This window comes from Streptosporangium sp. H13245 (assembly GCF_055690525.1).
Window position 1 is genome coordinate 1 of the sequence record NZ_JBSZKT010000034.1, and the last position, 57,671, is coordinate 57,671.

The 57,671-nt window shown below is 71.5% G+C and carries 44 protein-coding genes; 23 read left to right on the forward strand and 21 right to left on the reverse strand.

Features of this window, described 5'->3' with window-relative positions; all coding sequences use genetic code 11:
* Positions 1–491: 491 nt before the first annotated feature.
* Entirely contained in the window at positions 492–1,739 is a 1,248-nt protein-coding gene (locus ACW9TB_RS31515; RefSeq protein WP_472751734.1) for a phosphodiester glycosidase family protein, read from the reverse strand.
* A gap of 541 nt (positions 1,740–2,280) precedes the next feature.
* On the opposite strand from ACW9TB_RS31515, the gene ACW9TB_RS31520 reads away from it, so the two are divergent.
* A complete protein-coding gene (locus ACW9TB_RS31520) occupies positions 2,281–2,418 on the forward strand; it encodes a hypothetical protein (RefSeq protein ID WP_472751735.1) in 138 nt (45 codons plus the stop codon).
* 257 nt (positions 2,419–2,675) lie between these two features.
* Here ACW9TB_RS31520 and ACW9TB_RS31525 read toward each other — a convergent pair whose 3' ends face one another.
* The 3 genes from ACW9TB_RS31525 to ACW9TB_RS31535 form a co-directional block, all read right to left on the reverse strand.
* A complete protein-coding gene (locus ACW9TB_RS31525) occupies positions 2,676–3,071 on the reverse strand; it encodes a cupin domain-containing protein (RefSeq protein WP_472751736.1) in 396 nt (131 codons plus the stop codon).
* A gap of 9 nt (positions 3,072–3,080) precedes the next feature.
* Complete coding sequence (locus ACW9TB_RS31530; RefSeq protein ID WP_472751737.1) at positions 3,081–4,706, reverse strand: PucR family transcriptional regulator; 1,626 nt, start codon at positions 4,704–4,706, stop codon at positions 3,081–3,083.
* A 146-nt stretch (positions 4,707–4,852) separates the two neighbouring features.
* The gene (locus ACW9TB_RS31535; protein WP_472751738.1) at positions 4,853–5,500 is read right to left on the reverse strand and encodes a TetR/AcrR family transcriptional regulator; all 648 of its coding nucleotides are present in this window, start codon (positions 5,498–5,500) and stop codon (positions 4,853–4,855) included.
* A gap of 122 nt (positions 5,501–5,622) precedes the next feature.
* On the opposite strand from ACW9TB_RS31535, the gene ACW9TB_RS31540 reads away from it, so the two are divergent.
* Positions 5,623–6,387, forward strand: coding sequence for an SDR family oxidoreductase (locus ACW9TB_RS31540; RefSeq protein WP_472751739.1), 765 nt, complete (start codon positions 5,623–5,625; stop codon positions 6,385–6,387).
* Between the two features lie 302 nt (positions 6,388–6,689).
* Entirely contained in the window at positions 6,690–11,210 is a 4,521-nt protein-coding gene (locus ACW9TB_RS31545) for a hybrid sensor histidine kinase/response regulator (RefSeq protein WP_472751740.1), read from the forward strand.
* Here ACW9TB_RS31545 and ACW9TB_RS31550 read toward each other — a convergent pair.
* Entirely contained in the window at positions 11,207–11,980 is a 774-nt protein-coding gene (locus ACW9TB_RS31550; protein ID WP_472751741.1) for a TetR/AcrR family transcriptional regulator C-terminal domain-containing protein, read from the reverse strand. The two genes, ACW9TB_RS31545 and ACW9TB_RS31550, sit on opposite strands and share 4 nt — an antisense overlap.
* A 54-nt stretch (positions 11,981–12,034) precedes the next feature.
* Here ACW9TB_RS31550 and ACW9TB_RS31555 point away from each other — a divergent pair, with 54 nt between their 5' ends.
* From ACW9TB_RS31555 to ACW9TB_RS31575, 5 genes are all read left to right on the forward strand, one after another.
* Positions 12,035–13,546: an MFS transporter gene (locus tag ACW9TB_RS31555; protein ID WP_472751742.1), complete on the forward strand. Its 1,512-nt coding sequence runs from the start codon at positions 12,035–12,037 to the stop codon at positions 13,544–13,546.
* A gap of 400 nt (positions 13,547–13,946) precedes the next feature.
* Positions 13,947–15,245 (forward strand): aspartate aminotransferase family protein, encoded by a 1,299-nt coding sequence (locus tag ACW9TB_RS31560; protein ID WP_472751743.1) that lies wholly within the window; start codon positions 13,947–13,949, stop codon positions 15,243–15,245.
* Positions 15,242–16,747: a CoA-acylating methylmalonate-semialdehyde dehydrogenase gene (locus ACW9TB_RS31565; protein WP_472751744.1), complete on the forward strand. Its 1,506-nt coding sequence runs from the start codon at positions 15,242–15,244 to the stop codon at positions 16,745–16,747. The genes ACW9TB_RS31560 and ACW9TB_RS31565 overlap by 4 nt, the downstream gene beginning before the upstream one ends.
* A 152-nt stretch (positions 16,748–16,899) precedes the next feature.
* Entirely contained in the window at positions 16,900–18,120 is a 1,221-nt protein-coding gene (locus tag ACW9TB_RS31570) for a type 2 periplasmic-binding domain-containing protein (protein ID WP_472751745.1), read from the forward strand.
* 161 nt (positions 18,121–18,281) lie between these two features.
* On the forward strand, positions 18,282–19,508 hold the full coding sequence (locus ACW9TB_RS31575) for a saccharopine dehydrogenase family protein (RefSeq protein ID WP_472751746.1): 1,227 nt from the start codon (positions 18,282–18,284) through the stop codon (positions 19,506–19,508).
* 62 nt (positions 19,509–19,570) lie between these two features.
* Here the strand turns inward: ACW9TB_RS31575 and ACW9TB_RS31580 are convergent, their stop codons facing one another.
* Positions 19,571–20,599, reverse strand: coding sequence for an aldo/keto reductase (locus tag ACW9TB_RS31580; protein ID WP_472751747.1), 1,029 nt, complete (start codon positions 20,597–20,599; stop codon positions 19,571–19,573).
* A 97-nt stretch (positions 20,600–20,696) separates the two neighbouring features.
* Here ACW9TB_RS31580 and ACW9TB_RS31585 point away from each other — a divergent pair, with 97 nt between their 5' ends.
* Positions 20,697–21,326 carry a TetR/AcrR family transcriptional regulator gene (locus tag ACW9TB_RS31585; RefSeq protein ID WP_472751748.1) on the forward strand — a complete coding sequence of 210 codons (630 nt, stop codon included), beginning with the start codon at positions 20,697–20,699 and terminating at the stop codon, positions 21,324–21,326.
* Positions 21,327–21,345: 19 nt separating this feature from the next.
* Here ACW9TB_RS31585 and ACW9TB_RS31590 read toward each other — a convergent pair whose 3' ends face one another.
* From ACW9TB_RS31590 to gabT, 4 genes are all read right to left on the reverse strand, one after another.
* Positions 21,346–22,599: an RNA polymerase sigma factor gene (locus ACW9TB_RS31590; RefSeq protein WP_472751749.1), complete on the reverse strand. Its 1,254-nt coding sequence runs from the start codon at positions 22,597–22,599 to the stop codon at positions 21,346–21,348.
* On the reverse strand, positions 22,596–22,949 hold the full coding sequence (locus tag ACW9TB_RS31595; protein WP_472751808.1) for a YciI family protein: 354 nt from the start codon (positions 22,947–22,949) through the stop codon (positions 22,596–22,598). Before ACW9TB_RS31595 ends, ACW9TB_RS31590 begins: the two co-directional genes overlap by 4 nt.
* Positions 22,950–23,186: 237 nt before the next feature.
* Positions 23,187–23,429 (reverse strand): hypothetical protein, encoded by a 243-nt coding sequence (locus ACW9TB_RS31600; RefSeq protein ID WP_344920498.1) that lies wholly within the window; start codon positions 23,427–23,429, stop codon positions 23,187–23,189.
* A 244-nt stretch (positions 23,430–23,673) separates the two neighbouring features.
* The gene (gene gabT, locus ACW9TB_RS31605; RefSeq protein ID WP_472751750.1) at positions 23,674–25,026 is read right to left on the reverse strand and encodes a 4-aminobutyrate--2-oxoglutarate transaminase; all 1,353 of its coding nucleotides are present in this window, start codon (positions 25,024–25,026) and stop codon (positions 23,674–23,676) included.
* Positions 25,027–25,124: 98 nt separating this feature from the next.
* On the opposite strand from gabT, the gene ACW9TB_RS31610 reads away from it, so the two are divergent.
* Entirely contained in the window at positions 25,125–26,585 is a 1,461-nt protein-coding gene (locus ACW9TB_RS31610; protein ID WP_472751751.1) for a PucR family transcriptional regulator, read from the forward strand.
* 64 nt (positions 26,586–26,649) lie between these two features.
* Here ACW9TB_RS31610 and ACW9TB_RS31615 read toward each other — a convergent pair whose 3' ends face one another.
* Positions 26,650–27,285 (reverse strand): TetR/AcrR family transcriptional regulator, encoded by a 636-nt coding sequence (locus ACW9TB_RS31615; RefSeq protein WP_472751752.1) that lies wholly within the window; start codon positions 27,283–27,285, stop codon positions 26,650–26,652.
* A 213-nt stretch (positions 27,286–27,498) separates the two neighbouring features.
* On the opposite strand from ACW9TB_RS31615, the gene ACW9TB_RS31620 reads away from it, so the two are divergent.
* Positions 27,499–28,926 (forward strand): aldehyde dehydrogenase family protein, encoded by a 1,428-nt coding sequence (locus ACW9TB_RS31620; protein WP_472751753.1) that lies wholly within the window; start codon positions 27,499–27,501, stop codon positions 28,924–28,926.
* 30 nt (positions 28,927–28,956) lie between these two features.
* Here the strand turns inward: ACW9TB_RS31620 and ACW9TB_RS31625 are convergent, their stop codons facing one another.
* Both ACW9TB_RS31625 and ACW9TB_RS31630 read right to left on the reverse strand, forming a co-directional pair.
* Positions 28,957–30,009 (reverse strand): trypsin-like serine peptidase, encoded by a 1,053-nt coding sequence (locus tag ACW9TB_RS31625; protein ID WP_472751754.1) that lies wholly within the window; start codon positions 30,007–30,009, stop codon positions 28,957–28,959.
* A gap of 53 nt (positions 30,010–30,062) precedes the next feature.
* A complete protein-coding gene (locus ACW9TB_RS31630; RefSeq protein WP_472751755.1) occupies positions 30,063–31,202 on the reverse strand; it encodes a trypsin-like serine peptidase in 1,140 nt (379 codons plus the stop codon).
* Positions 31,203–31,456: 254 nt separating this feature from the next.
* On the opposite strand from ACW9TB_RS31630, the gene dxr reads away from it, so the two are divergent.
* The 4 genes from dxr to ACW9TB_RS31650 all read left to right on the forward strand — a co-directional run bounded on the left by dxr (position 31,457) and on the right by ACW9TB_RS31650 (position 36,600).
* Positions 31,457–32,641: a 1-deoxy-D-xylulose-5-phosphate reductoisomerase gene (gene dxr / locus ACW9TB_RS31635; protein ID WP_472751756.1), complete on the forward strand. Its 1,185-nt coding sequence runs from the start codon at positions 31,457–31,459 to the stop codon at positions 32,639–32,641.
* 35 nt (positions 32,642–32,676) lie between these two features.
* Positions 32,677–33,843: a flavodoxin-dependent (E)-4-hydroxy-3-methylbut-2-enyl-diphosphate synthase gene (ispG, locus tag ACW9TB_RS31640; RefSeq protein ID WP_472751757.1), complete on the forward strand. Its 1,167-nt coding sequence runs from the start codon at positions 32,677–32,679 to the stop codon at positions 33,841–33,843.
* Positions 33,844–34,080: 237 nt separating this feature from the next.
* Positions 34,081–35,697, forward strand: a complete 1,617-nt coding sequence (locus ACW9TB_RS31645; protein ID WP_472751758.1) for an alpha/beta hydrolase — start codon at positions 34,081–34,083, stop codon at positions 35,695–35,697.
* A 60-nt stretch (positions 35,698–35,757) separates the two neighbouring features.
* Entirely contained in the window at positions 35,758–36,600 is an 843-nt protein-coding gene (locus tag ACW9TB_RS31650) for a GNAT family N-acetyltransferase (protein WP_472751809.1), read from the forward strand.
* Positions 36,601–36,617: 17 nt separating this feature from the next.
* On the opposite strand, the gene ACW9TB_RS31655 is transcribed toward ACW9TB_RS31650, so the two are convergent.
* Positions 36,618–36,995, reverse strand: coding sequence for a DUF3037 domain-containing protein (locus tag ACW9TB_RS31655; RefSeq protein WP_472751759.1), 378 nt, complete (start codon positions 36,993–36,995; stop codon positions 36,618–36,620).
* Positions 36,992–37,810: a HipA family kinase gene (locus ACW9TB_RS31660; RefSeq protein ID WP_472751760.1), complete on the reverse strand. Its 819-nt coding sequence runs from the start codon at positions 37,808–37,810 to the stop codon at positions 36,992–36,994. The genes ACW9TB_RS31655 and ACW9TB_RS31660 overlap by 4 nt, the downstream gene beginning before the upstream one ends.
* 309 nt (positions 37,811–38,119) lie before the next feature.
* On the opposite strand from ACW9TB_RS31660, the gene ACW9TB_RS31665 reads away from it, so the two are divergent.
* Entirely contained in the window at positions 38,120–40,180 is a 2,061-nt protein-coding gene (locus ACW9TB_RS31665) for a protein kinase domain-containing protein (RefSeq protein ID WP_472751761.1), read from the forward strand.
* Positions 40,181–40,505: 325 nt separating this feature from the next.
* On the opposite strand, the gene ACW9TB_RS31670 is transcribed toward ACW9TB_RS31665, so the two are convergent.
* Positions 40,506–41,039, reverse strand: a complete 534-nt coding sequence (locus tag ACW9TB_RS31670; protein ID WP_472751762.1) for a TetR/AcrR family transcriptional regulator — start codon at positions 41,037–41,039, stop codon at positions 40,506–40,508.
* 126 nt (positions 41,040–41,165) lie between these two features.
* Here ACW9TB_RS31670 and ACW9TB_RS31675 point away from each other — a divergent pair, with 126 nt between their 5' ends.
* Together ACW9TB_RS31675 and ACW9TB_RS31680 are read left to right on the forward strand one after the other, a co-directional pair.
* Positions 41,166–43,400, forward strand: a complete 2,235-nt coding sequence (locus ACW9TB_RS31675; protein ID WP_472751763.1) for an MMPL family transporter — start codon at positions 41,166–41,168, stop codon at positions 43,398–43,400.
* A 207-nt stretch (positions 43,401–43,607) separates the two neighbouring features.
* Positions 43,608–45,347 (forward strand): trypsin-like peptidase domain-containing protein, encoded by a 1,740-nt coding sequence (locus tag ACW9TB_RS31680; protein ID WP_472751764.1) that lies wholly within the window; start codon positions 43,608–43,610, stop codon positions 45,345–45,347.
* A gap of 130 nt (positions 45,348–45,477) precedes the next feature.
* On the opposite strand, the gene ACW9TB_RS31685 is transcribed toward ACW9TB_RS31680, so the two are convergent.
* Both ACW9TB_RS31685 and ACW9TB_RS31690 read right to left on the reverse strand, forming a co-directional pair.
* Positions 45,478–46,080, reverse strand: coding sequence for a response regulator transcription factor (locus ACW9TB_RS31685; RefSeq protein WP_472751765.1), 603 nt, complete (start codon positions 46,078–46,080; stop codon positions 45,478–45,480).
* The gene (locus ACW9TB_RS31690) at positions 46,077–47,375 is read right to left on the reverse strand and encodes a sensor histidine kinase (protein ID WP_472751766.1); all 1,299 of its coding nucleotides are present in this window, start codon (positions 47,373–47,375) and stop codon (positions 46,077–46,079) included. Before ACW9TB_RS31690 ends, ACW9TB_RS31685 begins: the two co-directional genes overlap by 4 nt.
* Positions 47,376–47,547: 172 nt before the next feature.
* Here ACW9TB_RS31690 and ACW9TB_RS31695 point away from each other — a divergent pair, with 172 nt between their 5' ends.
* The 4 genes from ACW9TB_RS31695 (at position 47,548) to ACW9TB_RS31710 (ending at position 49,712) form a co-directional block, all read left to right on the forward strand.
* Complete coding sequence (locus ACW9TB_RS31695; protein ID WP_472751767.1) at positions 47,548–47,961, forward strand: hypothetical protein; 414 nt, start codon at positions 47,548–47,550, stop codon at positions 47,959–47,961.
* On the forward strand, positions 47,954–48,535 hold the full coding sequence (locus tag ACW9TB_RS31700; protein ID WP_472751768.1) for a hypothetical protein: 582 nt from the start codon (positions 47,954–47,956) through the stop codon (positions 48,533–48,535). The genes ACW9TB_RS31695 and ACW9TB_RS31700 overlap by 8 nt, the downstream gene beginning before the upstream one ends.
* A 414-nt stretch (positions 48,536–48,949) precedes the next feature.
* The gene (locus ACW9TB_RS31705) at positions 48,950–49,159 is read left to right on the forward strand and encodes a DUF5999 family protein (protein WP_472751769.1); all 210 of its coding nucleotides are present in this window, start codon (positions 48,950–48,952) and stop codon (positions 49,157–49,159) included.
* Between the two features lie 142 nt (positions 49,160–49,301).
* Positions 49,302–49,712, forward strand: a complete 411-nt coding sequence (locus ACW9TB_RS31710) for an ATP-binding protein (RefSeq protein ID WP_472751770.1) — start codon at positions 49,302–49,304, stop codon at positions 49,710–49,712.
* Between the two features lie 249 nt (positions 49,713–49,961).
* On the opposite strand, the gene ACW9TB_RS31715 is transcribed toward ACW9TB_RS31710, so the two are convergent.
* The 3 genes from ACW9TB_RS31715 to ACW9TB_RS31725 all read right to left on the reverse strand — a co-directional run bounded on the left by ACW9TB_RS31715 (position 49,962) and on the right by ACW9TB_RS31725 (position 56,100).
* Positions 49,962–52,343, reverse strand: a complete 2,382-nt coding sequence (locus tag ACW9TB_RS31715; protein WP_472751771.1) for an ATP-binding protein — start codon at positions 52,341–52,343, stop codon at positions 49,962–49,964.
* A gap of 212 nt (positions 52,344–52,555) precedes the next feature.
* Positions 52,556–54,772, reverse strand: a complete 2,217-nt coding sequence (locus ACW9TB_RS31720; protein ID WP_472751772.1) for a serine/threonine-protein kinase — start codon at positions 54,770–54,772, stop codon at positions 52,556–52,558.
* Between the two features lie 113 nt (positions 54,773–54,885).
* Positions 54,886–56,100 carry a serine hydrolase domain-containing protein gene (locus ACW9TB_RS31725; RefSeq protein WP_472751773.1) on the reverse strand — a complete coding sequence of 405 codons (1,215 nt, stop codon included), beginning with the start codon at positions 56,098–56,100 and terminating at the stop codon, positions 54,886–54,888.
* Positions 56,101–56,366: 266 nt separating this feature from the next.
* On the opposite strand from ACW9TB_RS31725, the gene ACW9TB_RS31730 reads away from it, so the two are divergent.
* On the forward strand, positions 56,367–57,593 hold the full coding sequence (locus tag ACW9TB_RS31730) for an ROK family transcriptional regulator (RefSeq protein WP_472751774.1): 1,227 nt from the start codon (positions 56,367–56,369) through the stop codon (positions 57,591–57,593).
* The last annotated feature ends 78 nt before the right edge of the window (positions 57,594–57,671 follow it).

Genomic DNA, 57,671 nt, shown 5'->3' on the forward strand with positions numbered 1-57,671 from the left:
GGGACGGTGTGGGAGAGTAGGTCACCGCCGGACAATCTTTCACGAGGGGCCTCCACCACGCGGTGGGGGCCCTTCGTGCTTTCACCAGTACCACTTGCCACACGTCCTGGGCCTTCCGGGCCCCCGGAGGACCGGGGCTTGGGGGCGGGGTTTTATGAGAACGAGGGCTTCCGCTGTGGGCGGGGGCCCTTTTTGCGTTGCGGGTCCTTAGGCACGAGTCCTTAGGCACGGGTCTTAAGGGCTCTACCAGCACACCCAAAGGGCTCTACCGGCACCCATAGGAAGCGAAGACCACCTGGCCGACCGGGACCACGCCAGGCCCGGAAGCAACCCCCGGAAAAGCCAGCCCCAGAGAAATCCATCCAGGAAAGCCAACCCCCTGGACAGGCGGGGGCGGCGAACGAGAGCCAGGACACACGAGACCCCGGACAGCCAAGAAGCCCCGGCCCTCCCGGGCCGGGGCTTCTCCACCAACCGTTAAAAGCCGTTCGTCAGGGCGTGATAAAAAGACCGTCGCCCACGGTTCGCTCCGCGCCGTCCGAAGGCCGGTTCACGGGCTTGTGGCCGACGACCATCACGCTGGAGCCGCCACCGTCGAAGTTGATGGCCTGCTTGGCTCCCAGCCACCGCATCAGCTGGGCCGCCTCCACCATAGAGGCGCCGACGGCGACGCCCGGGTTGCGCCCGTCGACCGTGGCCAGGATCAGCCCGCCCGACCTGTCGATGCCGACCATCGTGCGCGGGTGGCGCCGGAGCATCATGTTGATCGAGGCGTGTCCGTCGGCCGCCGCGGTGATGCGCACCCGGCCGTTCCTGACCAGGCCGACCCCACCGCCCATGACGTGTGTCTGCGGGGTGAGCGGTATGGCCCGCTGCGTACGCAGGTCGATGACCTTGCTGTCCACCTTCATCCAGCTTCCCAGGCCGTGTTCCTGGAGCCAGACGGCCATGAGGCCGGTGCCGTGCAGCAGGTAGGTGCCCCGGGCGACGATGCCGCCTGCCTGGCGGACCTTGATGACCTTGTTCTGGGCCGCGTCGACGACGACCTCGATGCCGCCGTCGGCGGCCGTCTTGCCGCCGAACTCCTCGGTGTAGAGGACGAGCTCCTCGGCTCCGGCGGCCCGGTTGATGCCGTTGACCTCGATCTTCGCCCCGTCGGAGGAGATCGCGGTGACCGTGGTCCTCAGCTCGGTGATCCGCGCCTTGCGGCCCTCGGTGATGACGAGGCCACTGCGGCCCGGTACGGCCTCGCTGAGGAGCCTGCCGCCCACGACGGACACGCCGACCGGGTCGCCCTGCAGCGCCTTGGCCGTGTGGATGTTGAAGAAGCCGCCGTTGACCCCGGCGATGGCGCCGGTCAGCTTCGACATCGAGCTGGTGCTCTCGCGCTTGGCCACGCTCTTGCCGACGCTCGTCGTGAAGGAGCCCTTGAACGCCTTCGGGTCGACCATCAGCACGCGCATGTCCCAGGGGCCGGTGGTCTCGGTGCCGTCGTCACCGAGATAGTCGGTCTTGGCCCGGATGTCGAACTCCTTGAGCTCCTTCACGACCTTGTCGGCCTTGGCCCGCTGGCCGAACGACCACAGGCCGGTCCGGACCATGTAACGCTCCACGGCGGGGGCGTCCGAGGCGGCGGGCTGCACGATCCGCAGGATCTCGGGGACGAACCCCGCGGCCTCCACCGCCTGGGCCACCGTCTGCGCCGTGACAAGGGAACCGGCATCATGCCCGTTGGGCATAAGAACAGAAACTGTCCACCCTTGGGTAGATTTGCCGTGTTTCACACTAAAAAGGGTAATTCCCGGGGCGATGCCCTGCTGGTTCTTCACCGGCGCCATGCTCACGCCCAGCGGGAACGCGGAGGAGGGAAAGCCCGAACTCGCCTGCTCCGCCTGGGCGGGAATCGCCACGGTAGTGAGTGTCAGGGCTGTCAATCCGGCGACAAGGTGTCGCGACATGTGCATCTCTCCCCGTTGGTCTCCGACTTCGTGCACCATCGTGCCGAGATCTACGGGGCGGGGAGAGCGAAACGCGTGAAACATCCCAAGAAAGTGTCGTTACTCACGCGAGGCCGTGGGGCGGACGGGAGAGGCGGAGGGCAATTCGCGCGCCGGTGGAAATCCCGGCCCGGGGCGAAGGCCCTGGTCAATAAGGATTAGTCCCCGGCCGTTTCGTCACGTGGGAGAGAAAGCGGCGCTACGGTGCGGTAGGCCGCATTTCCTCAGATCAAGCGGCACATCTTTCCGAGAGGCAGCCGTCATGGGGCTGAGCGTTCTCATCGTGATCATCGCAAGCGTACTCCTGGGGGTCATCCTCGGGGCGATCCTGACGCGTCCGCGCCGCTGGGATCTCCACATCTGCGCCGATGACCCCGTCGATCACATCCGCATGGACGCCGCGTCCGACAGACGCGGTTAGTCCGGACACACATTCCAGGCACCCTCCAGGCACCGCCGGCCGGGGAGGTCCGGAAGAGATCCCGGGGTTCACGGGGGTTCGAGGAAGTCACCGCACGACTTCGGGGCACCGTACGACGCCGGGGGATCCTCGCGCGACAGACCGGGGGACGGGCCACGAGACACGGTCACCACCGAGAACGGTGACCGTGGGAAACGGTCGAACACCTGCGGGTCGTACGGAATCCAGGTTTCGTACGACCCGCGTCCCCGGTTCCGTCAGCCCACGCAGTGATACACCTTGCGCAGGGTCTCGTGGACGATCCAGACGGTCTTGGCGCCCTCGGCGAGCAGGCAGACCGACCCGGGGACGAGCTCCAGGGTGGCGCCGCCGTCGACCTCCAGCGTGGCGCGGCCGGACAGGACCACGAACATCTCGTCACGTTCCACATCGACGACCGTGCCCGGTGTGATCTCCCAGATGCCCCGGCTCTGCCTGCCGTCCGGCGAGGACCACAGCTCGATCGACGAGACGCGCGGGGAGCCCGCCAGGACCTGGTGGGGCTCCAGCTCGTCGGGTGACAGCCGTACGTCGTCGGTGGGGACGGAGAACGCCCCGGCGGCACTGACCATCCGGGCCAGGTCGGCGGTCTCGGGGACGAAGATCTCGGGCATGGGGACCTTTCAGGAACGGGGACTGTCTCTCCGGAAGGACTCCAGCGCCAGGAGGGCGACGTGGAGGGAGAGACAGGACTCGACATCGTCCAGATCGGTGTCGAGGACACGCTCCAGCCTACGGAGGCGGTCATAGAAGGCGGGCCTGGACAGGTGGGCCCGCTGGGCGGCGACGGCCTTGTTGCGGCCCGCGTCGAGATAGACCCGCAGGATCCTGGTGAGATCGCCGCCGCGCTGGGCGTCGTGGGCGAGCAGCGGCCCGAGCTCGCGCTCGGCGAAGGTCTGCAGCCGGGCGTCGTCGCGCAGAAGATGGAGCAGCCCCCTCAGGCGGAGGTCGGGCAGCCGGTAGAAGGGGCGTCCGTCGGGCTGCCTGACGGCCACGTCGGCGACCTGCTCGGCCTCCAGGAAACTTCTCCGTACGTCGCGGATCGACTCGACCACGGAACCGGCGGCGAGGACGAAGGGGATCGTGAAGGCCGCGCGCAGGTGGTCGGCGAGGGTGGTCAGCGCGGACTCGGGGAGGATGCGCGGCGGCAGGGGGAGCAGGACGCCGACCCGGTTCTGGTCCAGGGCGCCGACGAGGGCGGGCAGGCGGGCCTCGCGGCAGGCCGCGGCGGCGGCGTCCGCCAGCTCGCCGAGCTGGGCGAGCTGCTCCTGGCCCTCCAGCGGTTTCTCCGCGGACTCGGCCAGGCGGAGCACCACGCTGATGAGCTTGCGGCCGGTGAGCGACACACCGACCGCGCGGGCGCGTGCCGCGGCCTCCTCGGGGTCGGCGTACGCGTGGGTCAGGATCCCGGTGATGATCGTGCCGTGCGCCTGGCGTTCCAGTGACTCCTGGTGGCGCTCCAGCAGGCGGCCCAGGGCGAGGGTGGTCGCGGCGCGCTCGGCGAGGACGATGTCGCGCGGCTCGGGCTCCGTGTCGCAGAACATGACCAGACGGCCCCAGTCCTGGCCCCGCGCGCCGACCATGGTGACCAGCCAGCCGGAGGCGGCGTCGTAGGCGGTACGCAGGTCGGGTGCCACCGCGCGGGAGCGGGTCTCCCAGCCCGCCAGCAGCGAACCGGTGTCGCGTCCGGCGGTCTCGCAGGCCAGCACCTGGTGGGCGAGGTTCTCCAGCAGCGCGGGGCGCCCGGACAGCCGGGTGACCTGGCCGAGGACCTCCGCGGGGGAGGCGCCCTCGACCGACAGTTCGGTGAAGACCTCGTGCAGCTGCTCGGAGGCGCGGAGCTCCTCCAGCTGGATGTCGATGATCCGGGCGTGCACCGACTCGGTGATCTGCACGAACGGCGTCTCCCTGGCCAGGGTGACCAGGGGCAGGCCGTGATCCTCGGCGGCGCGGACCACGGCGCCGGGCAGCTCCCCGATGAACTTGCGGCCGAGTTCCACGATCAGCCCCGACGCGCCCACGGCGACCAGCTCGGCGATGTAGTCGGCGAGCTTGCCGGGGTCGTCGGGCAGGGCTATGCCGGTGGTGAGCACGAGCTCGCCGCCGCGCAGCAGGTGCGCGATGTCGGTCACCTCGCCCACGTGCACCCAGCGCACCCGGCTGTCCAGCCGGTCGGCTCCCGCCACGACCCGTGGATTGCCCCGGCGGACGGTATCCAGGGCGAGGACGTCGGCGACAGTAGGGAGCACCTGTCGAGAATATCCGATCAGCATGTAAGCGCGAGAGGGTCATACTTTACAGCCTGCTCACCCTTCCCCTTTCCCACCTGCCTTCTCCTCCATATCCCCCTGTTTTCCCGCTTTCCAATGGCGCCGGGCCGCTCGGCGCGGGTGCCTCAGCGGGTGCCTCGGACACGCCTGCCCGTGCCCGAGGCCGGTTCAGGCCCACCCCCGGCCGGGCCGTCCTGGCCCGGAGGTCGTACGACGACGTCGTCGCCGAACGCGGCGGCGAGCGCCTTCGCGATCACGTCGGGGAGCTCGGTCCGTCCGTCGTCCTCGGCCCAGCGCACCAACGCCGTGTGCAGGGCGGCGAGGCAGGCGCTGGCCGCCACCTGGGCGCGGAACGCCGTGTCGGGGTCGGCGGCGTCGTCCCCGAGGGCGTCGACGATCGCCCGCTGAAGGGCGTACTGGTTGTCCAGGTGCCTGGCCCGCAGGGCCGGGGTCGAGATCATGAGCCGGAGGCGGGCGAGCAGGAACCGCCTGCCCGTCGTGAGGTCGTCTCCGTGACCGCCGCCGGTCAACGTCGCGGCCGAGTCGATGAGCGCGTGGCCGATGCGGCGGACCAGGGGCTGCGCGGCGGACGAGGCGACGATCCGCTCGGCGACGAGCCGGTCGTTCTGGTCGACGAGGACGAGGTCCTCCTTCGTGGGGAAGTGGCGGTACAGGGTCATGGGGGACACGCCCGCGGTCTCGGCGACGTCGGTCACGGTCGTGGCGTCGTATCCGCGCTCGGTGAACAGCCGTACCGCGTGCGCCTGGATCATGCGCTGCGTCTCCGCTCGCCGCTGCGCTCGCAATGTTGAGTACTGGTCGGGCACGTGATAGACACTACCGCACTGGTAGTGACTACCAGGTTGGTAGCGACTAACACATTGGGGTGGCTGACATGGGTGATCTCACCGGCAGGACGGCTCTCGTGACCGGGGCGTCGCGTGGCATCGGGCAGGCGATCGCGCTCCGGCTGGCGGCGAAGGGGGCGATGGTCATCGTGCACTTCGGCACGGACAAGGACGGCGCGGCGGCGACGGTCGGCGAGATCGAACGCGCCGGTGGGGCCGCGCTCGCCGTCGGGGCGGAGCTGGGCGTGGACGGCGACGTCGAGACGCTCTTCGCGGGAGTCGAGACCGGCCTGGCCGGGCGGCCACTCGACATCCTCGTCAACAACGCGGCGGCCGCGCCCGCCGGTCCGCTCGGCGTCACGACCCGGGCGGAGTTCGACCACCTCTTCGCGGTGAACGTGCGAGCGCCGTACTTCATCATCCAGCGGGCGCTGCCGCTGCTTCGCGACGGTGGCCGCATCGTCACGATCTCGTCGGTGGCGACCCGGATGGCCAACCCCGCCCAGACGTCCTTCGCCATGACGAAGGGCGCGGTCGAGACGATGAGCATGACCATGGCCAACGAGCTCGGGGTCCGGGGGATCACGGTGAACGCGGTCGCTCCCGGCGCCACCCGGACGGCGACCAACGGATCGGCCTTCGAGGCGCCGGGCCTGGCCGAGTTCATCACCGGGGCGACGGCGCTCGACCGCCTGGGCGGGCCCGGCGACGTCGCCGACGTGGTCGCCTTCCTGGCCTCCGACGCCGCGCGCTGGATCACCGGTCAGGTCATCGACGCGAGCGGTGGCCTGTTCCTCGGGCCGCGCGCCTGATCGCAGGCCGGAGGGACGCGCCGCCGGAGCCGTCGCGGCGGGGTGACGGCAGCGGTACGGCTGTCGGCACCGGTCACGTCCGGTCCCTGGCGCCCGGCCGGATCGGCGGTACGGACCACGTGGCCGGGCACCGCCTCGGCCTCTGGGCGCGGATGCCCTGAGCCCCGGGCGGGAAGGGGGGTGCCCACCAGGCCAGATGGTCGTCCGGCGCGCGAGATGATATTCAGGACGGCGGGGTTCGTTCCGTTTTCGTGGCCCTAGGATTACTTCACCTTTTACGGCCGAGGGACGCGATGGTGGACATGGTTGAGACCGCCGGCACGGTGCGGGGCAGGGCCACGAAGGGCGCTTCCGGCGAGGAGGAGCTGGATCTCCGCCAGCTCCTGGCGGGCCTGACCGCGGTGCGCGACGGCGACTTCGGCACGCATCTGCCCGAGGACGGCGACGGGCTGCTGCAGGAGATCGCCACCGTCTTCAACGGGATGGTGGACCAGCTGTCGCTGTTCACCTCCGAGGTGACCCGGGTGGCCCGCGAGGTGGGCACCGAGGGGCAGCTGGGCGGGCAGGCCGAGGTGCCGGGCGTCTCCGGCACCTGGAAGGACCTGACCGACTCGGTGAACGCGATGGCGGGCAACCTCACCGACCAGGTGCGTGACATCGCCCAGGTGGCCACCGCGGTCGCCACCGGCGACCTGTCGCAGAAGATCACCGTGGATGTGCGCGGTGAGATCCTGGAGCTGAAGAACACGCTGAACACGATGGTGGACCAGCTGTCGTCGTTCGCCGACGAGGTCACCCGCGTGGCGCGCGAGGTGGGCACCGACGGCAGGCTGGGCGGCCAGGCGGAGGTGACCGGCGTCGCCGGTACCTGGCGCGACCTCACCGACTCCGTCAACTTCATGGCGGGCAACCTCACCGACCAGGTGCGCAGCATCGCGCAGGTCACCACGGCCGTCGCCAAGGGCGACCTGTCGCAGAAGATCACCGTGGACGCCCGGGGCGAGATCCTGGAGCTGAAGAACACCATCAACACGATGGTGGACCAGCTGTCGTCGTTCGCCGACGAGGTCACCCGCGTGGCGCGTGAGGTCGGCACCGACGGCAGGCTGGGCGGGCAGGCCGACGTCAAGGGCGTCTCGGGCACCTGGCGCGACCTCACCGACTCCGTCAACTACATGGCGGGCAACCTCACCGACCAGGTGCGCAACATCTCGCAGGTGGCCACCGCCGTCGCCAGGGGCGACCTGTCGCAGAAGATCACGGTCTCGGCGCGGGGTGAGATCCTGGAGCTGAAGAACACGCTGAACACGATGGTGGACCAGCTGTCGTCGTTCGCCGACGAGGTCACCCGCGTGGCGCGTGAGGTCGGCACCGACGGCAGGCTGGGTGGGCAGGCCGACGTCAAGGGCGTCTCGGGCACCTGGAAGGCGCTGACCGAGTCGGTGAACGTGATGGCCGACAACCTCACCGCCCAGGTACGCAGCATCGCGCAGGTCACCACGGCGGTGGCCAAGGGCGACCTGTCGCAGAAGATCCGGGTCGACGCCCGAGGCGAGATCATGGAGCTGAAGGAGACCATCAACACGATGGTCGACCAGCTCTCCGCGTTCGCCGACGAGGTGACGCGGGTGGCGCGTGAGGTCGGCACCGAGGGCAACCTCGGCGGCCAGGCCACCGTGCGAGGGGTCTCCGGTACGTGGAAGGACCTCACCGACAACGTCAACTCGATGGCGAACAACCTGACCAGCCAGGTGCGCAGCATCGCGCAGGTCACCACGGCCGTCGCCCGGGGCGACCTGTCACAGAAGATCACCGTTGAGGCCAAGGGCGAGGTCGCCGCGCTCGCCCAGACCATCAACACGATGGTCGACACGCTGAGCGCGTTCGCCGACGAGGTGACCCGGGTGGCCCGCGAGGTCGGCACCGAGGGCGAGCTGGGCGGCCAGGCGCGCGTGCCCAACGTGGCCGGTACGTGGAAGGACCTCACCGACAACGTCAACTCGATGGCCAACAACCTGACCAACCAGGTGCGCAACATCGCGCAGGTCACCACGGCCGTCGCGCAGGGCGACCTGACCAAGAAGATCGACGTCGACGCCCGGGGCGAGATCCTGGAGCTGAAGACCACGATCAACACGATGGTCGACCAGCTGTCGTCGTTCGCCGCGGAGGTCACCCGGGTGGCGCGCGAGGTCGGCAGCGAGGGGCGGCTGGGCGGCCAGGCCGAGGTCGAGGGCGTGTCCGGCACCTGGAAGCGGCTGACGGAGAACGTCAACGAGCTGGCCGGAAACCTCACGCGCCAGGTGCGGGCCATCGCCGAGGTGACCAGCGCGGTGACCTCGGGCGACCTCACCCGCTCGATCACCGTCGACGCCTCGGGCGAGGTGGCCGAGCTCAAGGACAACATCAACTCCATGGTGAAGTCGCTGCGCGAGACCACCCTGGCCAACCAGGAGCAGGACTGGCTCAAGTCGAACCTGGCCCGCATCTCCGGGCTGATGCAGGGCCACCGCGACCTCGCCGTCGTGGCCGAGCTGGTGATGAACGAGCTGGCCCCGCTGGTCTCGGCCCAGCACGGCACGTTCCTGCTCGCGGAGGAGCAGCCGGACGGCTCCGAGCTGCGGGTGGTCGGCTGCTACGGCCACCGGGAGACCGGCCGCCGCCACTTCTTCGGCGACTCCCTGGTGGGACAGGCCGCCGTGGCCAAGCGGTCCATCCTGGTCGAGGACATCGCCGCCGGATATATCACCATCTCCTCAAGTCTGGGAGCGGCCGGTCCGGTCAACCTCATCGTGCTGCCGATCATCGTCGAGGACCAGGTGCTCGGGGTGATCGAGCTGGCCAGCCTCAACCGCTTCACCCAGGTGCACCGGGCCTTCCTGGAGCAGCTGGTGGAGACCATCGGCGTCAACGTCAACACGATCGTCGCCAACGCCCGTACCGACTCCCTGCTCACCGAGTCGCAGCGCCTCGCGACCGAGCTGCAGGTGGGGCAGGAGGAGCTGCAGCGCTCCAACGCCGAGCTGGAGGAGAAGGCGGAGCTGCTGGTCCGGCAGAACCACGACATCGAGACGAAGAACAGGGAGATCGAGCAGGCGCGGCAGGAGCTGGAGGACCGGGCCAAGCAGCTCGCGCTGGCCTCCAAGTACAAGAGCGAGTTCCTGGCCAACATGAGCCACGAGCTGCGCACCCCGCTCAACTCGCTGCTCATCCTGGCCCAGCTGCTGGCGCAGAACCCGGCCCGCAACCTCACCGCCAAGCAGGTGGAGTACGCCAACGTCATCCACTCGGCGGGCACCGACCTGCTCCAGCTGATCAACGACATCCTCGACCTGTCGAAGATCGAGGCGGGCAAGATGAACATCAGCCTGGAGCCGCTGCCGCTGCGGCAGCTCCTGGACTACGTCGAGGCCACCTTCCGCCCGCTGACCACGGAGAAGGGGTTGCGGTTCGACGTCGTGGTCGCCTCCGACGTGCCCGAGGAGCTGCTCATGGACGAGCAGCGGCTCAGGCAGGTGCTGCGGAACCTGCTCTCCAACGCGGTGAAGTTCACCGAGAGGGGCTCGGTCGAGCTTCGCATCGAGCGGATGGGCGTGATGAACCTGCCCGGGGCGTACGGGCAGGAGGCGCTCGCCTTCCAGGTCGTCGACACCGGCATCGGCATCGCCGAGGAGAACCTCTCCCAGATCTTCGACGCCTTCCAGCAGGCCGACGGCACGACCAGCCGCAAGTACGGCGGCACCGGGCTGGGGCTGTCCATCAGCCGTGAGATCGCCGCGCTCTTCAACGGCGAGATCCGGGCGGTCAGCGCCCTGGGCTCGGGCAGCACCTTCAGCCTCTACCTGCCGATCGCCGACCTCACCCCTGGCGCCTCCCGCGCGGGCACCGGGAGGGGCGCGCTCTCCGCGTCCCCGCCGGTCCTCCCGGCGCTTCCCGCTCCGGCGCCCGTACCTCTCCAGGAGCGGTTCCCCGGGGCCGAGGGGCGGCGCCTGCTCGTCGTGGAGTCGCGGCCCAACGGGCTGCTGTCGCAGCTGGCCGAGAGCGTCGTGGCCGACCTGCCGGAGACGCACGGCCCGGTCCAGGTGTCGACCGCCAACGACCCGGTCTCCGCGCTGGAGATCTTGGGGGCGGACGACCACCACTGCATCGTGCTCGACCTGGGCATGCGCCAGGACGCGGCGGCCGACTTCCTGCGCATGCTGGACGACGACCCGGTCCTGCGCGGGCTGCCGGTGCTCGCCCACCACACCCGCACGCTCACCCGGCCGCAGGAGAACCTCCTCAAGGGGCGGTCCAACACCCAGCCGCTGGAGCGCCTGCCCAGCCTCGACGAGCTGCGCGAGCGCATCACCCTGCACCTGTCGGCGCCGGAGCCCGGTGACGTGCTGCCCCTGGTGCAGCCCAGTCCCGACGAGCGGCCCCAGCCGGTGGAGGAGGCGGACGCCGTGCTGATGGACAGGAAGGTCCTGGTCATCGACGACGACGTCCGCAACGTCTTCGCGCTGACCAACATCCTGGAGCTGCACGGCATGCAGGTCCTCTACGCGGAGAACGGCCGCAAGGGCATCGAGATCCTGTCGCGCAACGAGGACATCGACCTGGTCCTGATGGACATCATGATGCCGGAGATGGACGGCTACGCCGCGACCGCCGCGATCCGCAAGATGGCCGACTTCGCGGACCTGCCGATCATCGCGGTGACCGCCAAGGCCATGCAGGGCGACCGGGAGAAGACCCTGTCCGCGGGGGCCAGCGACTACGTCACCAAACCCGTCGACGCCCAGGAGCTGCTCCGCCGCATCCAGCGGTGGCTGGAGATCTAGGACGGATCCGGGATCTCAGCGCGGGGCGCCGTCGCCGGGAGGTTCGCCGGGTGTGACTCCGCGCGCCTCAGGCGGGCCTCCAGGCCGTCGAGGAAGCAGGTGAGGCCGAACTCGAAGTTGAGCGCCCTGGCGGTGTCGACGTCCATGCACCGGTACTCGGCGTAGCGGGCGAGCAGCTCGGGATGGTCCGCCGCGGCCTTCTCCAGCACCGGCTGGATGGCCGCGTTCAGCTCGTTGGAGTCGAGGCCCGCCTCCTCGCGGATGGACCGCCAGGAGAGCTCGGGCGCGGTGACCCCGAGCACGTAGGCCATGAGCGTGGAGGCGGCGTAGTCCTGGTCGAGGCCGCGGAACCCGGCGTGCTCGAAGGTGGCGACGAGCCCGCTCATCATCCGCATCGCGTTGGGGCCGATGGCCGGGGTCGTCCCGATGTAGCCGATGACCCAGGGGTGCCTGAAGAGCGCCTGGCGGATGCCGTACGCGAAGGAGGAGGCGGCGTTGCGCCAGGTGGTCTTCCGGACGTCCAGGACGCCGAACTCGCCGTAGACCTCGTCGAGGACCAGTTCGAGTAGCTCGTTCTTGTTGGCCACGTGCCAGTAGACGCTGGTCGTCCCCGAGCCGAGCTTGGCGCCCAGGCGGCGCATGCTCAGCGCGTCCAGCCCCTCGGCGTCGAGCAACTCCATCGCGGCGCGCACGATCTGCGCGCGGCTGAGGGCGGGACTCTTCGCGGTGCGCTGCTCGCGTGTCCAGACGGAGCTGAAGTGCTGTTTCACATCCCCAGCATAAATCCGATGACACACTGTTCGAGATTATCGTACAGTGTGCGAGTGGAATCGAACACTGTACGAGTCGAACGCGATCCGAGGCGCTGGTGGATCCTCGGAGTGCTCTGCCTGAGCCTGTTGGTCCTCGTGGTGGACAACACCGTCCTGAACCTGGCGATCCCCGCCCTCATGGTCGACCTGGGGGCCAGCCCGGCGGACATCCAGTGGATCATCGACGCCTACGTCCTGGTCTTCGCCGGTTTGCTGCTCACCTCGGGCAGCCTGTCCGACCGCTACGGCCGCAAACGCTTTCTGATCATCGGCCTGGTGCTGTTCGGCGGCGCCTCGCTGGTCGCCGTGCTGGTCACCGAGCCCTGGCACCTGATCGGCGCCCGCGCGCTGATGGGCGTCGGCGGCTCCATCCTGATGCCGAGCACCCTGTCGATCCTGATCACCGTCTTCGACGAGGAGGAGCGCCGTAAGGCGATCGCCGCGTGGAGCGCGGTGGCGATGGTCGGCGTGATCGCCGGTCCGACGCTGGGAGGTTTCCTGCTCGAACACTACTGGTGGGGATCGATCTTCCTGCTCAACGTGCCGGTCGCGGTCGTCGCCGTGATCGCGGCGGCGCTGCTGATGCCCGAGTCGCGCGGCCCGGTGAGAAGGCTCGACCCGGCCGGTGTGGTGCTGTCCACGGTCGGCATGAGCGCCCTGGTCTACGTGGTGATCTCCGCGCCGACCGCGGGCTGGACCTCGGCGGAGTCGCTGGTCGCCGCCGGGGTGGCGGTGGTCGCGCTGACGACGTTCGTGATCTGGGAGCTCAGGTCGGAGCACCCGATGCTCCCGCTCGAACTGTTCCGCAACCGGAACTTCAGCGGGGCGTCGTTCTCGATCGTGCTGATGTCGTTCGGCACGGGCGCGCTGCTGCTGATGCTCACCCAGTACCTGCAGTTCGTGCTGGCCTACGGTCCCATGCAGGCGGGTTTCGCGCTGCTGCCGTACGCGGTGGCCGCCGCGCTGTTCAACGGGGTCGGCGCCGGTCTGGGACAGCGGGTCAGCAACCGGGTGCTGGTCGCCGTCGGCCTCACCGTGATGGCCGGGGGTTTCGGGGTGCTCGCCTTCATGACCGCCGACACCGGGTACGGCCTGCTGATCAGCGGCCTCATGCTCATGGGGATCGGCGGGGGCCTGGCGGGGCCCGCGGCCTACACGACGCTGATGGGGGCGGTGCCGCCCGCGCACGCGGGTGTCGGGTCGGCGCTCAACGACACCGTCCAGCAGGTCGGTATGGCGCTGAGCATCGCCGTGCTCGGCAGCGTGCTGGCCGGGGTCTACACCTCGTCGATGCCCGCCGACGCCCCGGCCGCCGCGCGCGAGTCGATCGGGGGGGCGCTGCAGCTGGGGGACGCGGGGGTGATCGGGACCGCGCGTGAGGCGTTCGTCTCGGCCATGTCGTTCGGCTCCTGGGTGGGGGTCGGCTTCACCCTGGCCGCCGCCACGCTGGCGTTCCTGGTGCTGCGTCCCACACCCGCCCCCGGGGCCGTCGCGGACGCGGGCCTGGTGAAGGCGGAGAGCTGAGAGGTCGGCCCGTGGTGGCCGATCCGCTTTGCGCGGGTCGGCCATCGGCGTCACGCGCCTGAACAGCGGGTGACCCGGGGGGAACGGCGCGAGGACCGTACGAGCCCGAAATTATTCATGTATTTCAGGTTGCTTTGATAGGAAATATGGGCGATGCTGGGTTTCGCAAAGCTTCACGACTAGCCGAGCTCGGGCGGGGAACCTGGGGGGTGCTCCGTCCGACCATCCTGTGCGGCTCGCGCCATCCGTCGCGTGGCGCGAGCCGCACAGGCTTCGTCGCGTGGCGCGGGCCGCACGGGCCCTCCGGGGAGGGCGGGACCTGACAGTGTGATGGGTTCGGCGAGAATATCCGACATGTTGCGGGTATGAGGCGATGACCCCGAGAGGCGATACTCGATGTATGTCGGACCTCCTGGCGCGTCATCGCGCGGTAATGCCCAACTGGCTGCCCCTTTACTACGACGAGCCCATCGAGATCGTCTCGGGTAAGGGCAACCGGGTCGTCGACGCGTCGGGCAAGAGCTACCTCGACTTCTTCGCGGGCATCCTGACCAACATGATCGGGTACGACGTGCCCGAGGTGCGGGAGGCCGTCGAGCGGCAGATCGCCACCGGCGTGGTACACACCTCCACGCTCTACCTGCTGCGCGGCCAGGTCGAGCTGGCCGAGAAGATCGCCAGGCTCTCCGGCATCCCGGACGCGAAGGTCTTCTTCACCAACTCCGGCACCGAGGCGAACGAGACCGCGCTGCTGCTGGCGACCTACGCGCGCAGGTCCGACCAGGTGCTCGCCATGCGGCAGAGCTACCACGGCCGCTCCTTCGGCACGGTCGGCGTCACGAGCAACCGCGCGTGGAAGAACAACTCGCTGTCGCCGCTGAACGTCCACTTCCTGCACGGCTCCGACCGGCACCTCGCCCAGTTCCGCGGTCTGTCCGACGACGGCTACATCGCGGCCTGCGTCGACGACCTGCGCCACGTGCTCTCCACCGCCGTCTCCAGCGACGTGGCGGCGCTGATCGCCGAGCCGATCCAGGGGGTCGGCGGCTTCACCATGGCCCCCGACGGGCTGTTCGCCGCCTACAAGGAGGTCCTCGACACCGAGGGCATCCTGTTCATCTCCGACGAGGTGCAGACCGGCTGGGGGCGCACCGGCTCCGCCTTCTTCGGCATCCAGAACCACGGCGTCACCCCCGACATGATGACCTTCGCCAAGGGACTGGGCAACGGCTTCGCGGTGGGCGGCGTCGTCGCCCGCGGCGACCTGATGGACAACCTCCACGCCGTCGGGCTCGCCACCTTCGGCGGCAACCCGATCTCCATGGCCGCCGCCAACGCCACCCTGGACTACGTCCTCGACCACGACCTGCAGGCGAACGCCGCCAGGACCGGCACCCTGATCATCGACGGGCTCCGCGAGGCGTCGCCGCGCCTGCCGATCGTCGGCGACGTCCGGGGCAAGGGCCTGATGTTCGCCGTCGAGCTCGTCGACCCGGCCACCGGCGAGCCCTCACCGGCCCTCGCCGCCCGGTTCATGGAGGAGACCAGGAAGTCCGGCCTGCTCGCGGGCAAGGGCGGCCTGAAGGGCAACGTGCTCCGGATGGCCCCGCCGCTCACCCTCACCCCCGACGAGGCCGCCGAGGGACTCGGGATCATCGTCGGCGCGCTCGAAACCGTCAACGCCGAGGTCGCCTCGTGAAGAACGTCACCCACTGGATCGGCGGCGGACCCGTCGAGGGCTCCGGCCGTACCTCGGAGATCTTCGACCCCGCGACCGGGGAGGTCGCCGGGCGGGTCCACCTCGCCTCAGCGGACGAGGTCGACGCGGCCGTGGCCGCCGCCGTCGCGGCCTGGCCCGCGTGGCGGGACGCCTCGCTGGTCAGGCGCTCGCAGGTGCTGTTCCGCTTCCGCGAGCTGATGTACGCCAACCGCGACGAGCTCGCCCGGCTCATCTCCGAGGAGCACGGCAAGGTCCACTCCGACGCGCTGGGCGAGGTCGCCAGGGGCCTGGAGGTCGTGGAGTTCGCCTGCGGTATCCCGCACCTGCTCAAGGGCGGTTTCTCCGAGGGCGTCTCCACCCGGGTCGACTCCTACTCGATCCGGCAGCCGCTGGGCGTCGTCGCCGGGATCACCCCGTTCAACTTCCCGGCCATGGTGCCGATGTGGATGTTCCCGATCGCGATCGCCGCGGGCAACGCCTTCGTCCTCAAGCCGTCGGAGAAGGACCCCTCGGCGTCGCTGCTGATGGCCTCGCTCTGGAAGGAGGCCGGGCTGCCCGACGGCGTCTTCGGCGTCGTCCAGGGGGACAAGGTGGCGGTGGACCGGCTGCTGGAGCACCCGGACGTGCGCGCGGTCTCGTTCGTCGGGTCCACGCCCATCGCCAGGTACGTCTACGAGACCGGCACCTCCCACGGCAAGCGGGTCCAGGCGCTCGGTGGCGCCAAGAACCACATGCTGGTCCTGCCCGACGCCGACCTCGACCTCGTCGCCGACGCCGCGGTGTCGGCCGGTTTCGGCTCGGCGGGGGAGCGCTGCATGGCGATCTCCGTCGTGCTGGCCGTGGACCCGGTCGGGGACGAGCTGGTCGACAAGATCGTCTCCAGGGTCTCCGCGCTGACCGTCGGCCCCGGCGACGACCCGGCCGCCCAGATGGGGCCCCTGGTCACCGGGGTCCACCGCGACAAGGTCGTCTCCTACCTCGACCTGGGCGTCTCCGAGGGCGCGAAGCTCGTCGTGGACGGCCGCCTCACCTCCGTCCTGGGCGGCGGCACCGCCCGGGAGACCCCCGGCTTCTGGCTGGGCCCCACGGTCCTCGACCACGTGCCCGCCGGTTCCCGGGTCCACCGGGAGGAGATCTTCGGCCCGGTCCTGTCGGTCGTCCGCGTCTCCTCGTACGAGGAGGGCCTGGAACTGATCAACGGCGGCGAGTTCGGCAACGGCACCGCGATCTTCACCAACGACGGCGGCGCGGCCCGCCGTTTCCAGAACGAGGTGGAGGTCGGCATGATCGGCATCAACGTGCCGATCCCGGTGCCGATGGCCTTCTACAGCTTCGGCGGCTGGAAGGCCTCACTCTTCGGTGACACCCACGTTCACGGCACCGAGGGCGTGCACTTCTACACCCGGGGCAAGGTCGTCACCTCCCGGTGGCTCGACCCCAGTCACGGGGGCGTCAACCTCGGCTTCCCGACCAACGGGTAGCCTCCAACCCGCGAGGCCCGCGTCCCTCCTGCCGGGGCGCGGGCCTCGCGTACTCTCCGGCTCCGGGTGCCGCGTGTTCACCGGGCCCCGGAGGGCGGGCGCGGGCCGGTAGGCTCCCGGGCAGGTCGGTGGCGACGTCGGGAGGAAACCTCGTGGGCCTCGTGGGCAGGGACAGGCTCCGCCGGGCGCGCCTCGGAGCGCTGCTGGGAGCGAGCGCGCTGGCACTCGCCGCCTGCGCCCAGGCGGGCGCCGCGAGCACGGCGCGGCAGGTGCGCGGCCCCTCGCCCTCCTCCGTGGTGACACCCACCGCGAGCCCGAGCCCGAGGCCGACGCCGACGCCGTCGGCGTCCATCGGCAAGGGCGAGGGCGCGCTCCAGGTGCTCACCTTCGAGGGGTACGTCGAGTACGGCGGGACCAGCTCCCGGGTCAACTGGCTCGCGCCCTTCGAACGGGAGACCGGCTGCGTCGTCAAGCTCGACCGGGTCCGCACGAGCGAGGAGATGGCCGCCAGGTTCGCCACCGGCGCCTACGACGCCGTCTCGCCCGCCCCCGACCTGGCCGGGCTGCTGGTGGCGCAGGGGAAGGTGGCGCCGCTCGACACGGCGCTGGTCGAGGACTACCGGAAGATCCCCAAGCGCCTGCGCGAGCTGCCCGGCCTGCGCGAGGACGGCAGGGTCTACGGCATCCCCTACCTGTGGGGGGTCAACCGGGTGGTCTACGAGGAGGGCAGGCCCGAGGGGCCGTCGGCGCTCTACGGCACGTCTCCCGCGGCGATCAGGAACAGCCCACTGAGCATCGCCGACGCCGCGCTCGCCCTCGGCGGGAACCGTTCCGGGCCGGAGGCCGAGGACCCGTTCCAGCTCACCTCCGCCCAGCTCGACGCCGCCATGAGGCTCCTCGCCGAGGGCGACGGCCCCGACCGGGTCTACTGGGACGACTCGCTCGACCTGGTCAGGGCCCTGTCGGCGGGGCCGGTGCGGATCGCCCAGGCCCTCCCGTACCACCTGGACCTCTTCCGGCGCGCGGGCCGGCCGATGAGGGCGCTGGAGGGGGTGCCGACGACCGGGTGGGTCGACGCGTGGATGCTCGCGGCCAAGCCCGCCAGCCCGAACTGCGCCTACCGGTGGCTGAACTGGATGAGCTCGGCGCCGGCGCAGCGCCCCGCCTCGGCCTGGACCGGGCTCGCCCCGGCCAACCCGGAGGCGTGTGGCGGTCACGCCCGCCGGATGTGTGAGGTGTACCACGTGCGCGACGACCGGTGGCTGCGCGACGTCGTCTTCGCCACCCGCCCGACGCGCGACTGCGGGGGCCGGGGCGGACAGTGCGCCGACTACGCCGAGTGGACGGAGCGCTGGAAGCGGCTCCTGAGGTGACCGGTTCCCCGCGGGTCCGGGCCTGACGGGCCGCTCCCTCCTCCGTTGTGCCCGTGTGGCCGCGCTTTTCGTTGTCTTGATCGCTTTTGGCGATGGATTCGGTGGGAAAATCATGGCCTCTCTATCGACTGGTTGACCAGTCAGTGGGTAGGCTACCCGCCATGAGAATCCTTCTTGTTGGAGCGGGCGGCGTCGGTTCCGCCGTCGTGCCGATCGCCGCACGCCGAGATTTCTTCGAACACATCGTGGTCGCCGACTCCCAACAGGACCGGGCCGCCGCCGTGGTGGCCAGGATCGCGGACCCCCGCTTCAGCGCCATCGGGCTGGACGCCTCAGACCGGGCGGCGGTCGAGGCCGCCCTCGCCGAGCATCGCTGCGACGTGCTCTTCAACGCGGTGGACCCCCGCTTCACCATGTCCCTGTTCGAGGCGGCGCTCAACGCCGGGGCCGGCTACCTCGACATGGCGATGTCGCTGTCGCGGCCCCACCCGCGCAGGCCGTACGAGCTGACCGGGGTGAAGCTCGGCGACGAGCAGTTCGCCCTCGGTGAGGCCTGGCGGCGGAAGGGCGGGCTGGCGCTGGTCGGGATGGGGGTGGAGCCGGGGCTGGCCGACGTGTTCGCGCGCTACGCCGCCGAGCACCTGTTCGAGAGCATCGAGGAGATCGGCATTCGTGACGGCTCCAACCTGGTGGTCGACGGCTACGACTTCGCGCCGACGTTCTCCATCTGGACGACCATCGAGGAGTGCCTCAACCCTCCGGTGATCTGGGAGAACGGCGACTGGCACACCACCGAGCCGTTCAGCGAGCCCGAGATGTTCGACTTCCCCGAGGGGATCGGGCCGGTCGAGTGCGTCAACGTCGAGCACGAGGAGGTGCTCCTCGTGCCCCGCTACATCGACGCCAAGCGGGTGACGTTCAAGTACGGCCTGGGTGAGGAGTTCATCGGGGTCCTGAAGACCCTGCACAAGCTCGGCCTGGACAACGCGGACAAGATCAAGGTGGGCGGCGTCGAGGCCTCACCGCGCGACATGGTCGCGGCCAGCCTCCCCGACCCGGCCACGCTCGGCGACCGGATGCGGGGCAAGACCTGCGCCGGGACCTGGGTGAAGGGCGTGGGCAAGGACGGCGCCCCGCGCGAGGTCTACCTCTACCACGTGGTCGACAACGAGTGGTCGATGCGGGAGTACGGCTGCCAGGCCGTGGTCTGGCAGACGGCCGTGCACCCGGTGGTCGCCCTGGAGCTGCTGGCCACCGGCGCCTGGTCGGGCAGCGGGGTGCTCGGCCCCGAGGCGTTCGACGCGGTGCCCTTCCTGGAGCTGCTCAACGCCTACGGCTCGCCGTGGGGCATGCGCGACGAGAGCACCACGACGCTCCTGTCCGCCTGACGGCTTTCTCGGCTTACTTCGTAAAGGCGGCCCGAGGTTGAGACCGGCGGGATTCGCCCCCGTCAGGCGGCGGTGCGCTCGCCGACCGGCCGCCGGCGCAGCGTGGCGCGCTCAAGCGCGGGCGGGGTGTAGGCCATGTCGAGCCGGCCGACGTCGGTGCCGGGCGCGACGATCGTGTCGATCTCGTCGAGGATCTTGTCGTCGAGGGTGATGCCGGCGCCTTCGAGCAGGTCGTCGAGCTGTTCCATGGTGCGCGGCCCGATGATGGCCGAGGTGACGCCGGGGTGGGCGATCGCGAACGCCATCGCGAGGTGGGTCAGCTTCATTCCGGCCTGTTCGGCGAGCGGGATGAGCCGCTCGACGACCTCGAGGCGGCGTTCGTCGCGGTAGTGCTTGAAGCCGTACCCGGCGCGGTGGGTGTCGGCCTGCCGCCCCTTGCGGAAGCGTCCGGTGAGCATGCCCTGGGCCAGCGGGCTCCAGACGAGCGTTCCCATTCCGTGGCGTTCGGTGACGGGCAGGATCTCGCGCTCGATGCCGCGGTTGAGGATCGAGTAGGTGGGCTGCTCGGTACGGAACCGTTCGAGGCCGCGGCGCTCGGCGGCCCACTGCGCTTCGACGATGTCGGAGGCGGGGAAGCACGACGATCCGATCGCGCGGACCTTGCCGCCGCGCACGAGGTCGGTCAGCGCGGACAGCGTCTCCTCGATGTCGACTGTCGGGTCGGGGCGGTGGACCTGGTAGAGGTCGACGTGGTCGGTCCCCAGGCGGCGCAGCGAGTTCTCGACCTCGGTGATGATCCAGCGCCGCGAGGTGCCGCGCCGGTTCGGGTCGTCACCCATCGGCCCCCACACCTTCGTGGCGAGCACGACGTCGTCGCGGCGGCCCTTGAGCGCCTTGCCGACGATCTCCTCGGACTCGCCCCGCGAGTACATGTCGGCCGTGTCGATGAAGTTGATGCCGGAGTCCAGGGCCTTGTGGATGATGCGGACGGAGTCTTCGTGGTCGGGGTTGCCGATGGCTCCGAACATCATCGCGCCCAGGCAGTAGGGGCTGACCTGGATGCCCGTGCGGCCCAGCGTGCGGTAGTGCATGGCTCTCCTCTGGCGGCGTACCATGGGATAAGCGGAACGGCTTATCACTTAGCCACTATATGGAACACCTTCTCACTTATGCAACCGGAGGTTCTCAGTGAGCGCGGCACCACCTGAGCGGGCCCGTCGCGTACGCGCCGACGCCCGGCGCAACATCGACGCGCTGCTCGACGCGGCCCGGGAGGTCTTCGCCACCTCGGGCGCGGACGCCCCGGTACGCGAGATCGCCGCCAGGGCCGGGGTCGGACTCGCCACCTTCTACCGCCATTTCCCGGAACGCTCCGACCTGATCAGTGCCGTCTTCCGGAACGAGGTCGACGCCTGCGCCGACACCGCGGCCACCCTGGCCACCGAGCACGAGCCGCTTGAGGCCCTCACCCGCTGGCTGCGGCGGTACACCGGGTTCATCGGGACCAAACGCGGGCTCGCCGCGGCCCTGCACTCCGGCAACCCCGCCTACGAACCGCTGCCCGTCTACTTCCAGCAGCGCTTCGAGCCCGCCCTCGGATCGCTGCTCGCCGCCTCGGCCGCCGCCGGTGAGATCCGCGGCGACGTCGAGCCCATGGAGCTCCTGCGCGCGGTGGCCAACCTGTGCCTGCCGGCCGAGGCGGACCTCGCCCATGCCGAGCGCATGGTCGCCCTGCTCATCGACGGACTGCGCTACGGAGCCGGGCCGGGGCCTCGGCCCGCCGTGCCGACGGCGGGCGAGGCCGTGACACGACCCTGACACGGCGAGGACGAGGGCCCTAGGGCTCCGTACGGGTCAGCCGGGCGGCCCGGCTCTCCAGGTAGCGCTGCTCGGGGAGGCTGGTGGTGCGGCGCGCGGCCTCCCGGTACCCGGCGCGGGCGGCCTCGCGGTCACCGGCCGTCTCCAGCAGGTGCGCGCGCACCGCGTGCAGGCGGTGGTGCCCGGCCATCCGCTCGTCGGCCTCCAGGGTCTTGAGCAGGGCGAGCCCGGCCTCCGGGCCCTCCACCATCGCGAGCGCGACGGCGTGGTTGAGCGTGACCATCGGGTTGGGGGCCAGGCGTTCGAGCAGCCGGTAGAGCGCGACGATCTGCGGCCAGTCCGTCTCCTCCGCGCGTACCGCCTCGGCGTGCACCGCGGCGATCGCCGCCTGGAGCTGGTACGGGCCGAGCGGGGCCCGCGCCAGCGCGCCGGTGACGAGCGCCACCCCCTCGGCGATCGACGTCCCGCTCCACAGGCTCCGGTCCTGCTCGGCGAGCGGGATGAGCGTGCCGCCGGGGCCGGTGCGCGCCGGACGCCGGGCGTCGGTGAGCACCATGAGGGCGAGCAGCCCGGTCACCTCGCCGTCGCCGGGCAGCAGCCCGTGCACCGCGCGGGTGAGCCTGATCGCCTCGCCGGTCAGCTCGCGGCGCTGCAGGTCCGGGCCCGAGGTGGCCGTGTAGCCCTCGTTGAAGATGAGGTAGAGCACGTGCAGGACCACTCGCAGCCGCTCGGCCCGTTCGGGCTCGGGGGGCGGCGCGAAGGGGATGCCCGTGCTCCTGATCCGCTGCTTGGTCCGGCTGATGCGCTGGGCCATGGTCGCCTCGGGGACGAGGAAGGCGCGGGCGATCTGCGCGGTGGTGAGGCCGCCGACGGCCCGCAGGGTGAGCGCGATCTGCGAGGCGGGGGTGAGGGCGGGGTGGCAGCACAGGAACAGCAGGGTCAGGGTGTCGTCCTGCCCGCCGGTGGGCTCGGCGTCGGCGGCGGGCGACAGGAACTCGTCGGCGGGCGCCCGCGCCGCGAGCATGCTCTCCCTGCGGTTGCGCGCGTACTCGCTGCGCAGCTCGTCGGTGAGCCTGCGGGTGGCGACCGTGATCAGCCAGCCTCGGGGGTTGTCCGGTGTGCCCTGCTCTGGCCACTGCAGGGTGGCGGCCAGCAGCGCCTCCTGTACGGCGTCCTCGCACGCGTCGAAGTGGCCGTGGCGCCGGACGAGCGCGCCGAGGACCTGCGGCGCCAGCTCGCGCAGCAGGTCCTCGGCCTTGGTGGGAGCGGTCACGCCTCGATGCCGGTCCCGTCCATGATCGGCCGTAGCTCCATCGCGCACAGCCGGGCGTCCGGCCAGCGCGCGGCGATCTCGACCGCCCGCTCGGGGGTCTCGCAGTCGATCACGCAGTATCCGGCGAGGTGCTCCTTGGCCTCCAGGAACGGGCCGTCGGTGGTCGCGGGGGCGCCGTCACGCACCTTCACGGTCTTGGTCTGCGAGGGATCGGCCAGCGCCTGCCCGCCGACCCACTCCCCGGAGTCGGTGAGCTCCTTCATGATGGCCCCGGCCTCGCCCATCAGGCCTTCGATCTCCTCTTTGGAGAGGGCCTCCCAGATCGCGGGGTTGCTGTAGATGAGCAGCATGTACTTCACGGTCTCGCTCCTCGTGCTCGCGGCGCCCGGTTCCGGCGCCTCTCACAGGCATGTCGGAGCGGGGGACCCGGTCTCGACATCCGTCCGTGCGGAATGGAGAGAAACTACCGGACCGGTTCCGGTGGCCGGTGCGGGGCTCTCGGGCCCGCACCGGCCGTACGAGGGGCTTGGCTCGGAGGGGGCGGACGATGCCGGTCCGCACCGGCTGTGCAGGTTCGGAAGGCGGGTTCAGAAGAAGGCCACGCGCCGGGGCAGGGAGCGGGTGTCGTCCTGCTGCGGCAGCAGCGCGTCGGCGCACTCCGGGCAGGCGAAGAGGGCGGTGCCGTCGGGAAGGCGGCCGATCCTGATCCGCGGGCGGGGCCACTTCTTGTGGCAGGCCACGCAGGCGTCGCCCTCACGCTGGGTGCGGGTCAGCCCCTCGGGATCGAAGGTCATCGTGACGTGTGCCGTTCTGGGCGGCCCCCAGTTCATCTACATACCTCCGGCGTGGAGACTCCTTGTTTTCTCCCGTGGCTCGGCCGCGGGGAGGACGTCGACACGTTTCCTGTCTTGATCGCGCACTTTCATATCGGAACCGTTATAACGCGGTCACGACCCGTGATCGCTGTGGCGGATGTCAAGCGGTGGTTAAATCACGGCCTACATGCGGGCCGCATAACGGCAAAAGGGACACTCAGCATCAAGCCGGGTGCCCCTTTTGGTGCCTTCTAAACGATCAGACCTCGTTCACGGCCTTCTCCAGGATCGCGAGGCCCTCCTCCAGGAGGTGGTCGGGGATGACGAGCGGCGGCAGGAAGCGCAGCACGTTGCCGTAGGTGCCCGCGGTCAGCACGACCAGGCCCTCGGCGTGGCACCTCCTGGCGATCTCGCCCGCCGCCGTGGGGTGCGGCTCCCGGGTGCCGGGGACGACCAGCTCGATGGCGATCATGGCGCCCCTGCCGCGTACGTCGCCGATCACCGGGTTCCTCTCGGCCAGCGCGCGCAGCCGGGGGAGCATGGTCTCGCCGATGCGGCGGGCCTTCCCGGTCAGGTCGTCGGCCTCGATGGTCTCCAGCACGCCCAGCGCCGCCTCGCAGGCGAGCGGGTTGCCGCCGTAGGTGCCGCCCAGCCCGCCCACGTGAACTCTGTCGAGGATCTCGGCGCGGCCGGTGACGGCGGCGAGCGGCAGGCCGCCCGCGATGCCCTTGGCGGTGACGATGATGTCGGGCACGATGCCCTCGTCCTCGCAGGCGAACAGGTGGCCGGTACGGGAGAAGCCGGTCTGGACCTCGTCGGCGACGAAGACGATGCCGTTGGCGCGGCAGAACTCCAGGATCCTCGGCAGGAAGCCCCTGGCGGGCTCGATGAAGCCGCCCTCGCCCGCGATCGGCTCGATCACCACGGCGGCGACGTTCTCGGCGCCGATCTCCTTGGTGATCTGGTCGATCGCCTGGGCGGCGGCCTCCTCGGCGCAGTTCTCCGGGCCGGTGGGCCAGCGGAACGGGTAGGCCAGCGGCACCCGGTAGACCTCTGGGGCGAACGGTCCGAAGCCGTGCTTGTACGGCATGTTCTTGGCCGTCAGCGTCATCGTCAGCAGGGTCCGGCCGTGGTAGCCGTGCTCGAAGACGACGACCGCCTGGCGGCCGGTGGCGTGCCGGGCGACCTTGACCGCGTTCTCCACGGCCTCTGCGCCGCTGTTGAGCAGGAAGGTGCGCTTCTCGTGGTCGCCGGGGGTGATCTCGTTGAGTCTCTCGGCGACCCGCACGTACGACTCGTACGGGGTGACCATGAAGCAGGTGTGGGTGAAGTCGGCGACCTGCCTGCTCACCCGTTCGACGACGCGCGGGGCGGAGTTGCCGACACCGGTCACCGCGATGCCGGACCCGAAGTCGATCAGCGAGTTGCCGTCGGCGTCGACCACGACACCGCCTCCGGCGCGCGTCACGAAGACGGGCAGCGTGGTGCCGATGCCCGGCGGTACGGCGGCCTGTTTGCGCGCGAGCAGCTCGCGGGATCGGGGGCCGGGGATCTCGGTGACGAGGCGGCGTTCCTGCGGAAGCGAGGGGCCGCCCTCGGTGACGGTGCTCATGATGTGAAGCTATGTCGCGAATGCCGGTGTGCCGATGATGCACTATGGCAAAATTGTCAGGGGCTGAATAGACATAACGTATAAAACGGGGGGTGGGGGTGGCGCCGAAGCTGAGTACCGTCGTGCGGCGGGCGCCGCTCGGGCTCGTCGTCCTCGCCGGGCGGGAGGCGCTCGACCGGCCGGTGCGCTGGGTGGCGGTCAGCGAGCTGGAGGATCCCACCCCGTTCCTTGAGGGCGGCGAGCTGGTCCTGACCACCGGCATGCGCCTGGACGCCCGCAACGCCGGTCCCTACGTCGAGCGCCTGGTCGCCAGGGGGGTCGCCGGGCTCGGGTTCGGGGTGGGGCTCGGGCACGAGACGATCCCCGGGGCGCTGGTCGAGGCCGCCGCGCGGGCCGGGCTGCCGCTGGTCGAGGTGCCGCGCGACACCCCGTTCGTCGCCATCGGCAAGACGGTCAGCGAGCTGATCGCCGCCGAGCAGTATGACGAGCTCAGCAGGGCCTTCGCCGCCCAGGGCCGCCTCACCCGCGCCGCGCTGCGCCCTGAGGGCCCCCGCGCGGTGATCGACCGGCTGGCCCGCGAACTGGGCGGCTGGGCGATTCTGCTCGACGAGGCGGGGACCGTACGGCACCTGGCGGGCAGGGGCGCGGCGACGGCCGCCGGGGACCTCGGCCCCGAGCTGGAGCGGCTGAGAAGGATCACGAGCCGGGGCGCCCCCGCGAGCGTGGCCCTCTCCTCGCCCGAGGAGCACGTCATCGTGCGCCCGCTCGGGGCCCGCCGGGTCAGGGGGTTCCTCGCCGTCGGCATCGGCCGGGCCTTCACCCCGGTCGCGCACACCGTGGTCAGCGCCGCCGCGTCCCTGCTGACGCTCGCCGTCGAGCACGGCGGGGAGCACCTGGCCGCCGAGCGCCGGGTCCGCTCCGCGGTGCTGCGGCTGCTGCTGGCCGGGCAGGTGGAGGCCGGGTGCGAGACGCTGGAGCGGCTGGGGGAGCGGCTCGACGGCGAACCGCTGGTGGCGGTCGCCTGCGCCGGTGAGCCGGAGGCGGTGCTGGAGGCCGCCGGGGGCGAGTTCGCGGCGGCCGACGGCGACAGGGTGGTCCTGCTGGTCCCGGTCTCGCGGGCCGGTGCCGTGGCCGAGGCGCTCGGCGAGCACGGCCCGGTCGGGGTCGGCGACCCGGCGGATCTCGGTGACCTGCGCGCGGGGCTCGACCAGGCCGACCGGGCGCTCGCCGCGGCCAGGCGCGGCACCGCGCGGGTGGTGCGCTTCGCCGACCTGGCCGGTCAGGGGCTGCTCTCCCTGCTCGCCCCCGACGTGGCGGAGGCGTTCTCCTCCGCGCTGCTCGCCCCGCTCAGGGCGTACGGCTCGCGCGCGGACCTGCTGGGGTCCCTGCGCGCCTACCTCGACTGCAACGGCCACTGGGACGCGGCGGCGCAGCGGCTCGGGGTGCACCGCCACACCCTGCGCTACCGCATGCGCCGGGTCGCGGAGCTGGTCGGCCGCGACCTTGAGGACCCCGCGGTCCGTGCCGAACTCTGGGTCGCCCTGGCCGTCGCCAAATGACGTCCGGCGGTGATCAGAGGTTCTGCCGGGAGCCGGAGACCGTCTTCGGGGCCGGTGGCCGCCGTCAGGGCCGGTGGCGGTCGACGACCAGGTAGCGGGAGATGACGGCGTAGGTGACCGTCTCGTAGGTGCCGCTGTCGCGCAGGTGCCCGGCACGTTCCAGGCTGATCGCGCCCTGCGCGGCGGCCCACACGGCGTCGGCGATCTTCCTGGGCTGGGTGGGGACGATGTACCCGGCCGAGATGCAGTCGGCGATCACCCGGTCGATGATGTTCAGCGCCGCGCGGGCGAGGGTCCTGGCCCGCTCGCTCGGCACGAAGCCGGGGATCGCGCGCTCGAACATCAGCGCGTAGTAGCCGGGCTCGTCCAGCGCGGCCTCCCGGTAGACGGGTCCCAGCGCGATGAGGTGCTCCAGGGCGTCCCTGCGCGAGGGCACGGCCTCCAGGCGACGCCGGAAGCGCTCGAAGCCTTCCAGGTACAGCGCCTCGGCCAGGCCCTCCTTGCTGCCGAACATGGTGTAGATGACGGTCGTCGAGCATCCCGCCTCGGTGGCGATGCGGCGCATCGACAGGCTCTCCGGCCCGATGGTGACCAGCAGCTGGCTGGCGACGTCGAGCAGCCTGGTGCGAAGCTCGTCCTGAGATGCCCGCTCACCGACCAGGTAGGCACCCTGAAGGCCGCGCGGCGCCGAGGAGGTCATGCGCCCACGCCCTTCCAGTCTCATCGTCCAACCGGTGACTTAGCCAGGGTGAAGATCATTCAAACCGGCCCCTTGTAAGGAATATCCCTGAATACCCCTGTTTTCGTTACAGGGCGGGGATGGAAGGGTTTTATGCGGAACGGCGTACCGATTTGGGGCTGTTGTGCGAAGTGGAGTAAGGCCGCTCCCGCGCCGGTGACATAGCGTCGGGGTATGGACGTGCGCCCCTTCTGGCTCGCCGGACGCCCCGCCACGGGCGAGGCCGAGCTCACCGTGACCAACCCGCACGACGGCCGCGTCGTCGCCGTCTGCTCCGTGCCGACCGACGGCCAGGTCGAGGAGGCCGTCGCCGCCGCCGCGGCCGTACGGAAACAGGCGGCCGCGCTCCCGATCCACGTGCGGGCCGAGGCCCTCGCGCACGTCTCGCGCCGCCTGGCCGAGCGCGCCGACGAGATCGCCGCTCTGATCACCGCGGAGAACGGCAAGCCGATCTTCTGGGCCCGCGGCGAGGTCGGCCGCGCGGTCTCCACCTTCAGGTTCGCGGCCGAGGAGACCCGCCGCCTCGGCGGCGAGACCGTGCGCCTGGACACCGAGGCCGCCTCCGCGGGCCGCCTCGCCTACGTCTCCCGGGTCCCGCACGGCCCGATCCTGGGCATCAGCCCGTTCAACTTCCCGCTCAACCTGGTGGCGCACAAGGTGGCCCCCGCCATCGCCGTCGGCGCCCCGATCGTCCTCAAGCCCGCCCCGGCGACCCCGGTCTCCTCGCTGGTCCTGGGCGAGATCCTGGCCGAGACCGACCTGCCGGAGGGCATGTTCTCCGTGCTGCCCGTGCCCAACGACCGCGCCGCCGCGCTGGTCGAGGACCCGCGCCTGCCGGTCGTCTCCTTCACGGGCTCCGCGCCCGTGGGGTACGCGATCATCGACCGCGTCCCGCGCAAGCACGTGACCCTGGAGCTCGGCGGCAACGCCGCCGCGGTCGTGCTCGCCGACGCCGACCTCGACTGGGCCGCCTCGCGGATCGCGCTGTTCTCCAACTACCAGGCCGGTCAGAGCTGCATCGCCGTCCAGCGGGTGATCGTCGAGGCGTCGGTCCACGACGACTTCGTGGCCAGGCTCGTCCCGGCCGTCGAGGCCCTGGTCACCGGCGACCCCGCCGACGAGAAGACGCAGGTCGGCCCGCTCGTGTCGGCCGAGGCCGCCGAGCGCGTGGAGGAGTGGGTCGGCGAGGCCGTCGCGGCGGGCGCCCGGCTGCTGACCGGCGGCACCCGCGACGGCGCCACGTTCGCGCCGACCGTGCTCGCCGACGTACCGGCCGACGCCAAGGTCTGCCGCGAGGAGGTCTTCGGCCCCGTGATGGTCGTCCAGAAGGTGTCCGGCGTGGACGAGGCGTTCGCCGCGGTGAACGACTCCAGGTACGGGCTGCAGGCCGGGGTGTTCACCCGCAGCCTCGACAACGCCTTCCGGGCCAACCGGGAGCTTGAGGTCGGCGGTGTGATCATCGGTGACGTGCCGTCGTACCGTGCCGACCAGATGCCCTACGGGGGGGTCAAGGACTCGGGCGTCGGGCGTGAGGGCCTCCGCTCGGCCATCGCCGACTTCACCTACGAGAAGGTCATGGTCCTCACCGGCCTGACCCTCTGAGCCCGGACCGGCCGCGCCTTCGCGCCGGGGTCACGACGCGGAGGCGGTGGCGTAGAGGGCCTTGGCGGAGTCGCCGAAGTAGGGGCCGTACATGGTCCGGCGGTCGTCGCTGTACTTGAAACTGCTGACCGAGACGATCGTGCCCCGGCCGGTGGAGGCGTCGAAGCCGCTCAGCCAGGGGCCCCCGCTGGATCCGGCGGTCATGTCGCAGCGCATGCCCTGGTCGCCGGTCTGCTCGTTCGGGTCGTCGCGGAGCGGGCCCGCGCAGTAGACCAGGTGCTCGCCGTCGTAGGGCGTGTCGGCGGGGAAGCCGAAGCCGCTGGCGAGGCGCCCCCGGGGAGCGCCGAAGGCGATGTCCTGGCCGCCGACGACGTCGCCGAGGTGCCTGCCGCCGCTGGTGTTGACCGCGACCATGCCGATGTCGTGGCTGTCGTCGCCCTCGCGCGACCAGGGTCCCGCGACGAACATGCGGCGCGCGGTGTACTGCCCGTACGGGCGCCGTCCCTGGCTGTAGCCGGGGACGAAGGTCCAGTTGTCGGCCCAGGCGCCGCTGCCGTCCTTGACGCAGTGCCCGGCGGTCACCACCAGGTCCTTGCTGGCGCTCCTGACCGAGCTCGCCGAGCACACGAAGTCGCTGCCCTTGATGGTGAGGAACACCCGCCCCGTGGTGCGTGCCACCGCCCCGCCGGAGATCCAGCGGGCGCCCGCGGTGCGGGACGGGACGCCGTGCGGGCTCCGGCGGGGGGCCGCCACCCCCTGCCCGGCGGCGGAGAGCCGCCTGAGCACCCCGGTGGCCCTGGCGAGCCGGTCGACGGGGAGCGCCGAGGCCATCCGGCGGGGGGTCCAGTAACCGAGCACGCGTTCCCGCTCCGACGCGGTGGGAGCGGTCGCGTGCTCGACGACGTCCGGCACGCCGGACGTGGCTTCGTAGGGGATTCGGGGGAATGGTGTGATCAGGGTTGTCGCGGCCCGCTGCCCGGACTCGGTGGCCGTCTGCCGGGTGGCCGTCGCGCCGGTCGTCGGGGCGCTCAGCAACCCGGCGACGAGCGGGGCGGCCGCAAGCAGGGGGAGGCTTGAGGTCATGAGACCCGAGTTTGCACTACGAGGGGTGTTCTTGTGATTACTTCTGGTGAATATCAGGGGGTGTCGGTGGTCTGGGCCGCCTCGTAGACGGCCTGCGCCTCGGTCCCGAAGTAGGGGCCGAACATCCATCCGGCGGCGAAGCCGTACTTGAAGCTGTTCACCGAGTTCAGGGTGCCCAGGCCGGTGCGCTCGTTGAAGGTGAGGAACCAGGGGCCGCCGCTCGACCCGCCGGTCATGTCGCAGTTCAGCCCGATGTCGCGGGACATCAGGAAGTCGTCGAACGCGCGCCCGGCGCAGTAGACCAGCTTGGAACCGTCATATGGGCTGGCCGCCGGGTAGCCGAACGAGTGCATCTGCTGGCGGCGCCCCTGGTTGAAGGAGACGCCCTGGCCGCCGACCACGTCGGTCAGCGACTTCCCGTTCAGCGGGGCCACCACGGCCGAGGCCACGTCGTAGTTGACGTCCTCGGTGTTGTTCCACTGCGGGGTGGTGTAGAGGGTGGTCGCCACCCACGTGCCGTACGGCCGGTTGCCGTTCTGGTAGCCCGGCACGAACACCCAGTTGCTGTGGAAGGCGCCGCCCATCCTCACGCAGTGCCCCGCTGTGATCACGGTGCTGCTGTTCTCGCTGGTCACCGCGCTCGCCGAGCATGAGGCGTTGCGGCCCTGGTAGGTGAAGAACACCCGGCCCGCGGTCTTGACGATCGCCCCGCCGCGGGTCCACGCCGCGCCGGTGGAGGAGCGGGCCGCCGCCGAGCCCTTGGTGGCCGTGACGGTGTCGCCGTCGGGCTCGGTCGCGGGGACGGAGACGGGGTCGGCCGCGGTCTGGGCCGCGATCGCCCCGGCGGTGAGCCGGGCGCCGTCCTTCTCAGGGACGAGGGCGGCGAGCGGCTTGGCCGCCTCCATCTTCGCCTCGGTCCAGTAGCGCTGGACGGTCTGCTGCTCCTTCTTGGTGTCGGCCGCCTCCTTCTCGACCGGCTCCTTCCCGGCCGGATCGGGAACGGCTCGCGCCGGGGTGACGCCGCCCCCGTTCGGGCCCGCTGTGCTCGCCGGTGCGCCCGCGGTGGTGTCCGCCGCGGTGTTCGCGGTGGTCGCGGTGGTGTTCGCCGTGGCGCCGTGCGCGATCGTCGCGGGGAGCAGGGTGCTTCCCGCGATGGCGGTGAGAATGGGGACGAGCCGTGCCGTGCGCCGCATATGTACCTCCCGAGGGCCTGTTGCTGTTCCGGGAAGCTAGTGCGCTCTACGCACGCATTTCTCAGGCTTTACAACTATTGATATGACTAAATTCGGACTTAAATGCCGCCTTTTATCGCGTGTTTCACGGCTAACAGATTTTCGCGGTGATCCGGCATGATCCAGACCGATCCGGCCGCGCCAGCCCTCGTACGGCCTTGTACGCCCTCGTACGGCCGATTCGACAGCGTGGTCCGAGCCGGGAGAATGGGGCGGTGCAGCCAGACACCGTCCGTTCCGTCGTCCTGCTCGGCTCGACCGGGTCCATCGGGACCCAGTCCCTCGACGTCATCGCCCGCAACCCCGGCAGGTTCCGGGTGGCCGCGCTGGCCGCCTACGGCGGCCGGATCGACCTGCTGGCCAGGCAGGCGGCCGAGTTCCGGCCCGACGTGGTCGCCGTCGCCGACCCCTCCGCGGTGCCGGAGCTGCGCGAGGCCCTCGCCGCGCACGGGGCGGGCGCGCGGGTGCTGGCCGGGCCCGAGGGGGTGGCGGAGGCCGCCGCCTGGCCCGCCGACGTCGTCCTCAACGGCATCACCGGGGCGCTGGGGCTGACCTCCACCCTGGCCGCGCTGGAGGCGGGCCGGACGCTCGCGCTCGCCAACAAGGAGTCGCTGATCGTCGGCGGGCCGCTTGTGAAGCGCCTGGCCAAGCCCGGCCAGCTGATCCCGGTCGACTCCGAGCACGCCGCGCTGGCCCAGTGCCTGTGGGCCGCGGGGCCCACCGGGCCCGACGCCTCCGCCGTGCGCCGCCTGGTCGTCACCGCGAGCGGCGGGCCCTTCCGCGGCAGGTCGCGAGCGGACCTCGCGGACGTCACCCCCGAGCAGGCCCTCGCCCACCCCACCTGGTCGATGGGGCCGGTCATCACGGTGAATTCCGCCACACTCGTCAACAAGGGCCTGGAGGTCATCGAGGCCCACCTGCTCTTCGACATCGGCTTCGACCGCATCGAGGTCGTCGTCCACCCGCAGTCGGTCATCCACTCGATGGTCGAGTTCGTCGACGGCTCGACCATTGCCCAGGCCAGCCCGCCGGACATGCGCCTGCCCATCGCGCTCGCCCTCGGCTGGCCCGAACGGGTCGCCGACGCCTCCCCGGCGGTCGACTGGACCACCGCCCACACCTGGACGTTCGAGCCGCTCGACGACGGGGCGTTCCCCGCCGTCGCGCTGGCCCGGCACGTCGGCGAGGCCGGAGGCACGGCCCCGGCCGTCTACAACGCCGCCAACGAGGTCTGCGTCGAGGCCTTCATGGCCGGGCGCCTCCCCTTCCTCGGCATCGTCGACACCGTGGCGGCGGTGGTCTCCGAACACACCGTGACGGGGGCCGGTTCGGTCGCCGAGGTGCTCGACGCCGACTCCTGGGCACGGATACGGGCACGGGAGTTCACCGGGACTGCCTAGACTGGTGAGCGTCGTCGACTCTTCAAGGGCTGAAAATGACTTCTGTTGCTCTCGGAATCCCGTCCGTAAGGACCAGGCCGATCGCCGAGCGACGCGTATCCCGTCAGATCATGGTCGGTTCCGTCCCCGTGGGCGGGGACGCGCCGGTCTCCGTCCAGTCGATGACCACCACGGTCACCGCCGATGTCAACGCGACGCTCCAGCAGATCGCCGAGCTGACCGCCTCGGGCTGCCAGATCGTCAGGGTCGCCGTCCCCTCCCAGGACGACGCCGACGCGTTGCCGATCATCGCCAGGAAGTCGCAGATCCCGGTGATCGCCGACATCCACTTCCAGCCGAAGTACGTCTTCGCCGCGATCGAGGCGGGCTGCGCGGCGGTCCGGGTCAATCCCGGCAACATCAAGAAATTCGATGACAAGGTCGGTGAGATCGCCCGCGCCGCCGCCGAGCGCGGCGTGCCGATCCGGATCGGCGTCAACGCCGGATCGCTCGACCCCCGCCTGCTGCAGAAGTACGGCAAGGCCACCCCCGAGGCGCTGGTGGAGTCGGCGCTCTGGGAGTGCTCGCTCTTCGAGGAGCACGGCTTCCGCGACATCAAGATCTCCGTCAAGCACAACGACCCGGTCGTGATGGTGCAGGCCTACCGCCTGCTCGCCGCCCGGTGCGACTACCCGCTCCACCTCGGCGTCACCGAGGCGGGCCCGGCCTTCCAGGGCACGATCAAGTCCGCGGTCGCGTTCGGCGCCCTGCTCGCCGAGGGCATCGGCGACACCATCCGCGTGTCGCTGTCCGCCCCTCCGGTCGAGGAGGTCAAGGTCGGCAACCAGATCCTGGAGTCGCTCAACCTGCGCGAGCGCGGCCTGGAGATCGTCTCCTGCCCCTCCTGCGGGCGCGCCCAGGTCGACGTCTACACCCTGGCCGAGCAGGTCCAGGCGGGGCTCGAAGGGCTGAAGGTCCCGCTGCGCGTCGCGGTGATGGGCTGCGTCGTGAACGGTCCCGGCGAGGCCCGCGAGGCCGACCTCGGCGTCGCGAGCGGCAACGGCAAGGGCCAGATCTTCGTCAAGGGCCAGGTCATCAAGACCGTCCCCGAGTCGCAGATCGTGGAGACCCTGATCGAGGAGGCCCTGCGCCTCGCCGAGGAGATGGGCGTGGAGGTCGACCTCGACGACGACACCCCCGGGCCCCAGGTCGTCGTCGGCTAGCCGCCGCCCGGCCGGAGAGTTTCCGCCGCCCGTCCCCCGGATCGCACCGCGCCGGGGGGCGGGCGGTTTCGTGTGCCCGTACGACGGCCCTCCCCGCGGCCATCCGTCGCCTGACCTCATGTCATTACAGTTAGCAATGATCTGACTACACTTTGCTAGCCGTTCGGCTGTGTTCCGGATGATCGCGCCGCCCCCGGGAGACCATCGCCTCTGCCGTACGAGTAGGGGGACCACACAGTGAAGAAGAGGGTCGTCGGGATCGCCGCGAGCATCGCGATGCTGACCGTGGCGGTGGGGGTGCCGCAGGGGGCGGTGGCCCAGGAGAGACGGGAGAGGGAGGTGCTGGCCTGGGGGCCCTGCGAGGGCGGGGCCGCGGTGACCGGGGCGGCGTCCGCTCCCGCCGGACGGGTGGACAACCCGATGGAGTGCGCCACCCTGAGGGTGCCGCTCGACTACGCCAACCCGTCCCAGACCATCACCATCGCCCTGAACCGGATCAGGGGAAGGGCCACCCACGACCGTCTCGGCGCGCTGCTGGTCAACCCCGGCGGTCCGGGGGCGTCCGGCCGTGACCTGGTCAAGGGCGTCGCGGCGGGGCTTCCCGACGGCCTGGCCGACCGGTTCGACGTGGTCGGCTTCGACCCGCGCGGGGTGGGGGCGAGCGAGCCCGCGCTGAGGTGCGTCGATCCGAAGAAGTACTACGAGGCGCCCCGCCCCGACCAGGTGCCGGTCACCCGGCACGACGAGAGCGTGCTGATCGGCCGGGCCCGCAAGTACGCCCAGGCGTGCGGCGAGCGGTGGAGCTGGATGCTGCCGCACATGACCACCGAGAACTCCGCCAGGGACATGGACCTGATCAGGGAGGCCCTCGGCGAGCCGAAGATCAGCTTCCTGGGTTACTCGTACGGGACCTACCTCGGCGCGGTGTACGCGACGCTCTTCCCCGACCGGCTCAAGCGGCTCGTCCTGGACAGCGTGGTCGATCCGCGCGGCATCTGGTACCGCTCGAACCTCGACCAGAGCATCGCCTTCCAGGACAGGCACGAGGACTTCCTGAAGTGGATCGCCCGCCACAACCCGGTCTACCGGCTCGGCGCCACCGAGAAGGCGGTCTCCTTCGCCTGGGACGCCATGCGGGACCGGCTGGGCGACCGTCCGGCGGGAGGGGTGGTCGGCCCGAGCGAGCTGGACGACGTCTACACCCTGGGCGGCTACTCCGACGCCGTCTGGCCGCAGCTGGCCAAGGCCTTCTCCGCCTACGTCAAGAAGGGCGAGGCGACCCCCCTGGTCAACACCTACCGCAAGCACGCGGTGAACGACGCCAAGGACGAGAACAGCTACGCGGTCTACCTCGCAGTGCAGTGCCGCGACGCCGCCTGGCCGCGCGACTGGGCGCGCTGGCGGACCGACATGACCAGGGCCAACGCCAGGGCGCCCTTCCTCACCTGGCCCAACGCCTGGTACAACGCGCCGTGCGCGTTCTGGCCCCAGCCGGCCGGGACTCCCGTGCGGATCCACGACGACGCCAAGCTGCCGCCGGTCCTGCTCATCCAGGGGCAGCGCGACGCCGCCACCCCGTACGCCGGGGCGGTGCGGATGCGCGCCCTGTTCCACCGCTCCCGGCTGCTGGCCGTGCCGGGCGGCAACCACGGGGTCGCGCTCAACGGGAACGCCTGCGTCGACCGGCGCCTGGCCGCCTACCTCAGGGACGGCACCCTCCCCGGCGACCGCCAGACCTCCGACGCCCCGGACGCCCGGTGCCCGGGAGTCCCGGCGCCCGTACCGGTGACCGCCCCCGCGACCGTCCGCGTACCCGCCGGGCACACGACGGAAAGAGGCGGTCAAAGCAGGTAGATGAGAGGCTCTGTGTTGGTTCCTGCCAAATTCGAGGGGGTCGCGTAGGCTGAGCACGTGATGCTGCGCACAACGGCGTCGCGCGTGCTCGACGACAACGATCGAGACGAGGTCCTGGCGCTTCTCGACACCGACCCCGTCGGCAATGTCTTCGTCGCCTCCAGGGTCCGTTCGGTCGGGCTCAATCCGGCCAGGCTCGGTGGCCAGATGTGGGGGTTCGGGCCGCGCGGCGGCCTGACCTCCATCTGTTACGCCGGGGCGAACCTGGTTCCGGTCAACGCCGGTACGGACGCCGTCTACGCCTTCGCCGATCGCGCGCGCAAGCAGGGCCGCCGCTGCTCCTCGATCGTCGGCCCGGCGGACGCGGTGGAGGTGCTCTGGGAGCGGCTGGAGCCGTACTGGGGGGCCGCCCGCGCGATCCGCTGGGCCCAGCCGGTCATGGTGATCGCCGAGCCGTCACCCGTCCCCGCCGACCCGCTGGTGCGGCGCGTCCGGCCCGACGAGTTCGAGATCCTGCTTCCGGCCTGCGTGGCGATGTTCACCGAGGAGGTGGGCGTCTCCCCGGAGGCCGGGGACGGCGGCGCCCTCTACCGGTCCAGGGTCGCCGAGCTGATCAGGATCGGCAGGTCCTACGCCCGCATCGAGGGCGGCAGGGTCGTCTTCAAGGCCGAGATCGGCGCGGTGACGCCGCACGCCTGCCAGATCCAGGGCGTCTGGGTCCACCCCGACCTGCGCGGCCGGGGCCACGCGGTGGCGGGGATGGCCGCGGTGGTCAAGCACGCGCTCGACTACTTCGCGCCGGTGGTCTCGCTGTACGTCAACGACTACAACGCCCCCGCCAGGGCCGCCTACCGCCGGGCCGGTTTCGTCGAGGTCGGCACGTTCATGTCCGTGCTCTTCTGAGTTTTTTGTGATCAGGCTCAGGGGCTGCGGACCAGCCGGGTCATGAGGTGCTCCAGTTCCGTCTCCGGGTCCGCGGTGAGGCCGGCGTGGACCGGGCCGGTCTGCACGATCGTGCTGCGCGGGGCGGTCAGCCAGCGGAAGCGGCTGCCCAGCGGCTCCTTGGTCAGCGGCCCCGAGTCGCTGTCGCAGGAAAGCCGGTAGGCGCCGAGCGCGTGCCGTACCCCGTCGAGGTCCACGCCGGTGTCGAGGGCGCGCAGGCGTGCCTCGTCGAGCTCCACGCGGGCGCACAGGTAGCCGCGGGGCTGGCAGTAGAGCAGCACGCCCGCGTTGATCAGCTCGCCGCGCTCCACGCGGGGGATGACCCGGATGATCGCGTACTCGTAGACGTCCTTCACCGGTTGTCCTTCCAGAACGCGCCCACCGAGCCGGTCTTCCTCTCCTGGTCCTGCGGGGGCTCCTGGCCCGGCGGCCGGAGCAGCCAGGTGCGCGGCCCCTGGGCCCGCGCCAGCAGGTGGTCGACGTACGCCTGCCGCACGGCCTGCGCCCCGTCGAACCCCGGCTCGTCCTCCAGCCACTCGTCAGGGACCTCGTCCACCACCCCGTCGAGCAGGTCTCTGGTGATCATCTCGCTGAGCTCGGCGTCGGCCTCGGGAACCCGGGTGGCGAAGGGGGCCATCACGTGGTCGCCCGCGTCGAAGTCACGCGACGGGTTGGCCGAGGGCCAGTTGTGGTGGAACCAGAGCGCGGCGCCGTGGTCGATCAGCCAGGTGTCGCCGTGCCACAGGAGCAGGTTCGGGTTGCGCCAGCTGCGGTCGACGTTGTGGATCAGCGCGTCGAACCAGAGCAGGCGGGAGGCGAACCCGGGCTCGGGGGGCCAGGCCAGCGGCTCGAAGCCCAGCGCGCCCGGCAGGAAGTCGACCGCCAGGTTGTTGCCCTCGCTGGCCTTGAGCAGGTCCTGGATCTCCTCGTCGGGCTCGCGGGCGCCGAGCTGCGGATCGACGTCGATCACCTTCAGCTCGGGCGTGCGGAATCCCAGGCGCCTGGCCAGCCCGGCGGACACGATCTCCGCGACCAGCACCCGGCGCCCCTGCCCGGCACCGCGGAACTTCACGACGTGGGTGCCGAGGTCGTCCGCCTCCATGATCCCGGGCAGCGAGCCGCCCTCACGCAGAGGCGTCACGTAACGGGTGGCTTTGATCGCTTCAAGCACCTCGCCAGGCTACCGGGTTGATACCCGTAAGAGGTGGCCGTCCCTTCTGTCCGGGCACTCTGTCCGTCCACGCGACGGAGGCGGACCGCCGGGTGGCCGGTGTGCCCGGTTCTCTTTCCCTGTCATGAGGTGGGTTCCATGGTCGGAGCGGGTGGGGAGGGCGGTTGTGGATTCGGGGGATGTGTTGTGTCTTGCCCTGACCTGAGCATCACATGAGTGTCACGGTGAGGAAGACAAGACCTTCCTTCCCGTTGACTGTCGGCGATGCTTCTTCTTGAGTGAGAAGGGTGGCGGCGAGGGGAGGCTCGCGTGCCGTATGCGCAGCCGCTCAAAACGGGGGATCCGGCGGGGCTCGGTGAGTACGAGATCATCGGGCGTCTCGGAGAGGGTGGGCAGGGGGTGGTCTACGTCGGGGTGCGCCCCGACACCGGCTCCGAGCCCTACGCGGTCAAGCTTCTGCACGGTTCGGTGGGGGAGGATCCCGACGTCTTCCTGCGCGAGGTCGAGCTGGCGAAGCAGGTGGCCCGGTTCTGCACGGCCCAGGTGATCGACGCCGGGCTGGACGGCGACCGGCCCTACATCGTCAGCGAGTACGTCGACGGCCCGTCGCTGCACCGCGAGGTCGCGGTCAGCGGGCCCCGCGAGGGAGGCAGGCTGGAGCGCCTGGCCATCGGCACGGCCACCGCGCTGGCGGCCATCCACCGGGCCGGGATCGTGCACCGCGACTTCAAGCCGCAGAACGTGCTGCTCGGTCCAGACGGGCCGAGGGTCATCGACTTCGGGCTGGCCAGGGCGCTGGACGCGGCGGCCACCCAGAGCGGGCGGGGCGCGGGCACCCCCGCCTACATGGCGCCCGAGCAGGTGGAGGGCGCCGAGATCAATCCGGCGGCCGACGTCTTCGCCTGGGGCGCCACGATGTGCTTCGCCGCCAACGCCCAGGCGCCCTTCGGACAGGACTCGATCGCGGCCGTCCTGAACCGGATCCTCACCGCGGCCCCGCAGCTGGGCCGTCTCGACGGGCTGCTCGGCGCGCTGGTGGTCGACTGCCTGGACAAGAACCCCCGCAACCGCCCCAGCAGCCGGGAACTGCTGCTCGCGCTGCTCGGCGACGACGGCGGCCGGTCGGTGGTCGAGTCCCGGCTCTCGCCGGTGCCGGGATTCCCGCCCCTGCCCGGCGGTCCCGACGTCTCCGGCCCTCCGGTCTCCTCCGGCCGGTCCGGTCTCACGGGCCTTTCCGGTACGGGCTTCTCCGGCTTCTCCGGCCGGAGGGGCGCGTCGCGGGCCGGGTCCGGCGAACCGGGTGGTATGCCCTCGGCGGGCGGGCGGTCCGGCGGGCGCGCGTACCGCACCGGGGGCGAGGACTTCGACGAGCCCAGGACCCACCCGGGGCGGGCGGCCACCAGGGCCTCGGTCGCGGTCTCCGGCGCGCTGCTCATCAGCGCCGCCGTGCTGGTGGGGGTGCTGGTCCCGGCGCTGAGCGGTGTGGCGCCGGGAGGCGCGCCCGCCCCGCCGGTCGTCCCGGCGGTGGAGGCCACCTCCCAGGGCGACACCACGCCGCACGCGGGCAGGACGAACGCTCCGGTCAAGCCTCTCCCGGTCCTGCCGACGGTCCCGGCCAGGCCGCCGCGCGCGGAGGGCGTCAAATCCTCTCCGCTGCCGCCTCCCGCCGCCACGGTGGTCGTGCCCGCGATCGTCGGGCTGGATCGTTCCGAGGCGGAACGCCTGATCAAACGGGCCGGGCTGGTCGCCGGGGCCGTCAAGGCGGTCGACTCCGGCCGGCCGCTCGGGGAGGTGCTCGGCAGCAGCCCGGCGCCGGGGACCGCGCTGCCGAAGAAGGGCAGGGTCGACCTACAGGTCTCCGGCGGCACCCAGGTGCCCACGCTGGTCGGCCTCGCCAGGAAGGCCGCCCAGGCGGCGCTGGCCCGTGCCGGGCTGGCCTCCGGCGGGGTCAGCACGCGCTGTTCGGACCAGCCGGCGGGGCGGGTGCTCGCGAGCACCCCCGGCGCGGGCAAGCGGGTCTCCCCGGGGAGCGCGGTGGCGCTCGTCGTCTCCAGGCAGGGCGTCCCGGTGCCGCCGGTCACCGGCCAGGGCGCGGCCGACGCCTCCAACACTCTCGGCGGGGCTGGCTTCGCCGTACGGACGCGGGCGCGGCTGGTCACCGACGAGGCCCAGGACGGGGTGGTGCTGGCGCAGAGCGTGGCGCCCGGCACCTGTGCCAGGCCCGGCGCGACGATCGTGATCACGGTCGGTGTCGAGGGCCAGAGCGGGCCGGGTCCCGGACCGGGGCCGGACCCGGGGGAGACCGTCGAGCCTCCCGATCCCACGGTCCCGCCGGTGCCCGTTCCCGGGGAGGCGGCTCCATCGGGGTGAGGTCCTTCCGGGGGCATCCGGGCCTGGCCACTGGCTGCGTCGCGGGCGAGGACGCCAGCTCCGTCGGGGTGAGATCCGTCCGGGGGTGGGCGGGGGCGTCCGGGGGTGGGCGGACGCGGCGGGGACTCGCCGCCCGGCCCGGTGAGGCACCCGGGCCCCAGAAAGTCTCGGAGAGCTTCGGAGAGCTTCAGAGACCTCGGGGACGGGGAAGGCGCGCTCCAGAGGGAGGACCGGGTTCCAAGGAGGCGTGTTCTGGGAAGGCGCGCTCCAGAGGGAGGACCGGGTTCTGAGAAGGCGCGTTCTATGCGTTCTGGGAAGGCGCCCTCTAGAGAGAGGACAGGACGGTGGCCAGGAGGGTCTTCCTGACCTCCTCCTGGGGGAGGTCGATCGTCTTGACCACCGCGTACTGGAGTGAGCCCAGCATGGCCCAGGCCCAGACCCGTTGGGCGGGGTCGGGGTCGGGTCCGGCCAGGCGCCGGTAGATCGCGTCGCGGAAGACGCGGACCGCCTGGCCGGGGGAGCCGGGGGGCGCGTCGTCGTCGCAGCTGATGTCCTCCATGATCAGCCTTATGATCGCCCGGTGGGTGACCGAGAAGGTCACCAGGGCCTCGACGAGGGCGCGGTCGTCGTCGAAGTCGCGTTCGAGCAGGGCCACGATGTCCTCGACCGCGGGCGCGGTCAGCTCCGTGGCCAGGCGATCCTTGGGATGGAAGTGATAGGCGACGGCCGTCTTCGTCAGACCGACGGCGGAGGCGATGTCGGCCAGCGAGGTCGCCGCGTAGCCGTGCTCGGCGAACAACCGGCGGGCGGCGTCGAGGATTCGCTCGCGCGTCTCGTGCCCGTGCTCAAGTGTGGTCATCGTCTCACTCCCACCCCGACTAGAGCATTTCCCAATTTGTCCCCCTACTCTCATACCGTAGGTTCTGTACGACCGTACAGTACGGCTTTTCAGGACGTTTGATACAAAAAAGCGGGGCGATCACCAATGTCTGGTTTGCTGGGGCGGCTGGGAAGCTGGTGCGCGCGGCACGGCAGGGCCGTGCTGGCCCTGTGGGTGGTCGCGGCGGTGCTGCTGACCGCGGGGTCGGTGTTCTTCCCCGGCCCGGTCAGCAACGACGTCAGCATTCCCGGTACCGACGCCCAGCGGGCCGTCGACCTGATGAAGGACGGCTTCGGCGCCGGGTACGGGGCGGGCGGCTCGGCCCAGATCGTCCTCTACTCGCCCGACGGCCCCCTCATCACCGATGCCAGGAAGCGCGCGGTGGAGCGCGCCGTGGACCTGATCCGCGAGGTGCCGCACGTGAAGGAGGTGAAATCCCCCTACCAGGTGGGCGGTCTCGCCCCCAGCCTGGAGATCGGCATCATCTCGGTCAAGCTGGAGGGGAACGACACCTCCAAGCTGGCCGAGACCACCGCGCTCCTGTCCGAGGCGGCCGAACCCGCACGGGCGGCGGGCATCGAGGCGGTGCCCGCGGCATCGGCGAGCCCGGCGGACAAGGAGATCAAGACCGGGACCAGCGAGATCATCGGCGTGGTCTGCGCGCTGCTGGTCCTGCTGCTCGCGTTCGGCACCCTGGTCGCCGCGATGATCCCGATCTTCACCGCGCTGATCAGCATCGCGACCGGGCTCGGCGTGGTCAGCCTGCTCGGTCACATCGTGGACGTGCCCAAGCAGGCGTCGATCATGGCGACGATGATCGGTCTCGGCGTCGGCATCGACTACGCGCTCTTCCTGCTCAGCAGGCACCGCAAGCTGCTCGCCGACGGCCTGCCGGTCCGCGAGGCGGTCCGCCGGGTGGTCGCCAGCTCGGGCGGCGCGGTGGTGTTCGCCGGTGGCACGGTGATCATCGCGCTCAGCGCGCTCATGCTCGCGGGCTTCCCCCTGCTGCAGACGCTCGGCTGGATCACCGGCATCTCGGTCGTCTGCGCCGTGTTCACCTCGGTCACGCTGGTCCCCGCGCTGCTCGGCCTGCTCGGGCACCGGATCAACGCGCTGCGCCTGCCGTTCACCGGACGGAAGGGCAGCCACGGCTCCTCCGGCTGGGCCTCGCTGGGCAACTGGGTGGCCCGGCGGCCGTGGAGCGTGCTCGCGCTCAGCGTCGCCCTCCTGGGCGCGCTGGCCGCCCCCGCGCTCGCCCTCAAGCTGGGCCCGCTCGACAACGGCTACGCCGACCGCGGCACCGACACGCGACGCTCCTACGAACTTCTGCAGGCCGGGTTCGGGCCCGGCATGAACGGCCCGCTCGTCGTGGTGGCGGACCTGGACACGAGGATCGTCGACCGGGAGCCCGCCCCGGCCGTGCTGGGCAACCTGAAGGATCGCGTCGCGGACGTCGAGGGAGTGGTCCACGTCGGCGACCCGATCCTCAACAGGGGCGGTACGGCGGCGCTGGTGCAGGCGATCCCCGCCTACGCCCCCAGCGACCCCCGGACGCTCGACGTGGTCAAGGCGGTGCGCGCGATCGACGTCGAGGGAGCCCAGGTGCACGTGGGCGGGCAGGTCGCCGGAATGGCCGACGCCGGAGACAGGATCGCCGGGCGCACGCCCCTGGTCGTCGGCGTCGTGGTCCTGCTGAGCGCGCTGCTGCTGCTCCTGGCGTTCCGCTCGCCGGTCGTCGCGATCAAGGCCGCGCTGATGAACCTGGTCTCCCTCGGTGCCGCGTTCGGCGCGCTCTCGCTGGTCTTCTCCCTGGGACTGGGCAGCCGCCTGGTCGGCATGGACGCGCCGGTCAGTGTGGACGGCTCCTATCTGAGCACGGTGTTCTTCACGGTGCCGATCGACAGCTACATCCCGCTGATGCTGTTCGCGATCCTGTTCGGGCTGTCGATGGACTACGAGGTCTTCCTGCTCACCGCCGTGCGGCAGGCGTACCTGAGGCACGGAGACAACCGCAGGGCGGTGGCCGAGGGGCTGGGGTCGACCGGCAGGGTCATCACCTCGGCGGCCCTGATCATGGTCGCGGTCTTCGTCGCGTTCGTCGCCTATCCCGACCCGATGGTCAAGATCTTCGGTGTCGGCCTGGCGGTGGCCATCGCGGTGGACGCCACGATCATCCGGGGCCTGCTGGTCCCGGCGACCATGGCCCTGCTCGGCAGGGCCAACTGGTGGTGCCCCGCCTGGCTGGACCGCATCCTGCCCGACCTCTCCGTCGAGGGTCACGAGGAGGACGAGGAGACGGAGGAGCCGCGCAGGGAGCTCGTCGGCGCGGGCCGAGGCTGAGGGGCCGTACCGGCCTCGCTCTCCGGGGCTCCGCCGGTCCCCGGTTTCGTTCGCGGTGACGGCCCGTCCTGTCCCTGATCGCGGGGAGGGCGGGCCGCTCGCGTACGCGGGGAACGCCGGTCGGTGTCCCAGTCGCTTCCAAGTCCTCCCCAAGTACCCTCCGTCAGTCTTTCGCCTGGGAAGCGAGTTTTGGGGAGAGATACGAAGATGTGGGGAAGAATCAGCGCCGTCGCCGGACTGGTGCTGGCGAGCACGCTGGCCCTGCCGGGCACCGCGGTGGCGAAACCCAAGGATGTGGACGTCCCCGTCGGGACGTGGCTGGCCGCCAGGACGCACCCGGCCGTCCAGCTGACCTCGGTGTCCTACACGGCCGACGTGGCCGTACCGACGCCCGAGGCGAACCTGGAGGCGATCAGGACCCTGACCCAGCAGGGGGTCGACGCCGTGCGGAGCGGCAAGATCTCCTCCGACGAGAACAGCATCTACCGCTGGGTCGTCCAGCAGATGGCCAAGGAACCGGGCCGCTACTTCTCGCCCGGCGGGCGGGAGCGGGTCGTCGAGGCGACGGCGGGCGGGCTGTGCACCGGCTGGTGGGTCACCCCGGACGGCTACATGGTCACCGCGGCGCACTGCGTCGGCCAGGAGGAGACCGAGCTGGCCCAGACCTTCGCGGCCCAGGCCCTCACGAAGATCAACGAGAAGGACGCCGCCGACCTGGTCGCCGACCTCGGGGACATCGCCTCCGACGAGGAGATCCTCAGGACGGCGACGAAGATCTTCCAGGTCTGGAACGCGGACAACATCAAGATCCGCAACGTCAAGAGCTCGCTCTCGCTGCTGCAGAGCCTGCCGGGCGGCGGCGTCGACAAGACCACCAAGACGGTGCCGATCGAGCTGGTCGCCAAGGGCACGGTCTACCCGGGCAAGGACGTCGCGATCCTCAAGGCCAACGGGCAGAGCAACCTGCCGACCGTGCCGCTGGGGCAGGACTCCGACGTGCGCGTCGGCGACACCCTCTACATCAGCGGGTTCCCCGGTACGGTGACCCAGACCTCGATCTTCAACCTGGAGTCCAAGCTCGACCCGGCGTTCACCGAGGGCCCCTACAACGCCGCCCGCCAGACCCCCGAGGGGGTGCCGTACATCCAGACCCAGGCGCCCTCCTACCCGGGCAACTCCGGCGGTCCGGTGTTCAGCAAGGACGGCAGGGTCATCGGCATCCTCGTCGGCGGCCTGATCCAGCAGGACGGCGGCTCCACCGAGGGGGAGAGCTTCGTGCTGCCGGTCAGCATCGTCAAGGAGAAGCTGAACGAGAAGAACATCAAACCGGCCGAGTCGTCGACGACGAAGGCGTACAACGAGGCGCTCGACCTGTTCTTCCAGAACAGGTACTCCGACGCGCTGCCCAGGTTCCGCGAGGTGCAGGCGCTGCAGCCGAACCACCCGTACGTCGCCAAGTACGTCAGCGACTCCCAGCAGGCCATCACCGCGGGCAAGGACGAGAGCGGCACGCCGATCCTGCCGTGGCTGCTGTGGGGTGGCGGCGGCCTGGTCGTCCTGTTCGTGATCGGCACGATCGCCGCGGTCGCGAGGGGCAGGCGCCGTTCCAGGGGACCGGCCCCGTTCCCGCCCGCTCCGTACGGGGCCCAGCCCGGCTATCCGGCGCAGGTGCACGGCGGCCAGTACGGTCAGCCGCAGTACGGGCAGGGGCAGCCGTACGGCGCGCAGCAGTACCAGCAGCGGGCGCCCCATCCGCTTCCCGCCGCGCCCGAGGACACCCGGGCGGTCCGCCCGTACTCGCCCTACGACCCGCCGCGGTCCCACCCGGGCGCGGGGGGCGCGGGAACCGCCGGGGGGCCGGGGGCCAACACCCGGATCGCGGGCCTGGAGGCGGAGCTGGAACAACTGCGCCGGAGCATGGGGCAGCGCCCGCCCGAGCAGCGCTGAGGGCGCCCGGCCGGACGGCGCCGGGCCGGTCCCGGGGGCACGGCCCGCCCTTCGGCCCCTTCCGCCGGGCCGAGGGCGCTGTTCGGCCGGACGACGTCCCGGGTCCCCGGGCCGGGGCCGACTCCGGGGCTCAGATCCAGCCCTCCTCCCAGGCGCGGTGCGCGGCGGCGTGGCGGGAACCGGCGCCGAGCTTGGCCATGGCCGCCGACAGGTAGTTCCGGACCGTGCCGGGGGCGAGGTGGACCTGTGCCGCGATCTCGTTGACCGAGGCGCCCGCCCGTGACGCGCGCAGCACCTCCAGCTCCCGTTCGGACAGCGGGCAGTCGTCCTCCGAGAGCGCGGAGGCGGCGATGTCCGGGTCCACGTAGCGCCGACCGGCGGCGACGTCGCGGATGATCTCGGCCAGCCGGGCGGCGGGCGTGGTCTTGGGCACGAACCCGCTCACCCCCGCGGCCAGGGCGCGCCGCAGCACGCCGGGCCGGGCGTGCCGGGTGACGAGGACGATCCGGGTGGGCAGTTCGGAACGGATCACCTGCGCGGCGCGCAGCCCGTCGGCGGGCGGCATCTCCAGGTCGAGCACGGCGATGTCCGGCCGCCACTCGCGTGCCAGGCGAACCGCGTCCGTGGTGGTGGCCGCCTCGGCGACGACGTCCAGGTCGTCCTCCAGCGCGAGCAGCGCGGCCAGGGCTCCTCTGATGAGGTCCTCGTCGTCGGCGACCAGCAACCGGATCATCGCGCGCCCGTCCCGGCCGGATACGCGCGGGCGTCGGCGGGCAGCGAGGCCGTCACCTCGAACCGGTCGCCGTCGTACCGCCAGTCCAGCGTGCCGCCGACCCGCTCAAGCCGCTCGGCCAGGGAACGCAACCCGGTGCCGGTCCCCGCGTCGGGGTCGATCCCGGGCCGGGGGCGACCGTCCGCCACGCCGTCGTTGCCGACCCGGAGCCGGGCACGGCCGTTCGCGACGTCGTAGGCGATGTGCGCCCGGCGGGCCCGGCTGTGGCGCAGCACGTTGGTGGTGGCCTCGCGCATCACCAGGCCCAGGACGTGGCGGGCGGGCTCCGGCAGCGGGTCCGCCCCGGTGGTCCGGCCATGGTCCACGGCCGTGTCGACGCCGGCGGCGGCAAGCACCTTCGCGGCGTTGGTGATCTCGTCCTCCAGGGTCGTACGCCGGTATCCCTGCACCACGGCACGGGTGTCGCGGAGCGCGTCGGCCGCCAGCAGCCGCACCTCCCGCATCTCCGCGGCGGCCCGGACGGGGTCGGACCCGGCGAGCCTCTCGGCCAGTTCGCTCTTGAGGGCGACCACCTGCAGGTGGTGTCCCTGGATGTCGTGCAGGTCGGCGGCGAACCGCAGCCGCTCGTCCTTGACCGCCACCTCGGCGGCCAGGTGCCGTGCCTGGTCCAGCCGGTCGGCGACGTCCCAGGCCCACAGCATGCCCAGCGCCATCCAGACGACGGAGGCGACCACACCGGCCGGGAAGGCTCCCGCGCGGAGCCATCCGGTGCTCCCCGAGGCGAGGGCCACGGACCCGCCGAGCACCGCCGCGACGACCACCGCGACGGCGATGAGGGTACGCCGGTGGGGCGGTCGCAGGAACATCGCGGTGATCGACACCATCACCGCCGGGGCCACCGCCCACAGCCCGTCGTCGCGCAGGGCGAGCGGGATCACGCCCAGCGCGGTCGCCGCCAGGCCCCCGGCCACCAGCCAGCCCACCGGCGGCCCGGCGGCCCGTTCCCGCGTACCCGAGGCGCTCGTCAGGCCCCGCGTACCTGGGGCGCTTGTCAGGTCCCGTGTGTCGGCGGGCAGGCGCGGTAGCCGGTGGCCGAGCAGCACGCCGACGGCCACGACCAGCACGGCCAGGGCGAGGCCGGTGACACCCCTCACCCAGGCGGCCACGCCCTCGTCCATGGCCCAGGCCCTGACGAAGAGCACCAGGGAGACCGTGATGCCCCCGGCGAGGCTCCACCACGTGTAGCGGCGGAAATCGTTCAGCCCGGTCCCGCGCTCGCTCGGCCCGTTGCGCACGCGGTCATTGTCTCCCGCGCGGTGGGGGGTGTGGCGTGCCCCGATGACAAATGTCACGAGATTTCGTGACATGGCCATGCCGGGACGTGCCGGTTCGGCACTACTGGTGGCTCCCGCCCTCCCGCAGCCTGGGTGTCGTACACCCCGACCCCGTACACCGGAGGAGCACGACATGAGAGCGAGAGCCGTTCACGCCCACGGCTGGTGGCCCTTCTTCCGTCACTACCTGGAGATGCTCGCGGCGATGGTCGTCGGCATGGTGGTGCTCGGCGCCGTCGTGCGTGCCGGTATGGCGCTCGCGGGCCTGGAGTTCCCGGTACGACCGGAAGTGGCCGCCCTGGAGATGGCCGTCGAGATGACCGCCGGGATGGTCGTCTGGATGCGCTACCGGGGCCACGGCCGGCCCGCGACGCTGGAGATGGCCGGGTCCATGCTCGTTCCCGCCCTCGCGCTGTTCCCGCTGCTGTGGGCGGGCGTGATCTCCGGCGAGGCGCTGTTCCTGCTGGAGCACGTCGTGATGCTCCCGCTCATGCTCCTGGTGATGCTCCGCCGCCGCGACGAGTACGGAGGTCCCTCCCATGTCTAGCGTCACGCCGTCCGATGTCACGCCGCGCCGTCCCGGATGGGCGGCCGTGCTGCGGCGCTGGCCGACCGCCCTGGCCGCCGGGCTGTGCGCGGTGATGTCGCTCGGAGGCCTCTCGGCGGGGAAGATCACCTCGCTCGCCGAGGTCCTCCTGCTGCTGCCGCTGCTCTACCTCGTGGTGGCCAGGATCCGGAGGCGGGAGGCGTCGTGGCCGGTGATCATCGCCTTCGTCGCCCTCTACGTGGTCCTGCGGGCAGTAGACGTGGTCGCCGCACCGGCCGTGTTCGCCGTCATGGCGCTGGCCGTGATGGTGTGGGGCGCCGTGTCCGGCGATCTACGCCGCTCGGGCGCGTTCCGGGCGCAGGCCGCGGGGATGATCGGATTCGGGGCCCTGGCACTGGCCGCGCTGGTGGCGGAGCCCGACCTGGGCCGCTATCTGGTGGCGGCGGGCTGGTTCCTGCACGGCCTGTGGGACTTCGCCCACCTCAGGAGGAACGCGGTCGTGTCGCGCTCGTACGCGGAATGGTGCGGCGTCGTCGACATCCTCGTCGCCGCGCAGCTGCTGTTCCTCGCGTGAACGGCGCGTACGGGGTGTGGGAGGGCGCGTACGGCACCAACGGCCGGTTGTCTTTTGTGACGAGGGGTTGTCCGGCCCCAAGAAAAGGTCACGGCAGGCCAAAGAGCGCGTCAAATCGTTCGTTGCCGTGCGGGCGGGCGAAAGCCGGGGCTGGGGGGCAACGGATGATCTCCGATGGTAAAACGCCCGGGAAAAGGATCTACCGGATCGCCGCAACCGGGGCCTGGACCGCCGTATTCGCACACGTTCGACCCCGCCAACCGGTCTTTGCGTCGGCGCCCGGTTTCTTTACCTTTTAGCGAAATGGGTAGACATATAGGTATTTCTCCCGATATGCGGGTAGCGCCATCGGGAGATGCTGGTCACACCAGGAAAGGCTCAACAGCAACCAGCGAAGGTTAAAAGGTACGAGCCATGTGTCAGCACCAGCCGCGATGCCCACTCGCAAGCGCACCCGATCACGAAGCCGCGTCTCTCGTGGCCTTCCACCCCGAGCAGGGGTGGGGTCTGCTCTGCAACGGTGTGGTGGTCTTCGACGACACCGGAGCGCTCATGCCTGACGGTCGCAGCACTCCCGTCCACGGCATGCCGCTCCAGCGGGTCTCTCTGGGCCAGGCGGCATGATCCCGCGCCGCGCGCCCGCCGGACCGGGACCGAACACGCCCCGCGGACAGGTAGCTCCGCGGCGGACGGCGGCCTCCGGCAGCGGACGCGCGTGCGAACCGCACACGATCAAGGTAACCGCCGAGCAGGCAGGTGGACGCTCATGAACCCACTTCTCGAAGAGTCGTACGGCCAGGAGACGTCGTGCTCCTTCGCGCCGGAGTCGGCGTCGGTGCCCCAGGCACGCCACCTGACCCGCGCCTGCCTGGCGGAGTGGGGACTGCACGAGCACACCACGGTCGCCGAGCTGCTCGTCAGCGAGCTGGTCACCAACGCGCTGTGCCACTCGCGGGGAACCATCAGGCTCGTCCTCTCCTTCCAGGACGGCCTGCTGCGCTGCGAGGTCGAGGACGCCGACCCCTTCCTGCCCCGCGCGTGCCGGGCACGCGACGACGAGGAGCGGGGACGAGGGCTGCACCTGCTCGAACTCCTGTCCTGCTGCTGGGGCAGCGCCCGCACCTCCGAGGGCAAGGCCGTCTGGTTCGAACTCACGGCGAACGCGGTCGCGGCCTGACCACAAGTGACCACAGGGCCGCCCTGACCGCGAAGCCGACCTGATCATGAATCCGGCCTGACCGCGAAGCCGGTCGCCGGACGCGAGAACCCCCCGCACGGTCCCTCCGGGGGCCGGGCACACATACCACCTCCGAGGGCTGGAGACCGGGTCCCCCGACACGGTCTCGGCCGGACGCCGGAGCCGACGGGATCATCGCACTCGTCGGCTCCGGCGTCCCATGTTCTCCGGAGACTCCCGGCCTCCCCGTCAGCTGCCGGGCGGGCGTTCCCCGTTCGTGTTCCGGACGCGCTCGCCGGTCCAGACGGCGATCTGGGCCCGCGAGTGGAAGCCGAGCTTGGTCATGATGTGCTCGACGTGGCCCTCCGCGGTGCGCTGGGCGATCGTCAGCGAGGCCGCGATCTCCTTGTTGCTCAGCCCCTGGGCGACGAGCTTGGCGATCTCCGTCTCCCTGCGGGTCAGCGGCGACGGCTCCTCGTCCTCGCCGGAGGGCTCGGCGCGGCGCGCGCTCTCCTCAAGGGCGAAGGCGATCGCCTCGTCGCACCGCATCTTCGAGCCCTGCCTGACCACGGTGTCGAAGACCTGCTTTCCGAGAGCCTCGCGCGTACGCTCCTCGCACTCGGCGTGGTAGCGCGTCAGGTGCCCGAAACCGGACAGCGGTGCCCCGATCGCCTGCCAGACCGGCTCCAGGATCCCCAGCAGCCTGGCCGCCCGCTGGTGGTCGTCGTCCGCGGCGGCGATCCAGGCCAGCACCTCCAGGTTGACGCCGACACCCAGAAGATCGTCGAGCGAGCGGTTGAACCTGAGGCTCTCCTTCTCCAGCTCGGCGGCGCGCCGGGCGTCGCCCTGGCACCAGACCCCGACGCCGAGCGCCATCATCGCGTACGACCGGTGCCAGCCCTCCTCGTGGGCGTCGCACAGCGCGATGCACTCCTCACCGGCGGCGACGGCGCTCGACCAGTCGCCCCTGAAGGAGTGGGCGAGGCAGAGCCTGACGAGCGCCAGGGCCTGGCCCGTCGGGTCGTCGTCGGCGCGGTGGCGCTCCGCCGCCTCCTCGTACAGGCTTATCGCGCGTTCGACGTCTCCCCGGAACATGGCGATCATCCCCGAGTAGAGCGCGACGTAGGCCAGGACGGGCTCCTGCCCGGAGCGCCTGCCGAGTTCCCCGGCCTCCTCCAGCATCGCCGAGGCGGAGACGACGTCGGCCTGGATGATCGCCAGCCAGCTGTTGGACCACAGCGCCCGGCCCCGGATCTCGTCGGGTCCGGTGCCGCCGAGGAGGCTCAGGTCCATCCAGCGGCGCCCCTCCCTGAGGTAGTGGCTCGTGATCCAGTGGTAGAGCAGGTCGGTGGCCATGCCCAGGGCGGCGGAGGTCCCCCCGGGTTCGGCGAAGCAGTACTCCAGCGCGGTGCGCAGGTTGGCGTGGTCGAGCTTCAGCCTGCCCAGCCAGGACACCTGGAGCGGGCCGAACCGCCGCGCGTACGCCTCCCCGGCCAGCCGCCGGTAGTGGTCGCGGTGCAGCCGCTGCAACGTGTCCTCCCGCCCCGAGGCCACGAGTCTCTCCCTGCCGTACTGCCTGATCGTCTCCAGCAGCCGGTAGCGGGTCGCGGTGGAGGTCGAGGGGGGATCCTCCCTGATCAGGACCGACTTGCCCACCAGGCCGATCACCAGGTCGACGACCTCCTCGCGGTCGATGCCGTCCCCCGAGCAGACCGCCTCGGCGGCTTCGAGGTCCAGGCCGTCGGCGAACACCGAGACGCGCTCCCACAGCAGCTGCTCCTTCTCGGTGCACAGGACGTAGCTCCAGTCGATCAGCGCGCGCAACGTCTGCTGGCGGGGCAGCGTCGCGGGTGAGCCGCCGGTGAGCAGCCGGAACCGGTTGTCCAGCCTGGCCAGCAGCTCCTCGGGGGAGAGGGCGCGCAGCCGTACGACCGCCAGTTCGATCGCGAGCGGGATGCCGTCCAGGCGGCGGCAGATCTGCTCCACGGCGGGCCGGTTCGCCTCGGTGAGCGTGAAGTCCGGCAGGACGGCGGTGGCCCGTTCGGTGAACAGGCGTACCGCCTCCGACGGCACCGGTGGCTCCGCCGTCGGCCCGAGGATGCCGGAGCCCGGTGGCGGCAGCGGCAGCGTGGGGACGGTCAGCGTCTGCTCACCGGCGATGCCCAGCGCCTGACGGCTGGTGGCGAGGATCCGCAGGGCGGGGGCCGAGCGCACGAGGGTTCCCGCCAGTACGGCGCAGGCCCGCAGGAGGTGCTCGCAGTTGTCGAGGATCAGCAGGGCCCGCTTCTCCCGCAGGTGATCGACGAGCACCTCCACGGGAGACCGGTGGGAGACGTCCCTGATCTCCAGGGCCTCGTTCACGGTCCCGGCGAGCAGCTCAGGATTCTCCAGCCCGGCGAGCTCGACCAGCCACACCCCGTCGGGAAACGCCCGCTGGACGTCGGCGGCGACACGCAGGGCGAGCCGGGTCTTGCCGACCCCGCCGGGGCCGGTGAGGGTCACCACGCGCGCCCCGGACAGCAGGCGCTTGACCTCGGCCATCTCATGCCGACGCCCCACGAAACTGGTCACCTCGGGGGGCAGGCTCGTCGCCTGCCACCGCTTCGAGGTGGCCGGTGCCACCTCTTCCATCAGCGCCTCACGCCGGTTTTGCCAGTTTTGGCTTTTTTGGCAAATGGATCGCCGTATGTCCGGATCTGGCCGACATAATCCACACTATGCGCAGGCCGTTTCCCCGCGCACACCTCGTGGCCGGGTGAGCACTCAGGGGGGCGGGACCAGAGCGGGACCGGGGCAGGACCGGGGCGGGCGCGTCACCGGCCGCCGGTCCTGCCCCGGTCACCTCACAGGATGCCGTCCAGGATGCCGCCCAGGTCGACGTCCAGCTCGATGTCCACCGGGCCCCGCCTCTCCTCGGTGGGCCGCTCCGAGTCCCGGGGGCCCGGGTCCGCGCTCGTGTCCGGGGCCGGGCCGGTCTCCGGGCTTTCGTCCGCGTCCGGCTCGGTGCCCGGGTCGGGGGCGCAGGGGGGCAGATCGATCCGGACGGACCGGGAGGGCGCGTCCCCTTCGGGAACGGTGGTGATCGTCACCAGCCGGGTGACGTACCCCCCGCACCGGGGCGGGTCGGCGAACTCCCCGGTCACCTCCCGCTCGTACTCGGTGGCGCCGGACAGCTCCAGCTCCCGCGTGCCGCCGGTCGGCGTCTCGCGCGTTCCCCCGAGGCGCTGGGCGAACCCGAGCCGTACGATCACCGGCGAGGTACCGGAGGTCCTCACCCGGAAGCCGACCGTGGTGCCGTCGAAGGAGGTGATCGAGACCTCCGGCGGCGCGCACGGCTCGCCGCGTACCACCTCCGTGCGGCTGGACGTCCCGCCCGGGGCACGGGGCACGGTGGAGACCGTGACCCGGCGGTAGAGGGTCTGCCCGCAGGCGGGGACGGTGAAGGCGTGCGGGACGGTGTGGGAGTAGATCTTCAGCCCGCCGACCACGGAGGTGGCCGAGCCCGCCCGGACGAGCCGGTCGCGGCCGGGTCCCTCGGCGAAGGTGACGGTCACCGCGACGTTCCCCCCGGTGGAGGCGCGGAAGCCGACCGTGGTCCCGTGCGCGTCGATTCCCACGACCCTCAGGCCGCTGACCGTGTGCGCGGATCCCGGCGCGCCCGTCCCCGTGGGCTCGGGGGCCGCGGTCCGCGTGCGGGTGGGCGTGGGCGCGGGCGTCGGCGTGGGCGGGCGCGTGGGGGCCGGGGTCCGGGTGCGGGTGGCCGTGGGCAGCGGGGGCGGCGGCTGCGAGCCGGTGGGCGAGGGAGGGGAGGAGATCGTCGTCCGGGTGGGGGACGGGACCGCCGAGGGGGGTGAGGTGACCTGGCCGGGGTTCGTGCCGTTCGAGGGGGACCCGGGGTTTCTGGCGGTGGCGCTCCCCGAGGGACGGTCGGGGGAGGGGGAGGGGCCGGGCGGGTCCGCCACCTGGCCGCGCCGCCGCTGCGCGGGGGTCTCCTCGACCAGCGCGGAACTGGGCGGCGGGGTGAAGATCGTGTCGGCGGAGAGCCGGTCCTGCGGCCGGTTGGCCGCGATCACACCGGCGGTCATCGCGACGGTGATCACTCCCAGCCCGGCCAGCGTCCTGGGCCCCAGCCGGGAGCGGCGCACCCGTCCCACCCGGCCGAGCACCGTCTGGGCGACCGAGGAGCTCGCCTTCGGCGTGGGCCTGGCCAGCGGGAACGCCAGGGCCAGCAGGGTGGCGAGCTCGGCCAGGTGCCGCCGCCCGCGCTGCTCCCACTCCGGTCCGTACGCCGCCTGCGCCGCCGTCTCCAGCTCCTCCAGGAACGCCCGCGCGCTCCGCGGCCGGTCCGCCGGGTTCTTGGCCATGCCCCGCGCGACCAGCCCGCGTACCGAGCCCGGCACCTCCTCCGCCGGGATCGGCTCGTGCCGGTGGCGGTGCATCAGCACCACGCGATGGTCGGCCAGGTAGGGCCTGCGCCCCGTGAGGCACTCGAAGAACACGCACGTGGCCGCGTAGACGTCGGTCGCCGTGCTCGCCGGTGCCCCCTCCCACTGCTCGGGGGCCATGTAGGCCGGGGTGCCGGCGGTCATCCCGGCCTCCCCGACGTGGGCGGCGATGCCGAAGTCGGCCAGTTTGCTGCCGCCGTCGGCCTGGATCAGCACGTTCTCCGGCTTGTAGTCGCGGTGCACGATCCCGGCGTCGTGCGCGAAGGCCAGGCCGAGCAGCGAGCCCTTGAGCACGGCCAGCGCCGCCTCCGGGCTCGTGCTGCCGTGCTCGGACAGGATCCGCCTGAGCGCGACCCCGTCGACCAGCTCCATCACGATCGCGGCTTCGAGCACGTCCTCGTAGTACTCGTAGAGCTGGACCACGTTCGGGTCCTGCAACTCCACCATGACGCGCGCCTCCGCGCGGAAGCGCGCCAGGAAGCGATGATCGTCCTTGAGGGTCGCGTTGAGGTATTTGATGGCCACGTAGGCACCGGTGGGTGCGTACGTGGCCAGTACCACGCGCCCGCCCCCGCCGGCGCCGAGTTCCCGAACCTCGCGGTATCCCGGAACCATCCCGTCCCCTTCCGAGTGCCGTCGACTTGTTCGACGGTCTCACCCCCGAGGTTGGTTGTCACGATTGGTCAACTTTTGTGGAGGGTGGTGCTGAAATTGTGATCGGGAACCGGTCAGACCGGGCGAGTTCCGGGGAGCGACTCGTAGACGGCCTCGGCCAGACGGTAGGCGCGGAGGTTGCCCGAGGCGGCGCCCGCCATCCTGTTCATCGTGTACGCCAGGCCCAGGCCGTGATCGGCGTCGCCGAGGCCCAGCGACCCGCCCATGCCGGTGTGGCCGAACGCCGACTCCGCGCCCCGCGCGGGGGTGAGGAAGGTCATCGCCGGGCGCATGTAGCCCAGGCCGAAGGAGCTGTCGACGAACAGCACCCGGTCCGGGCCGTTCACCCTCCTGCGCGTCGCGCCGCGCAGGGTCTCCCGGCCCACGATCCGCCCGGCCACCAGGTCGCGGTAGAAGCCCGCCAGGCCCCGCGCGGTGGTGACGGCGCCCATCGCGGGCCAGCCCGCGCGCAGCACGACCGGGTTGTTGGCGCCGCCCGGCAGCAGGTGGACCGGGGGGTTGCCCAGGGCCCGGTTCATCAGGCTGTTCCTGTCGGCCGCGGCCCTGGCCATCTCCTGGAGAGGGTCTCCCGGCACCTCCGCCCTCGCGGGGGGCGCGGTGCGGTCCCCGGCGGACAGCCGTGCCGCCCGCGCCGCCACGTCGTCCGGGGCGCCGACCCAGAGCTCCAGGTCGAGGGGCCCGGAGATCTCGGTGGCCACGATCTCGCCCACGGACTTGCCCGACACCCTGCGGATCACCTCGCCGACCAGGAACCCGTACGTCAGCGCGTGGTAGCCGTGCGCGGTGCCCGGCTCCCAGATCGGCTCCTGCCCGGCCAGCCGGTCCGCGATGGCGGCCTGGTCCTCGAACTCCCCGACCGGGACCTCCCCCTCGATCGCGGGCAGTCCCGCCCGGTGGGTGAGGAGGTGCTCGACGGTGACGCGCTCCTTGCCGCGCCGCGCGAACTCCGGCCAGACGTCCGCGACCGGGGCGGTGACGTCGAGCAGCCCGCGCTCGGCCAGCAGCTGCGCGGCCGTCGCGGTCACCGCCTTGGTGCACGAGTACGCCAGCACGGGGGTGTCGCGCTCCCAGGCCCGCCCGCCGCGGCGGTCGGCGACCCCGCCCCACAGGTCCACGACCGGCTCGCCGTCCAGGAAGACCGCGAACGCCGAGCCCAGTTCCAGGCCGTCGGCGAAGTGCGCGTCGAACACCTCCCGTACCCGCGAGAACCGAGGGTCGCAGTGCCCGTACGTGTCCGTTCGCCCCTCGCTCCCACCGTCTGCCGCCATCGCCCGTCTCCGCGTCCTGTTCGGTCCTCTTAAAGTGAGCACTTGCTTGGTGGCAGAGCCTAACAACCCGGGGCGCCCCGGCCCAGGAGACCGGGTGGTCTCTCGTTCGCCGGGCATGGCGATACGCGGCGCGACCTGGGAAACTCACCTCACGCGTGACCCGGGCGGGCCCTCTTCCGCCAGGTGGGAACGTGGCAGGGAAGCCTGCGTCGGCAGTGACTAGAGTAGTTGTACTAACATCTGAAATTACTTCCCCGGGGAGAAGCATGAGCCGTCCACAGCGGGGGACCCTACGCGACGTGCGCAAGGGCAACCGGTCCGTGGTCCTGTGGACGCTGTACTTCGCCGGAGAGCTGAGCAGACACGACCTGGCCCAGCTGACCGGGCTCAGCGCCGCCACGGTCAGCAACGTGATCGGCGACCTCATCGCGGACGGCATCGTGGTGGAGACGGGGTCCGTCGACTCCGACGGCGGGCGACCGCGGATCATGCTCAGGGTCGATCCCTCGTACGGATACGTGGTCGGGGTGGGCGTCGGGGAGACGCGCGTCCGCGTGGAGCTGTACGACCTGGCGATGGAGGAGCGGGCGAGGAAGGAGTTCGCCCTCGACCCGAGCCATCACGAGCCCGCGGTGGTGGCCCGTCACGTCCTCGACGGTCTTGAGGCGGTCCTGTCCGACGCCGGGGTCACCGAGTCCCAGGTGCTCGGCATGGGCCTCGGCGTTCCCGGCGTCGCCGAGCAGGGCTCCGACCTGCTCATCCACGCCCGCGCGTTCGGCTGGGACGGCGTGCCCCTGGGCGCGCTCATCCGGGAGGGCACCTCGCTCCCGGTCTTCGCCGACAACGGCGTCAAGACGACGGGCCAGGCCGAGCTCTGGTTCGGCGCGGGCAAGGGCGCCCAGCACCTGGTCATGACCTTCATCGGCACGGGGGCCGGGGCGAGCATCATCAACGGCGGCGTCACCTACCGGGGAACGGCGAGCGGCGCGGGCGAGTGGGGCCACACGAAGATCGTCCTCGACGGGCGCCCCTGCCGGTGCGGCGGCCAGGGCTGCCTGGAGGCCTACGTCGGGGCCGAGGCGATCCTCGCCGGGGCGGGCAGGGACCTGGGCGGCGACGACGAGGAGAGCGTCTTCGCCGAACTCCTCACCGACCCGCTGGCGCGGCCCGCGCTCGACGAGGCCATCCGCTGCCTGGGGGCCGGGCTGGCCAACCTCATCAACCTCTTCAACCCCGAGCGCATCATCCTCGGCGGCTGGGCCGGGTCCCTCCTCGGGCGCAGGTTCCTGCCCGAGATCCGCGCCGCCGCCGCCCGGTACGCCCTGCCCCTGCCCTTCTCCCAGGCGTCGATCGAGCTGGGCAGGCTCGGCGCCGAGGCGGTCGCCCTGGGCGCGGCCACCCTGGTCGTCGAGGACTTCCTGCTGCGCAGCCACGCGGTGCGCCCCGCGGGCCGCGTCGCGACCCCGGCACCGGTGGGGCACGCCCCCGCCTGAACCCCGGACCCGCCCACCCGGGACCCGCCCGATCCGGCGTCCGCCGGATTTCGCACCCGCACGGCGTACCCAACCCCG

Coding starts and splice junctions, on each gene's coding strand:
- ACW9TB_RS31515 (WP_472751734.1), bottom strand. CDS start 1,739: ATGCCCAACGGGCATGATGCCGGTTCCCTTGTCACGGCGCAGACGGTG.
- ACW9TB_RS31525 (WP_472751736.1), bottom strand. CDS start 3,071: ATGCCCGAGATCTTCGTCCCCGAGACCGCCGACCTGGCCCGGATGGTC.
- ACW9TB_RS31535 (WP_472751738.1), bottom strand. CDS start 5,500: ATGATCCAGGCGCACGCGGTACGGCTGTTCACCGAGCGCGGATACGAC.
- ACW9TB_RS31540 (WP_472751739.1), top strand. CDS start 5,623: ATGGGTGATCTCACCGGCAGGACGGCTCTCGTGACCGGGGCGTCGCGT.
- ACW9TB_RS31545 (WP_472751740.1), top strand. CDS start 6,690: ATGGTTGAGACCGCCGGCACGGTGCGGGGCAGGGCCACGAAGGGCGCT.
- ACW9TB_RS31560 (WP_472751743.1), top strand. CDS start 13,947: ATGTCGGACCTCCTGGCGCGTCATCGCGCGGTAATGCCCAACTGGCTG.
- ACW9TB_RS31575 (WP_472751746.1), top strand. CDS start 18,282: ATGAGAATCCTTCTTGTTGGAGCGGGCGGCGTCGGTTCCGCCGTCGTG.
- ACW9TB_RS31580 (WP_472751747.1), bottom strand. CDS start 20,599: ATGCACTACCGCACGCTGGGCCGCACGGGCATCCAGGTCAGCCCCTAC.
- ACW9TB_RS31595 (WP_472751808.1), bottom strand. CDS start 22,949: ATGCTGCTCATCTACAGCAACCCCGCGATCTGGGAGGCCCTCTCCAAA.
- ACW9TB_RS31600 (WP_344920498.1), bottom strand. CDS start 23,429: ATGAACTGGGGGCCGCCCAGAACGGCACACGTCACGATGACCTTCGAT.
- gabT (WP_472751750.1), bottom strand. CDS start 25,026: ATGAGCACCGTCACCGAGGGCGGCCCCTCGCTTCCGCAGGAACGCCGC.
- ACW9TB_RS31615 (WP_472751752.1), bottom strand. CDS start 27,285: ATGACCTCCTCGGCGCCGCGCGGCCTTCAGGGTGCCTACCTGGTCGGT.
- ACW9TB_RS31620 (WP_472751753.1), top strand. CDS start 27,499: ATGGACGTGCGCCCCTTCTGGCTCGCCGGACGCCCCGCCACGGGCGAG.
- ACW9TB_RS31625 (WP_472751754.1), bottom strand. CDS start 30,009: ATGACCTCAAGCCTCCCCCTGCTTGCGGCCGCCCCGCTCGTCGCCGGG.
- ACW9TB_RS31630 (WP_472751755.1), bottom strand. CDS start 31,202: ATGCGGCGCACGGCACGGCTCGTCCCCATTCTCACCGCCATCGCGGGA.
- ispG (WP_472751757.1), top strand. CDS start 32,677: ATGACTTCTGTTGCTCTCGGAATCCCGTCCGTAAGGACCAGGCCGATC.
- ACW9TB_RS31650 (WP_472751809.1), top strand. CDS start 35,758: ATGCTGCGCACAACGGCGTCGCGCGTGCTCGACGACAACGATCGAGAC.
- ACW9TB_RS31670 (WP_472751762.1), bottom strand. CDS start 41,039: ATGACCACACTTGAGCACGGGCACGAGACGCGCGAGCGAATCCTCGAC.
- ACW9TB_RS31675 (WP_472751763.1), top strand. CDS start 41,166: ATGTCTGGTTTGCTGGGGCGGCTGGGAAGCTGGTGCGCGCGGCACGGC.
- ACW9TB_RS31680 (WP_472751764.1), top strand. CDS start 43,608: ATGTGGGGAAGAATCAGCGCCGTCGCCGGACTGGTGCTGGCGAGCACG.
- ACW9TB_RS31685 (WP_472751765.1), bottom strand. CDS start 46,080: ATGATCCGGTTGCTGGTCGCCGACGACGAGGACCTCATCAGAGGAGCC.
- ACW9TB_RS31695 (WP_472751767.1), top strand. CDS start 47,548: ATGAGAGCGAGAGCCGTTCACGCCCACGGCTGGTGGCCCTTCTTCCGT.
- ACW9TB_RS31700 (WP_472751768.1), top strand. CDS start 47,954: ATGTCTAGCGTCACGCCGTCCGATGTCACGCCGCGCCGTCCCGGATGG.
- ACW9TB_RS31705 (WP_472751769.1), top strand. CDS start 48,950: ATGTGTCAGCACCAGCCGCGATGCCCACTCGCAAGCGCACCCGATCAC.
- ACW9TB_RS31710 (WP_472751770.1), top strand. CDS start 49,302: ATGAACCCACTTCTCGAAGAGTCGTACGGCCAGGAGACGTCGTGCTCC.
- ACW9TB_RS31715 (WP_472751771.1), bottom strand. CDS start 52,343: ATGGAAGAGGTGGCACCGGCCACCTCGAAGCGGTGGCAGGCGACGAGC.
- ACW9TB_RS31720 (WP_472751772.1), bottom strand. CDS start 54,772: ATGGTTCCGGGATACCGCGAGGTTCGGGAACTCGGCGCCGGCGGGGGC.
- ACW9TB_RS31725 (WP_472751773.1), bottom strand. CDS start 56,100: ATGGCGGCAGACGGTGGGAGCGAGGGGCGAACGGACACGTACGGGCAC.
- ACW9TB_RS31730 (WP_472751774.1), top strand. CDS start 56,367: ATGAGCCGTCCACAGCGGGGGACCCTACGCGACGTGCGCAAGGGCAAC.